This window comes from Streptomyces sp. NPDC051310 (genome assembly GCF_044455245.1).
GTDB lineage: Bacteria > Actinomycetota > Actinomycetes > Streptomycetales > Streptomycetaceae > Streptomyces.
In genome coordinates, this window is the sequence record NZ_JBITEO010000015.1 from 114294 (window position 1) to 171527 (window position 57234).

General features: G+C 72.3%; 49 protein-coding genes, 1 tRNA gene, 1 pseudogene and 1 riboswitch (1 of these 52 cut by a window edge). Of the genes and pseudogenes, 29 read left to right on the forward strand and 22 right to left on the reverse strand.

All coding sequences use genetic code 11. The features are described from left to right. Positions 1-348, forward strand: the 3' end of a protein-coding gene (locus ACIA79_RS22295; protein ID WP_399430077.1) for an HTTM domain-containing protein. The gene continues 870 nt to the left of window position 1, outside the view; 348 of the gene's 1218 nt are visible here — the last part of the coding sequence; the start codon falls outside the window, past its left edge; the stop codon is at positions 346-348. Between the two features lie 63 nt (positions 349-411). Here ACIA79_RS22295 and ACIA79_RS22300 read toward each other — a convergent pair. Together ACIA79_RS22300 and ACIA79_RS22305 are read right to left on the reverse strand one after the other, a co-directional pair. Further along, positions 412-498, reverse strand: a tRNA-Ser gene (locus ACIA79_RS22300). A 304-nt stretch (positions 499-802) separates the two neighbouring features. Continuing rightward, the gene (locus tag ACIA79_RS22305; protein WP_399430078.1) at positions 803-2311 is read right to left on the reverse strand and encodes a S1C family serine protease; all 1509 of its coding nucleotides are present in this window, start codon (positions 2309-2311) and stop codon (positions 803-805) included. Between the two features lie 194 nt (positions 2312-2505). On the opposite strand from ACIA79_RS22305, the gene ACIA79_RS22310 reads away from it, so the two are divergent. From ACIA79_RS22310 to ACIA79_RS22320, 3 genes are all read left to right on the forward strand, one after another. After that, entirely contained in the window at positions 2506-3318 is an 813-nt protein-coding gene (locus ACIA79_RS22310; protein WP_399430079.1) for a glycerophosphodiester phosphodiesterase, read from the forward strand. 92 nt (positions 3319-3410) lie between these two features. Then, entirely contained in the window at positions 3411-4052 is a 642-nt protein-coding gene (locus tag ACIA79_RS22315; RefSeq protein WP_399430080.1) for an ATP-binding protein, read from the forward strand. 78 nt (positions 4053-4130) lie between these two features. Next, the gene (locus ACIA79_RS22320; protein WP_399430081.1) at positions 4131-5138 is read left to right on the forward strand and encodes a DUF5926 family protein; all 1008 of its coding nucleotides are present in this window, start codon (positions 4131-4133) and stop codon (positions 5136-5138) included. 224 nt (positions 5139-5362) lie between these two features. On the opposite strand, the gene ACIA79_RS22325 is transcribed toward ACIA79_RS22320, so the two are convergent. Both ACIA79_RS22325 and ACIA79_RS22330 read right to left on the reverse strand, forming a co-directional pair. Beyond that, complete coding sequence (locus tag ACIA79_RS22325) at positions 5363-5989, reverse strand: hypothetical protein (protein ID WP_399430082.1); 627 nt, start codon at positions 5987-5989, stop codon at positions 5363-5365. 133 nt (positions 5990-6122) lie between these two features. Further along, positions 6123-6815 carry a bifunctional DNA primase/polymerase gene (locus tag ACIA79_RS22330; protein ID WP_399430083.1) on the reverse strand — a complete coding sequence of 231 codons (693 nt, stop codon included), beginning with the start codon at positions 6813-6815 and terminating at the stop codon, positions 6123-6125. 547 nt (positions 6816-7362) lie between these two features. Between ACIA79_RS22330 and ACIA79_RS22335 the strand changes: the two genes are divergently transcribed. Together ACIA79_RS22335 and ACIA79_RS22340 are read left to right on the forward strand one after the other, a co-directional pair. Beyond that, positions 7363-8949, forward strand: a complete 1587-nt coding sequence (locus ACIA79_RS22335) for a PP2C family protein-serine/threonine phosphatase (RefSeq protein WP_399430084.1) — start codon at positions 7363-7365, stop codon at positions 8947-8949. Positions 8950-9063: 114 nt separating this feature from the next. Beyond that, complete coding sequence (locus ACIA79_RS22340) at positions 9064-10521, forward strand: aminopeptidase P family protein (protein WP_399430085.1); 1458 nt, start codon at positions 9064-9066, stop codon at positions 10519-10521. 71 nt (positions 10522-10592) lie between these two features. Here the strand turns inward: ACIA79_RS22340 and ACIA79_RS22345 are convergent, their stop codons facing one another. Further along, positions 10593-11033 carry an ATP-binding protein gene (locus ACIA79_RS22345; protein ID WP_031071783.1) on the reverse strand — a complete coding sequence of 147 codons (441 nt, stop codon included), beginning with the start codon at positions 11031-11033 and terminating at the stop codon, positions 10593-10595. Between the two features lie 191 nt (positions 11034-11224). On the opposite strand from ACIA79_RS22345, the gene ACIA79_RS22350 reads away from it, so the two are divergent. The 9 genes from ACIA79_RS22350 to ACIA79_RS22390 all read left to right on the forward strand — a co-directional run bounded on the left by ACIA79_RS22350 (position 11225) and on the right by ACIA79_RS22390 (position 21172). Continuing rightward, positions 11225-12058, forward strand: a complete 834-nt coding sequence (locus ACIA79_RS22350; protein WP_399430086.1) for a hypothetical protein — start codon at positions 11225-11227, stop codon at positions 12056-12058. A gap of 82 nt (positions 12059-12140) precedes the next feature. After that, on the forward strand, positions 12141-12908 hold the full coding sequence (locus ACIA79_RS22355) for a YcnI family protein (RefSeq protein ID WP_399430087.1): 768 nt from the start codon (positions 12141-12143) through the stop codon (positions 12906-12908). Between the two features lie 47 nt (positions 12909-12955). After that, positions 12956-13642: an SCO family protein gene (locus tag ACIA79_RS22360; RefSeq protein WP_399430126.1), complete on the forward strand. Its 687-nt coding sequence runs from the start codon at positions 12956-12958 to the stop codon at positions 13640-13642. A gap of 35 nt (positions 13643-13677) precedes the next feature. Further along, positions 13678-14097 (forward strand): copper chaperone PCu(A)C, encoded by a 420-nt coding sequence (locus tag ACIA79_RS22365; protein ID WP_078887686.1) that lies wholly within the window; start codon positions 13678-13680, stop codon positions 14095-14097. Positions 14098-14119: 22 nt separating this feature from the next. Then, the gene (locus ACIA79_RS22370) at positions 14120-16111 is read left to right on the forward strand and encodes a copper resistance protein CopC (RefSeq protein ID WP_399430089.1); all 1992 of its coding nucleotides are present in this window, start codon (positions 14120-14122) and stop codon (positions 16109-16111) included. 7 nt (positions 16112-16118) lie between these two features. Further along, positions 16119-17363 carry an iron uptake transporter deferrochelatase/peroxidase subunit gene (efeB, locus tag ACIA79_RS22375; protein WP_399430090.1) on the forward strand — a complete coding sequence of 415 codons (1245 nt, stop codon included), beginning with the start codon at positions 16119-16121 and terminating at the stop codon, positions 17361-17363. A gap of 28 nt (positions 17364-17391) precedes the next feature. Then, the gene (pheA, locus tag ACIA79_RS22380) at positions 17392-18327 is read left to right on the forward strand and encodes a prephenate dehydratase (RefSeq protein ID WP_399430091.1); all 936 of its coding nucleotides are present in this window, start codon (positions 17392-17394) and stop codon (positions 18325-18327) included. A gap of 758 nt (positions 18328-19085) precedes the next feature. Next, positions 19086-20363, forward strand: coding sequence for a serine--tRNA ligase (gene serS / locus ACIA79_RS22385; RefSeq protein ID WP_399430092.1), 1278 nt, complete (start codon positions 19086-19088; stop codon positions 20361-20363). After that, positions 20360-21172 carry an HAD family hydrolase gene (locus ACIA79_RS22390; protein ID WP_399430093.1) on the forward strand — a complete coding sequence of 271 codons (813 nt, stop codon included), beginning with the start codon at positions 20360-20362 and terminating at the stop codon, positions 21170-21172. Before serS ends, ACIA79_RS22390 begins: the two co-directional genes overlap by 4 nt. A gap of 391 nt (positions 21173-21563) precedes the next feature. Here ACIA79_RS22390 and lpdA read toward each other — a convergent pair whose 3' ends face one another. The 5 genes from lpdA to ACIA79_RS22415 form a co-directional block, all read right to left on the reverse strand. After that, positions 21564-22967: a dihydrolipoyl dehydrogenase gene (lpdA, locus tag ACIA79_RS22395; protein ID WP_399430094.1), complete on the reverse strand. Its 1404-nt coding sequence runs from the start codon at positions 22965-22967 to the stop codon at positions 21564-21566. 115 nt (positions 22968-23082) lie between these two features. Then, on the reverse strand, positions 23083-23802 hold the full coding sequence (locus ACIA79_RS22400) for an ABC transporter permease (RefSeq protein ID WP_399430095.1): 720 nt from the start codon (positions 23800-23802) through the stop codon (positions 23083-23085). A gap of 34 nt (positions 23803-23836) precedes the next feature. Beyond that, entirely contained in the window at positions 23837-24748 is a 912-nt protein-coding gene (locus ACIA79_RS22405; RefSeq protein ID WP_399430096.1) for an ABC transporter ATP-binding protein, read from the reverse strand. A 49-nt stretch (positions 24749-24797) separates the two neighbouring features. Next, positions 24798-25676, reverse strand: coding sequence for an ABC transporter permease (locus ACIA79_RS22410; protein WP_399430097.1), 879 nt, complete (start codon positions 25674-25676; stop codon positions 24798-24800). Further along, positions 25673-26647, reverse strand: coding sequence for an ABC transporter ATP-binding protein (locus tag ACIA79_RS22415; RefSeq protein WP_399430127.1), 975 nt, complete (start codon positions 26645-26647; stop codon positions 25673-25675). The genes ACIA79_RS22410 and ACIA79_RS22415 overlap by 4 nt, the downstream gene beginning before the upstream one ends. Positions 26648-26926: 279 nt before the next feature. On the opposite strand from ACIA79_RS22415, the gene ACIA79_RS22420 reads away from it, so the two are divergent. From ACIA79_RS22420 to ACIA79_RS22435, 4 genes are all read left to right on the forward strand, one after another. Beyond that, positions 26927-27772, forward strand: coding sequence for a M24 family metallopeptidase (locus ACIA79_RS22420; RefSeq protein WP_399430098.1), 846 nt, complete (start codon positions 26927-26929; stop codon positions 27770-27772). Continuing rightward, positions 27769-29535, forward strand: coding sequence for an SDR family oxidoreductase (locus ACIA79_RS22425; RefSeq protein ID WP_399430099.1), 1767 nt, complete (start codon positions 27769-27771; stop codon positions 29533-29535). Before ACIA79_RS22420 ends, ACIA79_RS22425 begins: the two co-directional genes overlap by 4 nt. An 80-nt stretch (positions 29536-29615) precedes the next feature. Next, positions 29616-30551, forward strand: a complete 936-nt coding sequence (locus ACIA79_RS22430; RefSeq protein WP_399430100.1) for a MerR family transcriptional regulator — start codon at positions 29616-29618, stop codon at positions 30549-30551. Positions 30552-30685: 134 nt separating this feature from the next. Continuing rightward, a complete protein-coding gene (locus tag ACIA79_RS22435; RefSeq protein ID WP_399430101.1) occupies positions 30686-31228 on the forward strand; it encodes an RNA 2'-phosphotransferase in 543 nt (180 codons plus the stop codon). 183 nt (positions 31229-31411) lie between these two features. Here ACIA79_RS22435 and ACIA79_RS22440 read toward each other — a convergent pair whose 3' ends face one another. Continuing rightward, positions 31412-32311, reverse strand: a complete 900-nt coding sequence (locus tag ACIA79_RS22440) for an LLM class flavin-dependent oxidoreductase (protein WP_399430102.1) — start codon at positions 32309-32311, stop codon at positions 31412-31414. A gap of 156 nt (positions 32312-32467) precedes the next feature. Between ACIA79_RS22440 and ACIA79_RS22445 the strand changes: the two genes are divergently transcribed. Then, positions 32468-33331, forward strand: a complete 864-nt coding sequence (locus tag ACIA79_RS22445; protein WP_399430103.1) for a Cof-type HAD-IIB family hydrolase — start codon at positions 32468-32470, stop codon at positions 33329-33331. A gap of 120 nt (positions 33332-33451) precedes the next feature. Here ACIA79_RS22445 and ACIA79_RS22450 read toward each other — a convergent pair. From ACIA79_RS22450 to ACIA79_RS22465, 4 genes and pseudogenes are all read right to left on the reverse strand, one after another. Beyond that, positions 33452-33865: pseudogene (locus tag ACIA79_RS22450) on the reverse strand (M23 family metallopeptidase); the annotation flags it as partial. A gap of 1148 nt (positions 33866-35013) precedes the next feature. Further along, complete coding sequence (cydD, locus tag ACIA79_RS22455) at positions 35014-38643, reverse strand: thiol reductant ABC exporter subunit CydD (protein ID WP_399430104.1); 3630 nt, start codon at positions 38641-38643, stop codon at positions 35014-35016. Positions 38644-38649: 6 nt separating this feature from the next. After that, positions 38650-39654: a cytochrome d ubiquinol oxidase subunit II gene (gene cydB, locus ACIA79_RS22460; RefSeq protein ID WP_399430105.1), complete on the reverse strand. Its 1005-nt coding sequence runs from the start codon at positions 39652-39654 to the stop codon at positions 38650-38652. A gap of 32 nt (positions 39655-39686) precedes the next feature. Then, positions 39687-41204, reverse strand: a complete 1518-nt coding sequence (locus ACIA79_RS22465; protein ID WP_399430106.1) for a cytochrome ubiquinol oxidase subunit I — start codon at positions 41202-41204, stop codon at positions 39687-39689. Between the two features lie 195 nt (positions 41205-41399). Here ACIA79_RS22465 and ACIA79_RS22470 point away from each other — a divergent pair, with 195 nt between their 5' ends. Beyond that, entirely contained in the window at positions 41400-41774 is a 375-nt protein-coding gene (locus ACIA79_RS22470) for a cyclophilin-like fold protein (RefSeq protein WP_399430107.1), read from the forward strand. Between the two features lie 10 nt (positions 41775-41784). Here the strand turns inward: ACIA79_RS22470 and hisC are convergent, their stop codons facing one another. Then, positions 41785-42903, reverse strand: a complete 1119-nt coding sequence (gene hisC, locus ACIA79_RS22475) for a histidinol-phosphate transaminase (protein ID WP_399430108.1) — start codon at positions 42901-42903, stop codon at positions 41785-41787. 381 nt (positions 42904-43284) lie between these two features. Here hisC and ACIA79_RS22480 point away from each other — a divergent pair, with 381 nt between their 5' ends. The 3 genes from ACIA79_RS22480 (at position 43285) to ACIA79_RS22490 (ending at position 46739) form a co-directional block, all read left to right on the forward strand. Further along, the gene (locus tag ACIA79_RS22480) at positions 43285-44391 is read left to right on the forward strand and encodes a LacI family DNA-binding transcriptional regulator (RefSeq protein WP_399430109.1); all 1107 of its coding nucleotides are present in this window, start codon (positions 43285-43287) and stop codon (positions 44389-44391) included. Between the two features lie 263 nt (positions 44392-44654). Next, positions 44655-45752, forward strand: a complete 1098-nt coding sequence (locus tag ACIA79_RS22485; RefSeq protein ID WP_399430110.1) for a metallophosphoesterase — start codon at positions 44655-44657, stop codon at positions 45750-45752. Between the two features lie 159 nt (positions 45753-45911). Further along, a complete protein-coding gene (locus tag ACIA79_RS22490) occupies positions 45912-46739 on the forward strand; it encodes a hypothetical protein (protein ID WP_399430111.1) in 828 nt (275 codons plus the stop codon). A 70-nt stretch (positions 46740-46809) separates the two neighbouring features. Here ACIA79_RS22490 and thiC read toward each other — a convergent pair whose 3' ends face one another. After that, positions 46810-48591, reverse strand: a complete 1782-nt coding sequence (thiC, locus tag ACIA79_RS22495) for a phosphomethylpyrimidine synthase ThiC (protein WP_399430112.1) — start codon at positions 48589-48591, stop codon at positions 46810-46812. Beyond that, positions 48585-48719, reverse strand: a riboswitch (TPP riboswitch). Its footprint overlaps the gene before it by 7 nt. A gap of 71 nt (positions 48720-48790) precedes the next feature. Between thiC and ACIA79_RS22500 the strand changes: the two genes are divergently transcribed. Next, positions 48791-50143 carry a YibE/F family protein gene (locus ACIA79_RS22500; protein WP_399430113.1) on the forward strand — a complete coding sequence of 451 codons (1353 nt, stop codon included), beginning with the start codon at positions 48791-48793 and terminating at the stop codon, positions 50141-50143. A gap of 2 nt (positions 50144-50145) precedes the next feature. Here the strand turns inward: ACIA79_RS22500 and ACIA79_RS22505 are convergent, their stop codons facing one another. The 4 genes from ACIA79_RS22505 to ACIA79_RS22520 form a co-directional block, all read right to left on the reverse strand. Continuing rightward, complete coding sequence (locus ACIA79_RS22505) at positions 50146-50580, reverse strand: SsgA family sporulation/cell division regulator (RefSeq protein WP_399430128.1); 435 nt, start codon at positions 50578-50580, stop codon at positions 50146-50148. 145 nt (positions 50581-50725) lie between these two features. After that, on the reverse strand, positions 50726-51496 hold the full coding sequence (locus ACIA79_RS22510; RefSeq protein ID WP_399430114.1) for an IclR family transcriptional regulator: 771 nt from the start codon (positions 51494-51496) through the stop codon (positions 50726-50728). A gap of 292 nt (positions 51497-51788) precedes the next feature. Beyond that, a complete protein-coding gene (locus tag ACIA79_RS22515; protein ID WP_399430115.1) occupies positions 51789-52001 on the reverse strand; it encodes a DUF5326 family protein in 213 nt (70 codons plus the stop codon). Between the two features lie 147 nt (positions 52002-52148). After that, complete coding sequence (locus ACIA79_RS22520) at positions 52149-52466, reverse strand: cupin domain-containing protein (RefSeq protein WP_391516551.1); 318 nt, start codon at positions 52464-52466, stop codon at positions 52149-52151. 50 nt (positions 52467-52516) lie between these two features. Here ACIA79_RS22520 and ACIA79_RS22525 point away from each other — a divergent pair, with 50 nt between their 5' ends. From ACIA79_RS22525 to ACIA79_RS22540, 4 genes are all read left to right on the forward strand, one after another. After that, on the forward strand, positions 52517-52897 hold the full coding sequence (locus tag ACIA79_RS22525) for a phage holin family protein (RefSeq protein WP_399430116.1): 381 nt from the start codon (positions 52517-52519) through the stop codon (positions 52895-52897). A 29-nt stretch (positions 52898-52926) separates the two neighbouring features. After that, positions 52927-54057 carry a cystathionine gamma-lyase gene (locus ACIA79_RS22530; protein ID WP_399430117.1) on the forward strand — a complete coding sequence of 377 codons (1131 nt, stop codon included), beginning with the start codon at positions 52927-52929 and terminating at the stop codon, positions 54055-54057. Positions 54058-54288: 231 nt separating this feature from the next. Next, the gene (locus tag ACIA79_RS22535) at positions 54289-55185 is read left to right on the forward strand and encodes a LysR family transcriptional regulator (protein ID WP_399430129.1); all 897 of its coding nucleotides are present in this window, start codon (positions 54289-54291) and stop codon (positions 55183-55185) included. Between the two features lie 41 nt (positions 55186-55226). Continuing rightward, positions 55227-55706 carry an NUDIX domain-containing protein gene (locus ACIA79_RS22540; protein ID WP_399430118.1) on the forward strand — a complete coding sequence of 160 codons (480 nt, stop codon included), beginning with the start codon at positions 55227-55229 and terminating at the stop codon, positions 55704-55706. A 24-nt stretch (positions 55707-55730) separates the two neighbouring features. Here ACIA79_RS22540 and ACIA79_RS22545 read toward each other — a convergent pair whose 3' ends face one another. Continuing rightward, the gene (locus ACIA79_RS22545) at positions 55731-57146 is read right to left on the reverse strand and encodes a globin domain-containing protein (RefSeq protein WP_399430119.1); all 1416 of its coding nucleotides are present in this window, start codon (positions 57144-57146) and stop codon (positions 55731-55733) included. Between the last annotated feature and the right edge of the window lie 88 nt (positions 57147-57234).

Consider the following 57234-nt stretch of genomic DNA (forward strand, 5'->3'; position numbering starts at 1 on the left):
GTCGCGTTCCCCTTCGTCCTGTTCGGCAGGCTCAAGTACCCCGTCCTGGTCATGCTGCTGGCCATGCACGTGGGCATCGCGGTGCTCCTGGGCCTCCCCCTGTTCTCCGCCGCGATGATCGTCGCTGACGCGGTCTTCCTGCCGGACCGGTTCTACCGCTCTGCGGGACTGATCCGGTGGCGTGCGGCCCGGCGTACCGTCGCCGGCGTACGGGAGACACCGTCCGGACCGGAAGCCGGACTCGTACCGGCGCAGCCGGGACCGGTCCACCGGCCCGTGTGCCCCGCGGCGGGCCCGCATCACGGGTCGGAGGGGAGGACGGACCGGATGCACGGTGAGACGAAGTGAACGCGGAGGGCGGGCCCCGCGCTGGGTGCCCGCCCTCTGATCTGGTCTTTCACCGACCTGCTGCGGTGGGTGTGGGATTTGAACCCACGGTGACATCGCTGCCACGACGGTTTTCAAGACCGTTCCCTTAGGCCGCTCGGGCAACCCACCCTGCCCCGTCCCACCTGCGGAGGGGCGGCTACAGCCTACCGGCTGGGGGCGGCCGGCGGGCGGGGGCCGGGCGGGGTGGGGCCGGGCAGGTGTCCTGCGGTGCGGGACGGATGCCAATTCCCCTTCCGGCCAGCCGAGTTGCACCGCAAGGTCCTGGCGGGACCGGCCCTTCGCTGTCGTACGGGAGTCACGTCCATGGAACGAGCGGCAGCCGGAGCGGCCGGCCGGCCGGGTGGTCCGCCGCCGCTCCTGAGCCGGGCCGGGGCCGGGCGTACCGCGTCCGGCCCCGGCCCGCCGTGGACGGTCAGCTGTCGCCCTTGCGCTCGCCCAGGGTGACCTGGACCGTGCTCTCCTTGCCGGCGCGCTTGTAGGTCAGCGGGACCGAGTCGCCCGGCCGGTGCGTCCAGATCTCGCTGATCAGGGTGGGGCCGCTGTCGATCGTGCGGTTGCCGAACTTGATGATCACATCACCGGGCTTCAGGCCCGCCTTCGCCGCCGGGCCTCCCGGGGTGACCGCGGGCGTGCCGCCGGCGCCCTGCTCGGCGATCGTGGCGCCCTCGCCCTCCTCCGTCATGTTCACCGTCGCGCCGATCACCGGGTAGACCGGCTGCCCGGTCCTGATCAGCTGCTCGGCGACGTTCTTCGCCTGGTTGACCGGAATGGCGAAGCCGAGACCCACGGACCCGGCCTGGGCGGAGCCGAGGCCGCCGCTGCCCGGGGACTGGATCGCGGAGTTGATCCCGATCACCGCGCCGCGGGCGTCCAGCAGCGGGCCGCCGGAGTTGCCCGGGTTGATCGAGGCGTCGGTCTGCAGCGCGCTCATGTACGAGTTCTTGCCGCCGCCGTCCCCGGAGGCCACCGGCCGGTTCTTGGCGCTGATGATGCCCGTGGTGACCGTGTTGGACAGGCCGAACGGCGCGCCGATCGCGATCGTCGAGTCGCCCACCGCGACCCGGTCCGAGTTGCCGAGCGGCAGCGGCGTCAGCCCGGAGGGGGCGTTCTTGAGCTTGAGCACGGCCACGTCGTAGCCCTGGGCGCGGCCGATCACCTCGGCGTCGTACTTCCGGCCGTTCGAGAACGTCGCGGAGAGGGTGCCGCCCTCCGCCGCGGAGGCCACCACGTGGTTGTTGGTGAGGATGTGGCCTTCCTTGTCGTACACGAAACCGGTGCCCGTGCCGCCCTCGCCGTCCGAGCCGCCGGACTTCGCCTCGATGGTCACGACGCTCGGCAGCGCCTTGTTCGCCACGGCGGCGACCGTGCCGGGGTCGCGCTTGAAGTCGGCGGGCGCCTCGCCGGCGGCGACGGTGGTGGACGTGGTGGTGCCGTCGGTGCGCTCGGCCGCCCAGTAGCCGATGCCGCCGCCGACGCCGCCCGCCGCCAGGGCCGCGACGAGGACCGCCGCGACCAGGCCACCGCGGCCGGAGCGCGGGCGGCCGGCCTGCGGTGCGCCGGGGGCCGGCGGGAACGGGGCTCCCCAGCCCGTGGTGGTGGGCGGGGCCGGCGGCGCCGGAGGCCAGGGCGCGCCGCTCGTGCCGCCGTACGCCGGTGCCTGCGGGTGCGCGTGGGGCGGGGTCGGCGCCCCGGCGGCCGTACGGTCCTGCGCGCCGGCGCCCGTGCCCGTACCCGTGACCGCGCCCGCGGGCGGCGGGGAGGCCGGGGCGGGTTCCGCGGGCGCCGGGGCGGCGGCCGGGGGCGGGCCGGCCGGGCCTGCGGGACCTGCGGGCGGCGGACCCGCCGGGCCTGCGGGGGCGGGCGTGGATGCGGAGGGCGGCACTGGAGGTGTGGACGCGGTGCCCTCGTTCTCGGTGCTCACAGCTCGTTCTCCTCGAATTCCACGTCGTCTCTCGGCACGTCTTCTCGCCAAGCGTCGCGGTCAGCTTTTCCCACAGGCCGTCAGGCCACTGTAAGCCGGACCTGTGTATTGCGCCTGCCCCCTTTATTTCCGGCGAATCGGACGCCCGTCCGGTGTCCGGCCCCCGCCCGCCGCCGGTCTGGCACCATGACGCGGTGACCCACGCACGGCAGCAGCACACGATCCAGGTCGTCGCTCACCGAGGCGCCTCCGAGGACGCCCCGGAGCACACCCTGGCCGCGTACATGAAGGCGATCGAAGACGGTGCCGACGCCCTCGAATGCGATGTACGGCTCACCGCCGACGGTCACCTCGTCTGCGTCCACGACCGCCGCGTCAACCGCACCTCCAACGGCCGTGGCGCCGTCTCCACCCTCGAACTCGCCGACCTCGCCGCCCTCGACTTCGGCGCCTGGAAGGGACGGGAGGACTCCGACGAGAGCCCGGACTGGCGCGACCCCCGGTACACCTCCGTCCTCACCCTGGAACGGCTCCTGGAACTGGTCGCCGACGCCGGCCGGCCCATCGAGCTGGCGATCGAGACGAAGCACCCCACCCGCTGGGCGGGGCGCGTCGAGGAGCGGCTGATCGAGCTGCTCGACCGGTTCGGGCTGACGGCGCAGCGGCCCGGTACGACACCGTCCGTGCGCATCATGAGCTTCTCGGCCCGCTCGCTGTACCGGGTCGCGGCGGCCGCGCCCGCCGTCCCCACGGTGTACCTGATGCAGTTCCTGTCCCCGCGCGTACGCGACGGGCGGCTGCCCGCCGGCTCCTGGATCGCCGGGCCCTCCATCCGGATCGTGCGCAACCACCCCTCCTGGGTCGACCGCCTGCACCGGGCGGGCAACCAGGTCCACGTCTGGACCGTCGACGCGCCCGACGACGTCGACCTGTGCGCCGGCCTTGGCGTGGAAGCGATCATCACCAACCGCCCCAGGCAGGTCCTGCACCAGCTGGGCCGCGCGTAGGGCCGTCCCGGGAGCAGGGCAACCGCGCCCCGGCAGCCCCCTGCGTCACGGGATGTGCACCGGCGCGTTCGGAGCGTGGCCGGTCGTGCCGAGTGCGTCACCGTATGCGGATTGGCCGGTTTCCGGTCCAGTCCATTGGGGCATTCACTCCGTGGCGTGGGGCGAAGGAGGTCTCGGGGGTGGCGTTGGTGGTGGCACAAGAGGTGCCCACGTCGTCGAGCATGGCCGTGCCCCATGGCCCTGCGGGCGTGGGTGAGGCGAGAAGCCGCATGCGCGAGCAGTTGCGCAGCAGCGGCATGTCGGAATCGGTCGTCGACGATGCCGTACTGGTCCTGTCGGAGCTGCTCAGCAACTCCTGCCGGCACGGCAGGCCGCTGGGTCAGCGGGAGGTCGGTGACGGCGACGTCCGCGCCGCCTGGCGCGTCGACCCGCAGGGCGCCCTGACCGTCGAGGTGACGGACGGGGGTGGTCCCACCCGCCCGGTTCCGGCCACGCCCTCGGTCACCGCGCGCGGCGGCCGCGGGCTGAACATCATCAGCGCCCTCGCCCAGGACTGGGGCGTACGCGACGGCGCGTCCGGCGAGGTCACCGTGTGGGTCGTCCTCACGGACGGGCACCGCCGCGACGATTTCGCTACGCGCGTCACCGGGCCGGCCACCGCCGGACCCGGTTTCGGCTTCCTGGAGGCGTGCGACGCGTACGACGCCTACGACGTGTTCGGGGACGTGGACTGAGCCTCCCGGCGGTCCGGTGCGGCTAGGCTCACGGCCGACACAGCAGTGCCGCACCGCCGTTACGGGAGAAGTCAGACCATGGGCAAGAAGCGTCCCCAGACCAAGGCCGGGAAGCCGCGAGCGACCGTCGGAGCCCGCGCCGCCGGCGCTGACGAGCAGGTGCCGGTCGTCGGAGCCCGTGAGCCCTGCCCGTGCGGCTCGGGCCGCCGCTACAAGGCGTGCCACGGCCGCGCCGCCGCACAGGCGGTGACCGAGCTCGTCCAGCGGCCCTTCGAGGGCCTGGCGGGCGAGTGCGACTGGGTCGCGCTGCGCGAGCTGGTCCCCGCCGCGACCGTCCCGCTGCACCTCAAGGGCGGGCTGCCGGAAGGCGTGCCGTCCGTGACCCTCGCGACCGTCCTGCCCATGGCGTGGCCGGCGCTGCGCCGCGACGACGGTTCGGTGCTGCTGGCCCTGCAGAACGACACCTCGACCGGCGATCTGAGCCGGGACCTCGCCGGCACCCTCCAGCGCGCGCTGACCGCCGAGCCGGGTACGCCCGTCACGGCCGGGGGCTCCCCCGCCGACGGCGGGCGGGCCGACGGGCCGCGCCTGCAGGACCTGCTCGACCCGGACGCGGCGTTCGAGCCGGTCGTCCACTCGGGCTTCGAGTTCTGGGTGCCGGACTCCGCGGAGAAGTCGTCGCCCGAGGTGGCCGCGTCCCTGGAGCGGGCCAACGCCGCCGCCATCCCGACCGTGAAGCTGTCCGGCGTGGACGCCGCCTACTGGTGCGAGACGCCCGAGAAGAACCACCTGCGCTGGGTCATGCCGCACCCCGAGGAGCAGCTGCTCGACGCGCTCGCCCGGCTGCACGCGGCGGGCCGGTCCTCGCTGGGCGAGGACACCCGCCTGGTCGGCTCGTTCCGCGCGCACGGCCTGATGGTCCCGGTGTGGGACCTGCCGAGCGCGATGGGCGCGAAGGACTGCGAGCAGCCGGCCGCCGAGTTCGCCGAGCGGCTCGCGGAGGCGCTCGCCGTCGACGCGCCGCTGAGCCCGGAGGAGCGCCGGGCGCGCGGCGGTCTCACCAACCGCCAGGTGACGCTGAGCTGAACGGCAGGTTACGGCGGAAGCGTCCTGACCGGTCGGTGACCTCCGCCACAATTCCCTCTACCGGCCGGTAAATCCATGACCGAATTGCAGAGATCGAATTTGCGAACAGCCGATCTCTTGTTACGGTTCTGGAAGCCCGGTCGCTGGTGCATCCCCCGTCGCCAGCGATCGGGCGCTTCACTTTCCGCGGAATGCCGCCTTCCGATCCCGGCCGGCCCGCGACGTCAACTCGCCCTGGGCTCCCGGGCGTTGCTCCCCGAGCGCAACAGCAGCGGACGCGTCTGCGCGTCACCGCTCTCCGCGAACTCCGCCACCGCCGTGTATTCAGCGGACTTTCCCCGCCGCGGCTCCCTCGGCGTCTCGCATGCGCCCGGCTCGTCGTCCGCCTCCACGGTGCAATGCGTTTGGACCGTACGGCCGCCGGGGGCCATGAGCGTCAGCACGGAGGTCAGTTCCGCCCCGGTCGCATTGCGGTAGTACGTCCGGGCCCACGCGTCCGGCCCCTCGGTCAGGACACAGGTCTGCGCCTCGACCCCCTCGGGCGAGGCGAGCTCCGGGCCGCACCGCGCGGCGCCCCGCGGTGCATCGATTCCGGCCAGAAGTCCGGAGGGGGCGGCGGAGACACCCGCGGGTGCGTCGGCGGCCCCGGAGGCGGGCGAACCGGAGCGCGGCGCACCGGAAGCGGACGCTGTGGTGGAGCCGGGGTCGGGGGCCGGAGCCGCCGGGACGCGGGCGGCGGACACCGAGCCGGGGCCGGGGCCCGGAGACCCGGCCGGCCCCGCGGAGGCCACCAGGGGCAGCACCGCGGCGAACACCACGACGGCCCCGATCCCGATCATGCGGAGATTCATGGCGGCCCCTTCTCGACGGTGCGCCGACGATATCGACGGAAGACGGGCGCACGGTGAACCGCGCACCCGAATCCCGTACAACTCGCCCCACCATGCACCCGAACGGGTGACGCCCGGGGACCGGAGCGGTACGTCAGTACCGCAGCCGGCTGCCTCCGTCGGGCGTGGTCGGAGTGGTGGTGCTCGCCTCGACGAGCGCGTCCACCACCGCCTCCACGTCCGGCAGCCAGGGCGACGCCGACCCGGCGAGCGGCGCCCGCTCCCAGCGCACCTGGCCCGTCCCGGTGTCCGAGGGCGGCAGCACCAGGTAGCCGCCCTCGCCGTGGAAGCGCAGCGAACTGGGCACGCAGTCCTGCACGTACAGCAGCTCCCCGAGCTGTTCGAGCGTGTACGGGGCGACCAGCAGGGACCACCGGGTCGGGGTCGCCACCACCGGGCCGAGCCGCATGCCCATCGCGTCCAGCGCCGCCAGGGCGCGGGCGCCCGCGACCGCCGGCAGGCTGAGCGCGCACGGCGCACGGCCCCCGGTGGCGAGCACGATCGGCGCGTCCGGGCGGTTGGCCCACCACCAGCGCACCATGCGCGGGTCCGTGGTGGCCGCGAGCAGCCCGGGATCGAAGGGGTGTGCGCCGGGTACGACGCACTCGGGGTCGGGGCAGGCGCAGCCGCGGTCCCGGTCGCCGCGGCTGCCGGCCGCCGTGAGTCCCACGCCGGGGAGTACGGGCCACTGCCACTCGGCGGCGCACCGGAGTGCCGCCTCGACGTGGGCGGGCCTCCTCTTACGCCGGAACCGGAGCCCGCGTCGCCTTCCGAGGATCTCGCGCATGAGCGCTCGTTCCTTTCCGTTGAACGCCGAGGTCCACATCACAACACGTGTGTGTTTCTTCGCTGTGCGTACAAGCCGACGTCTCACCGCCCGTCCGTGTCGCGCGGCGCGTGCCGCGTGACGCGTGCCGGTGGCATGCGCCTGCCCCTCTTCAGCTGCGGCAACCAACACCGCGCGGGGCCGAGCGTGGGCGCTGTCGTCCCATGGGCTGTCGTCCATTTAACGTGTGGCGAGGGGTGGCGCGCTCAAGGCGCTTGCCGCCCCGCCGAGCTCTTCCCCGCCACCCGGGGACGGGGTGCGGCCTTCGGTGGTGAGGACGCCGGGGCTCCCCGCGGAGTTCCGTGCCCGCTCCAACTGCCCCTGGACCGTCACCGTTTACGTACCCCAGCACGTCCGGGATGACGCTCTCCCCGGGTCGTCGTCCCCCGACGGCGTCCCGGGCTGTGCCCCTTTTCGAACGGCCTCAGTCGACCGCAAATGGCGCCCATGGGGAGCATTTTTGAGCCAACTTCGGCACCTTGTAAACACCGCGCGCCCTGCTGGGACAATGCTGGACATCCCCTTACTTGTGCGTGTACATGTGGTTGCAGTGATAGCGGCGCAGAATGACATGGGGGTTTGCGATGCTATTGAGCACAACGCACCCGTCGGAAAGCCGGCTGCCATGAGCGCCCCTCACCTGCCGAAAGTGGCCGGAATCGATCCCACGGTTCCCGCACCCGCGCACACTGCACCGCCCCTGACGGACCTCCCGGCCCCGCCGGTCGCGCCCGGCGCGCTGATCCAGGACCGGCTGGCGGGGTGGGTCTCCGACCTGACCACCCTCCACGAACTCACCGAGCGGCTCGGCCGCACCCACTCCCTCGACGACGCCCTGCGCGAGCTGCTGCGCGCCGGGGCCGCGCTCGTCGGCGCCCGGCGCGGCATGGTGGTCCTCGAACCCGCCGACGGCCTCGGCCCCGCCACCACCGTCGGCCTCGGCCTCGACCACGCGGACCTCGGCACCATCGAGACCGTGCCGCGCAGCGCCACGTCCTACGGCCGCATCCTGGAGGGCCTGCCCGAGGCGGCGCCGCGCCCCGCTTCCGCGGACGCGCCCGCGGAAGCGGCCCCCTCCGCCGGCAGACCGCCGGATCCCGCCCGCGCCGCGCCGCCCGCAACCGGCGTACCCGACCCCGTCGCCGTCCCCGACCTCTTCGCCGACGAGCACCTCGACCCGCGCCACCGCGAGGTCGCCGCCCGGCTGGGCTTCGCCGCCAGTTACGCCGTACCCCTCGCCACCGGGCAGGCCGGCACGCTCGGTGCCGCCGTCTGGCTGTACGACGAGCCCGCCGAGCCGGCCGAGCGCGCCCGCCACCTCGTGGGCCTCTACGGGCAGTACGCCTCCGAGCACCTCGCGCGCCAGGTGGAGCTGGAGCGCAGCCGCGCCACCATGGCCACGATCGCCGAGGAGCTGCTGCCCCGGCGGCTGCCCCGCGTCCCGGGCGTCCAGCTCGCCGCCCGGCACCGCACCACCCCCCGGGGCGGCGGCGACTGGTACGACGCGCTGCCGCTGCCCGAGGGCGCGCTGGGCCTGGCCGTCGGCTCGGTCTCCGGCTCCGGGCCGAGCGCGCTGGCCGCGATGGGCCGGCTGCGCGCCTCGCTGCGGGCGTACGCCGTGATGGAGGGCGAGGACCCGGTCGCCGTCCTGTCCGACCTGGAGCTGCTGCTGCGGCTGACCGAGCCGGCCCGCTCCGCCACCGCGCTGTTCGCGTACGCGGAGCCGGCCCTCCGCAAGATCGTGCTGGCCGGGGCCGGGCACACCCCGCCGCTGATCGTCGGCGAACGGCGCACCGAGTTCATCGAGACGTCCCTGTCCGCGCCGCTCGGCATGCTCGCCTGCTGGGAGGCGCCGAGCGTGGAGCTCACCACCGAGCCCGGCGAAACGGTGCTGCTCTACACGGACGGGCTCCTGCGACGCACCGGCGAGCCCATTGACCGGGCCTTCGCGCGGCTGCACGCGGCAGCGGCGGCCGTCCCGCGGACCGACCGGTCCGACCCGGGCGCCATCGCGGACCACGTGCTGCGCACGCTGCTGCCCGACGACGCGCACGGCGCGGAGGACGTGGTGGTGCTGGCGGCGCGCTTCGCGTGAGCGTCCGGTCCGGGAGCGGGTGGCACGAGGCCCTGGGGGCGGCTCCGGTGCGACCGTACGATGGGGATGGTTCAGTGTCGTACCAAAAAGGTCGTACCAACAGGAGGCGGACCCGTGGCCGAAGAGCTCACGCCGGAGACCCCGGACGAAGCTGAGGAGCCGATCAAGCAGCGCAAGAACAGCCTGTACCCGGTGGTGTCCGACGAGCTCGCCGCGAACATGAAGACCGGCTGGGCCGACACGGAGCTGCGCGACCTGGAGCCGATCCCCCAGGCCGACCGCACCGCCGCCCGGCGCGCCGCGCTCTCCGAGCGCTTCCCCGGCGAGCGCCTGGTCATCCCCTCGGGCAACCTGAAGACCCGGTCCAACGACACGGAGTACGCCTTCCGGCCGTCGACCGAGTACGCCTACCTGACCGGCGACCACACCCACGACAGCGTCCTGGTGCTGGAGCCCGCGGCCGGGGGCCACGAGGCGACGCTCTACCTGCTGCCGCGCTCCGACCGGGAGAACGGCGAGTTCTGGCTGGACGGCCAGGGCGAGCTGTGGGTCGGCCGCCGGTACTCGCTGACCGAGTCCGAGCGGCGGCTCGGCATCCCCGCCAAGGACGTGCGGGAGCTGACGGAGCAGCTGCGCCAGGCCACCGGCCCGGTGCGCGTCGTGCGCGGGCACGACGCGTCCGTCGAGGCCGCGCTGACCGACAAGGTCACCGCCGAGCGCGACGAGGAACTGCGGGTGTACCTCTCCGAGGCGCGCCTGGTGAAGGACGCCTTCGAGATCGGCGAGCTGGAGCGGGCCTGCGCGTCGACCGCGCGCGGCTTCGAGGACGTCGTACGCGTCCTGGACAAGGCGCAGGCGACGAGCGAGCGGTACATCGAGGGCACCTTCTTCCTGCGCGCCCGCGTCGAGGGCAACGACATCGGCTACGGCTCGATCTGCGCGGCCGGCCCGCACGCCACCACGCTGCACTGGGTGCGCAACGACGGTCCGGTGCGCCCGGGCGAGCTGCTGCTGCTCGACGCCGGCGTGGAGACCACCACGCTCTACACGGCGGACGTCACGCGCACGCTGCCGATCAACGGCCGCTTCAGCGAGCTGCAGCGCAAGATCTACGACGCGGTGTACGAGGCCCAGGAGGCCGGCATCGCGGCGGTGAAGCCGGGCGCCGTCTTCCGCGACTTCCACGACGCCTCGCAGCGCGTCCTCGCCGAGAAGCTCGTCGAGTGGGGCCTCGTCGAGGGCCCGGTCGAGCGGGTCCTGGAGCTGGGCCTGCACCGCCGCTGGACGCTCCACGGCACCGGCCACATGCTCGGCATGGACGTCCACGACTGCGCGGCCGCGCGGACGGAGGCGTACGTCGACGGCGTGCTGGAGCCGGGCATGTGCCTGACCGTCGAGCCGGGCCTGTACTTCCAGGCCGACGACCTGACGGTGCCGGAGGAGTACCGCGGCATCGGCGTCCGCATCGAGGACGACATCCTCGTCACCGAGGACGGCAACCGGAACCTCTCGGCGGCGCTGCCGCGCCGGTCGGACGAGGTCGAGGCGTGGATGGCCGGCCTGCAGGGCTGACGCGCCGCGCCGGGCGCGCCAGGGGGTGGGAGCCGGACGGCTGCCACCCCCTCGGTGCGGTCAGGCCGGGGTCAGGACGCCACCAGCGGGGCGTCGGACTTCCACTTCACGATCTTGTCGAAGCTCACCACCGCGCCGCCGCGCCCGGATCTGTTGCCGATGTGGACGTGGTCGGCCAGTTCCTCGATCAGGCTCAGCCCCCGGCCGTGCTCGGCCTCGGGAGTGGCTCTGCGGGGCGGGCGCAGCGGGCCCGCGGGAAAACCCGGGCCCGAGTCCGCCACCTCGATGCGGCACTTCTCACCGTCCAGGTACGCGGTCACCCGGTACTCGGCGGAGCCGTCCCCGGCGCCGTGCTCGACCGCGTTCGCACAGGCTTCGCTCAGCGCGAGGGACAGGTCGTACGAGATCTCCGGGTCGACTCCCGCGGTCTCCATGGTGCCGAGGAGGAGGCGACGGGCGAGCGGAACGCTCGCAGCCTCGCGCCGCAAGTGGAGTGACCACCAGATGCTCATGCTCCAGCCTCCTGGCTGCGGCTCGACATATCGTTTCGTATTGCCCTGAGCGGGCGGTCGTAAGCGCTGCGTTGACGCCCAACCCCTCATTCGGCGGATGTGCGTAGCCCGTACGCCGGTGTATGTCGCAAAGGGCATCTTCCGGACCTGCCGTGTGGGGCGCGCGGGCGCAGTGCGATGATGGCCCGGCCATGTCTGCCCTCCCCGACGCGCCGACCGCCGCGCCGCATGCCGCCTCGCATGCCGCACCGCGGCTGCTGAGGGCCGCGGTGTTCGCCGCGGTCTGCGTCGTGCTGTCCGGGACGGGACACGTGCTCGCCGCGTGCGCGGCCGTCCCGTGGTGGACGCTGGCCCTCGGGTTCCTCGGCGTTCTCGCCCTCACGCTGCCCTTCGCCGGGCGGCAGCGGTCCCTGCCGGCGATCGCGGCCGCGCTGGCGGGCGGGCAGCTCGCCCTGCACGTACTCTTCGGGCTCGGCCAGCGGCAGCACCTCGCCGTCGGCGTCGGACCCCAGGCGGACGACGCGCTGATCCGCACGGCCGCCAAGCTGGTGTGCGGGGCGGGTGCGAGCTCCCTCAGCCCGGCCGACGCCCACCGGATCATCACCACGGCGGGCCTCGACCCGGCCGCGGCGCAGTCGGCGGCGCGGTCCGCGTCGCACGCGGCGCACGCCGGCCACCTCGCCGAGCCCGCCGGGCTGTGGCCCAGCCTCCCCATGGTCCTCGGCCACCTGCTGGCCGCCCTGGTGACCGGCTGGCTGCTGCGGCGCGGCGACCTGGCGCTGCTGAAGCTCTCCGGCCTGTCCGCGCAGGGCGCGGCGGACGTCGCCGACGCGGCGCTCGTACGGTCCCTGCGCGCCGCCCTCGTCCTCGTACGCGCCCTCGTCGCCGGGCTGCCCGCGCTGCCCGCGGGCGGGCCGCGGCCGGCGCGCACCGACGACGACCCCCCGCCGCCCGCCGCGGCGGACGCACTCCTCCACACGGTGATCAGGCGCGGCCCGCCGGCCGTATACGTACTCGCCGCCTGACACGGCCCACTCGACGGGAGTGGTGCCGTGGTGCGCCCGTGCGCACACACCGACGTCCCATCTCCGTGGAGTGTGTTCCGTGATGAACGTTTCCCGTATCGCCCTCGCCGGCGGCACCGCCCTCTCGTCCGTCGTCCTGCTGTCCGGCACCGCCTTCGCGCACGTCAGCGTGCAGCCGCAGGGCGAGGCGGCCAAGGGCGGTTACGCCACCGTCAGCTTCAAGGTGCCGAACGAGCGCGACAACGCCTCGACCGTGAAGCTGGAGGTCTCCCTCCCGGCCGAGCACCCGCTGGCCTCCGTCTCCACGCAGCCCGTCCCGGGCTGGCAGGCGCAGGTCACCAAGGCCAAGCTGGCCAAGCCGCTGGAGGTGCACGGCAAGCGGATCACCGAGGCCGCCACCAAGATCACCTGGACCGCGGCCGGTTCGAAGATCGCGCCCGGTGAGTTCCAGCAGTTCACGGTCTCGCTCGGCCGGCTCCCCGAGGACACCGACCGGCTCGTCTTCAAGGCCCTCCAGACGTACGACAACAAGGAGGTCGTCCGCTGGATCGAGGAGCCGAAGGACGGCGCCGAGGAGCCCGAGACCCCCGCGCCCGTGCTCAAGCTGTCCGCCGCCTCGGACGACCACCACGGCACCGCCGCCACGACCGGCGGCCAGGGCGACGGCAAGACCGCCGCGAAGGGCCACGGCGACGGGGCCGAGCAGGCCGCCGCGGACGGCTCCGGTGACACGACCGCCCGCGTCCTGGGCGTCGCCGGCATCCTCGTCGGTGCCGCGGGTGTCGCCTTCGGCGTGCTCGCCGGGCGCCGCCGCCCCGGGTCCCCGGACTCCTCCGGCACCTCGGCCTGACGGCCAGCCACCTGCATACCCCTGAGAGAGAACCCATGTACCAGCTGATGCGCGCCGCGCGGCCCCGCCGCGCCCGGCGCACCCCGCTGATCGCGGCGGCGCTCGTCGCCGCGTCGGCGCTCACCCTGTCCGCGTGCGGCGGCGACGACACCCCGGCCGGCGGCAGCCCCGTCGCCGAGGTCTCCGCCGGCACCCCGCAGGACGCGGCCGGGACCGTACTGGACCGGCCCTTCACCAAGCCGGACCTCGTCCTGACGGACACCACGGGCAAGCCGTACGACCTGCGCGAGCGCACGAAGGGCAAGCCGACGCTGATCTACTTCGGCTACACCCACTGCCCGGACGTCTGCCCGCTGACGATGAGCAACATCGCCATCGCCAAGAAGAAGCTCCCCAAGGCCGATCAGGACAAGCTCCAGGTCGTCTTCGTCACCACCGACCCGGAGCGGGACACCCCCGCCGAGCTCGCCAAGTGGCTGCCCGGCGCCGGCGACCCCTCCTTCGTCGGTCTGACCGGCGACTTCCCGACCATCCAGGCGGGCGCCCGCCAGATGGGCATCGGCATCGACCCGCCGAAGAAGGAGAAGGACGGCTCGGTCGTCTCCATGCACGGCGCGCAGGTGATCGCCTTCTCGCCGACGACCGACCAGGGCTACGTCCTGTACGGGGAGAGCACCCCCTGGGAGACGTACGCCAAGGACCTTCCGAAGATCGTCAAGGGGGAGAACCCGTGATCCGCCGTACCCCCCTCACCGCCCTGGCCGGTGCCATGGCCCTGGCCGGAACCCTGGCGCTGGGCGGCTGCTCGGCCGGGGAGGAGAAGCCGGAGCTCACGGTCAGCGGCGCCTTCATGCCGCAGCCCGTGGGCGACATGGCCGGCGGCTTCCTCACCGTGACCAACGACGGCGGCGAGGCCGACAAGCTGACCTCCGTCACCAGCCCGCTCTCCGACGACGTCCAGATCCACGAGACGAAGGACCAGAAGATGCGGCAGGTGAAGTCCTTCGACATCCCCGCGGGGGGAGCGCTGAAGCTCGAACGCGGCGGCAACCACATCATGTTCATGGACATCAAGCGGAAGCCGAAGCAGGGCGACAAGGTCACCGTCGAGCTGCGCTTCGAGAAGTCGGACCCGATCACGGTGGAGCTGCCGGTCGAGGCGGCCACCCACAACCCGGCGCACCACTAGGCACTTGGGGGACCGACACACCATGACAGCGACCACCGCCCCGCGCCTCACCACCGCCGTCACCGCCGCCGTCACCACGGTTCCGCGGCTGCTGCTCGTCGCGGCCGTGCTGCTCGGTGCGCTGTTCACCGGCGCCGCCCCCGCGTCCGCGCACGCCGCGCTGACCGGGAGCGACCCGAAGGACGGGGCGGTGGTCGCCGCCGCGCCCAGGAGCGTCACGCTCACGTTCTCGGAGCAGGTCGCCCTGGGCGACGACGCGATCCGGGTGCTCGAACCGAGCGGCGCGCGCGCCGACACCGGCGAACTGCGCGACCTGTGCGCCGGATCGGTGGTCAAGTACGGCGTGGCGCTGCGCACCGGGCTGCCGGACGGCACGTACACCGTGGCGTGGCGTGCCGTCTCCGCCGACAGCCATCCGATCGCCGGCGCGTTCACCTTCTCGATCGGAGCGCCGTCGAAGACCACCGTCGTCCTGCCGCAGCAGGAGGCCGGCGGCGGAGTCGTCGGCGTCCTGTACGGGATCGCGCGCTACGTCTCCTACGCCGGTTTCATCCTGCTGGTGGGCGGCGCCGCGTTCCTCCTGGCCTGCTGGCCGCGCGGGGCGGCGGTACGGCCGGTGCAGCGCCTGGTCTCCCGGGGCTGGGTGGCGCTGACGGCGGCCACGCTGGCGCTGTTGCTGCTGCGCGGGCCCTACACCGGGCTGGACTTCGGGCTCGGCTCGCTCGGCGCGGTCCTGGAGACCAAGACCGGTGCCGCGCTCGTCTCCCGGCTGCTGCTGCTGGGCGCCGCGGCGTTGTTCGTGGCGGTGCTGTTCGGTGCCTGGACCCGGCGGGAGGAGGAGGCCGAGAAGAAGGACCTCACCTTCGGTCTGGCCATCGGCGGCTCGGTGATCGCCGCCGGCATCGCGGGCACCTGGGCGCTCTCCGAGCACGCCTCGGCCGGACTCCAGCCGGGCATCGCGATGCCCGTCGACGTCCTGCACCTGCTGGCGATGGCCGCCTGGCTCGGCGGCCTGGCCGTGCTGCTGGTCGCCCTGCACCGCGAGCCGTCGATCGAGCGGACCGCGGTACGGCGGTTCTCGCGGCTCGCGTTCGGGTCCGTGGCCGTCCTGGCCGCGACCGGCGTCTACCAGTCGTGGCGGCAGGTCGGCTCCTGGACGGCGCTGACCGGCACGGCGTACGGCCGGCTGCTGCTGGTCAAGGTGGGGCTGGTCGCCGTGCTCGTCGCCGTCGCGTGGGCCTCGCGGCGGTGGACGCAGCGCCTCGCGGAGACGGCGCCCGCGGAAGCGGAGGCGGAGGCGGAGGCCTGGGAGTCGGCGGAGCCGGCGAAGGTTGCGGAACCGGCGAAGGTTGCGGAACCGGCGGGGGCCGGGGAACCGGCGGACGGCGCGGAGCCGGTGGGGGCCGGGGAACCGGCGGACGGGCCGGACGAGGTCACCGGGGAGCGGGCCGCGCAGCTCGCCCGCCAGGAGGCCGCCCTCGCCGCCGCCCGCAGGAAGCGCGAACGCGACGCCGACCCGGAGCGGGCCGGGCTGCGCCGCTCGGTCCTCGCCGAGGCGGGCGTCGCCGTGGCGCTGCTGGCCGTCACGACCGTACTGACCACGACCGAGCCCGGCCGTACCGAGCAGGAGGCCGGCCGTGCGCAGTCGGCGTCCTCGACCGCCGTACCGGACCGGCCCGTCGACCTGACGCTGCCCTTCGACACCGGCGGCCGCGGCGGCAAGGGCACGGTGCGGCTCAGCCTCGCCCCGGGCCGCTCCGGCACGAACGCCCTGCACGTGTTCGTGGACGGAGCGAACGGCCGGCCCCTCGACGTCCCCGAGCTCAAGGTGTCCTTCACCCTCGACGCCCAGCGGATCGGCCCGCTGCCGGTCACCCCGGACCGCGTCGCGGCCGGGCACTACAGCTCCGAGCGCCTGCAGATCCCGATGCCCGGCGAGTGGACCATCAAGATCACCGTCCGCACCTCGGAATTCGACCAGACCACCCTCGACAAGAACGTGAAGATCGGCTGACCTGACCGTGAGCACCGACAACCTCGACATCTCCAGGCGGGCCCTGCTGGGCACCGTCGGCGCGGCCGGCGCGACCGGGGTCCTGCTGGGCGCGGCCGGCGGCGCCGCGGCCTATGCCGCCACCACCTCCTCGGACCCGGCGGGCGGGACCCTGGCGGCGGTCGGCTCCACCGCCGTACCGTTCCACGGCGCGCACCAGGCGGGCATCGTCCAGCCGCTCCAGGCCCGCGGCCACCTGGTCGCCTTCGACCTGGCGCCGGGCGCCGGGCGCAAGGAGGCGGTCGCGCTGATGCGCCGCTGGTCGACGGCGGCCGAGCTGCTGATGGCGGGCAAGCCGGCCGGTGACGGGGACACGGGCGTCGCCCTGGACGCCGGCCCGTGCTCCCTGACGGTCACCTTCGGCTTCGGCGCCTCCTTCTTCGACCGCACGGGCCTGGTGGACCGGCGGCCGGCGGAGCTGGAGCCGCTGCCGTCGTTCTCCTCCGACCGGCTGGACCCGAAGCGTTCGGGCGGCGACCTGTGGGTGCAGATAGGCGCGGACGACGCGCTCGTCGCCTTCCACGCGCTGCGCACGATCCAGAAGGAGGCGGGCGCGGCGGCCCGGGTGCGCTGGCAGATGAACGGCTTCAACCGTTCGCCGGGGGCCACCGCGCACCCGATGACCGCACGCAACCTGATGGGCCAGGTCGACGGCACCCGCAACCCCAAGCCGTCCGAGCCCGACTTCGACGAGCGGATCTTCGTCCCCGCGGGTGGTCCGCAGCCGTGGATGGCGGGCGGTTCGTACGCCGTCGTCCGCCGCATCCGGATGCTGCTGGACGACTGGGAGAAGCTGTCCCGGGACCGGCAGGAGCAGGTCATCGGGCGCCGCAAGGCGGACGGTGCCCCGCTGACCGGCGGCAGCGAGACGACGGAGCTCGACCTGGACAGGACGGGCCCGGACGGCAAGCCCGTCATCCCCGGCAACGCGCACGCCCGGATCTCGGCGCCCGAGCAGAACGGCGGGGCGGCGATGCTGCGGCGGCCGTTCTCCTTCCACGACGGGATCGGGCCGGACGGGACGCCGGACGCGGGTCTGCTGTTCATCGCCTGGCAGGCCGATCCACTGCGCGGCTTCGTGCCGGTGCAGCGGAAGCTGGACCGCGGGGACGCGCTGTCGCCCTTCATCCGGCACGAGTCGAGCGGCCTGTTCGCGGTGCCGGGCGGCCCGGCCCGGGGCGAGTACGTGGGTCAGCGGCTCCTGGAGTCGTAGGGCCGGGGGGCGGACTAAGGTGACCGGTATGTCGGCGACTCGCTATACGTATCTCGGTCCCGAGGGCACCTTCACCGAAGCCGCCCTGCGTACGCTCCCGGAAGCCGCCACGCGCGAACTGGTGCCGATGGTCTCCGTCCCCGCGGCGCTCGACGCCGTCCGGAACGGGGAGGCCGCCGCCGCCCTCGTACCGATCGAGAACTCCGTCGAGGGCGGAGTGACCGCGACCCTCGACGAGCTGGCCGCGGGCGAGCCGCTGATGATCTACCGCGAGGTGCGGCTCCCGATCGCGTTCGCCCTGCTGGTCCGGCCGGGTACGCAGCTGTCCGACGTCAAGACGGTGACCGGGCACCCGGTCGCCCAGCCCCAGGTGCGCAACTGGCTGCGGGCCCACCTGCCGGAGGCGGTGTGGGAGTCGGCCGCCTCCAACGCGGACGGCGCGCGGCTGGTCCAGGAGGGGCGGTACGACGCGGCCTTCGCGGGCGCGTTCGCGGCGGCGACGTACGGCCTGGAGGCCCTGGTCACCGAGATCCACGACGCCGAGAACGCGGAGACCCGGTTCGTGCTGGTGGGCCGGCCGGCCCGGCCCTCGGCGCCCACGGGCGCGGACAAGACGTCGATCGTGATCTGGCAGCGCGAGGACCACCCGGGTGCGCTGCTGGAGCTGCTCCACGAGTTCGCGGCCCGCGGTGTGAACCTGATGCTGCTCCAGTCGCGTCCGACGGGCGCGGGCATCGGGAACTACTGCTTCGCCATCGACGCCGAGGGCCACATCGCCGACCGGCGCGTGGGCGAGGCGCTGATGGGCCTGAAGCGCATCTGCGCGAAGGTGCGGTTCCTCGGGTCGTACCCGCGGGCGGGCGTGTCGTCCGGCGAGGTGGTCCCGCCGCGGCCGGGGACCTCGGACGAGGACTTCACCGCGGCCTCGGACTGGCTGGGGCGCTGCCTGGACGGGCGTCCCTGAGGCAGGTCGTGGGCGAGGCCCCCTCGCGGCAGAGCCCGTGCCGGCGGCGCGGGGCCCGGCCGCACCGTGCTCGTGCGGCCGTCGCACCGTGCTCGTGCGGCGATTCCCACAGAGTTATCCACAGGGGCCCTTCTCGACCTGGGGACAAGTCGACATGGCAGAGGCGACACAGCTCTACATCGTCGACAAATCGCCCCAGTCACCCTAGGGCCGCCCACAGGGCGGCATGTCGCCCCTCGTCACCCTCATTCATGGGATCACCCCCTTAGAGGGAGGAATTCCCACTCGAATGAGCGCGCGAAGCGGGTTTGATCAGTGAATCCTGCGGTGCGATGGCCACTTTCGGGGTGATCCATTTCTGCGTCCACAGATCTTCCGCACAGTCTGTGGATAACTCTCGCGCACAGGGAACTCCTGTGGACAACATCCGGCGGGAGTCCGGCCGGGGCGGACCGGCGGCCGGTCCGGGACTTCCCGGAGGCGACAGGCAAGTGAACCGACAGAGTCCCGGGAGCCACCTGGCAGAGGCGCGGAAGCGAACCGGCAGTTGCCCGGCAGAGTCCCGGAAGGGATCCGGCGGAGTCCCGGAAGCCACCGGACAGGGACCCGGAAGAGCCAATTCCGGCGAATGGAATGCCCTCGCGCCCAGCGCGCCCCGCCTTTATCAGCAGCTTTCCGAATTCCGGCAATACGGTCAAAGAGGAGCGCGCGGCCCTATCAAGTGGGGTGGGCCGAGTGCGCGACGGTAGCCTGGTGGGGTGATTGACCTTCGCCTGCTCCGTGAGGACCCCGACCGTGTTCGCGCCTCCCAGCGCGCCCGTGGAGAGGACGTCGAGCTCGTCGACGCCCTGCTCTCCGCCGATGAGCGGCGCAGGTCGTCCGGCGTCCGCTTCGACGAACTCCGCTCCGAGCAGAAGGCGCTCGGCAAGCTGATCCCCAAGGCCTCCCCCGACGAGCGTGCCGAGCTCCTGCAGAAGGCCGAGCAGCTCAAGACGGACGTCAAGGCGGCTGAGGCCGAGCAGAACGAGGCCGACGAGGAGACCCGGCGGCTGCTGCTCCGGCTCGGCAACCTCGTCCACCCCGACGTACCGGTCGGCGGCGAGGAGGACTTCGTCGTCCTGGAGACGCACGGCACCATCCGCGACTTCGGCGCCGAGGGCTTCGAGCCCAAGGACCACCTGGAGCTCGGCGAGGCGCTGGGCGCCATCGACGTGGAGCGCGGCGCGAAGGTGTCCGGCTCGCGCTTCTACTACCTCACCGGCGTCGGCGCGCTGCTGGAGCTCGCCCTCGTCAACGCGGCGATCGCCCAGGCCACGGAGGCCGGCTTCATCCCGATGCTGACCCCCGCGCTGGTCCGGCCGCGCGCCATGGAGGGCACCGGCTTCCTCGGCCAGGCCGCGGAGAACGTGTACCACCTGGAGAAGGACGACTACTACCTCGTCGGCACGTCCGAGGTGCCCCTCGCCGCGTACCACATGGACGAGATCATCGAGGCGGACAAGCTGCCGCTGCGGTACGCCGGCTTCTCGCCGTGCTTCCGCCGCGAGGCCGGCACCTACGGCAAGGACACACGGGGCATCTTCCGCGTGCACCAGTTCGACAAGGTGGAGATGTTCTCGTACGTCGCCCCCGACGACGCCGAGGCCGAGCACCAGCGGCTCCTGGAGTGGGAGAAGCAGTGGCTCACCTCCCTGGAGCTGCCCTTCCAGGTGATCGACGTCGCCTCGGGCGACCTGGGCGCCTCGGCCTCCCGCAAGTACGACTGCGAGGCGTGGATCCCCACGCAGGGCAAGTACCGCGAGCTGACCTCCGCGTCGAACTGCGACGGCTTCCAGGCCCGCCGCCTGTCGGTGCGCCTGCGCGACGGCAAGAAGGTCCAGCCGCTCGCCACCCTCAACGGCACGCTGTGCGCCGTCCCGCGCACCATCGTCGCCCTCCTGGAGAACCACCAGCTCGCCGACGGCTCGGTCCGGGTGCCGGAGGTCCTGCGCCCTTACCTGGGCGGCCGCGAGGTCCTGGAGCCCGTCTCCAAGTGACTCCCTTCCCGTACAAGCTGATCGCGACCGACCTCGACGGCACGCTGCTGCGCACCGACGACTCGGTCTCGCAGCGCACGCGTGACGCGCTCGCCGCCGCGACGGCGGCGGGCGCCGCGCACATCGTGGTCACCGGGCGCGCCGTCCCGTGGACCCGCCACATCCTGGACGACCTCGGCTACGACGGCCTCGCCGTCTGCGGCCAGGGCGCGCAGGTGTACCACGCGGGCGAACACCGGCTGCTGACGTCCGTCACCCTCGACCGCCAGCTCGCGGGCCTCGCCCTGGCGAAGCTGGAGGCGGAGGTCGGGCCGCTGGCCATCGCCGCGAGCCGGGACGGCCTCGACGGCGACGTGCTCGTCGGCCCCGGCTACCGCGTCCAGGAGGGCCCGCTGCCCTACGTGCCGTACGAGGACCCGGCCGAGCTGTGGTCCGCCCCGCTCAACAAGGTCTACATCCAGCACCCCGTCCTGGACGACGACGCCCTGGCGCTCGCCGCCCGCGCGACGGCCGGTGGTCTGGTGGACGTGGTGGTGGCGGGACCGGGTGTGGTGGAGCTGCTGCCGCTCGGCCTGAGCAAGGCGACGGGCCTGTCCCTGGCGGCCCGCCGCCTGGGCCTGAAGTCCGCGGACACGATCGCCTTCGGCGACATGCCGAACGACATCCCCATGTTCGCCTGGGCCGCGCACGGCGTCGCCATGGCCAACGCCCACGACGAGCTGAAGGCCGTGGCTCAGGAAATCACCGCGTCCAACGACGCGGACGGCATCGCCGTGGTCCTGGAGTCGCTGCTCAGCCCGACGGCCTGATCCGCACCGCGGAGCGGGGCGGCGGTGCACGCGCCGCGCGGGCCGGGCTTCGCGGGCGGGCGAACCCCGCACGGCCGGCGTCCGCAGCCTGCGCCACCGCGAGGGGGGCACCGGACCACGGGAGGGGCGGCCCGCGCGACGGATCGCGCGCTCGAAGCGGCCGCCCCCGGGCAGTCGGCCGCGGGCGGCACCCGGAGCGATGGTGACCACTCCCGTGCGCGGCGCCGCGCGCTGCCCTGCTGTGAGCCCGGCGTGCCCGTACTCTCCCCGTCCACGCCGCGCTCTCCCCGGTCCCGTGTGAGCGGTGCCTCATCAATGTGCCCGGACGCACGGCGCGGCGCCACCGAATAACCGGGGCGCCGCGCCGTCGTCCGCGTGCGGACCGGGTGGATCAGAAGTTGATCATGTGGCCGGCGAGCCCGTGCACGGCCTCCTTGACCGCCTCGCCCAGCGTCGGGTGCGCGTGGACGTTCCGCGCCACCTCGTGCACGGTCAGGTCCCACTGCTGGGCCAGCGTCAGCTCCGGCAGCAGCTCCGTCACGTCAGGACCGATCAGGTGCGCGCCGATGATCTCGCCGTACGTGGCGTCGCTGATCAGCTTCACGAAGCCCGTGGTGTCGCCCAGGCCGTGCGCCTTGCCGTTCGCCATGAACGGGAACTTCGCGACCTTGACGTCGAAGCCCTTCTCCCGCGCCTGCTCCTCGGTCCAGCCGAAGCTGGCGATCTGCGGCTGGCAGTACGTGGCCCGCGGGATCATCGGGTAGTCGAGCTCCATCGTCTCCGCGCCAGCGATGGTCTCGGCGGCCACGACACCCATCGCCTCGGCGGTGTGCGCGAGCATCAGCTTCGCCGTCACGTCCCCGATCGCGAAGATGTGCGGCACGGAGGTGCGCGAGCGCCCGTCGACGTCGATGGCGCCGCGCTCGGTGAGCCGGACGCCGGTGTTCTCCAGGCCGTACCCCTCGACGTTCGGCGCGAAGCCGATCGCCTGGAGCACCTTGTCGGCCTCCAGGACCTGCTGCGCGCCGTCCTTGCCCGTGACCGTGACCCGCACCTGCGGACCGGACTCGTCGATCGACTCGACCCGCGTCGACGTCAGCACGTCGATGCCGAGCTTGCGGTACTGCTTCGCCAGCTCCGCCGAGACGTCCTTGTCCTCCAGCGGCGCGATCCGGTCCAGGAACTCGACGATGGTGACCTTCACGCCGTAGTTGTGCAGGACGTACGCGAACTCGATGCCGATGGCTCCCGCGCCCGCGATCACGATCGAGCGCGGCAGCTCGTCGGCGACGATCTGCTCCTCGTACGTGACGACCCGCTCGCTGCGGCGCGTGCCGGGCAGCAGGCGCGGACTGGCGCCGGTGGCGATGATGCAGTGGTCGAACGAGATCGTGGTAGTGGCGCCGTCGCTCTGCGCGACCTGGAGGGTGTTCGCGTCCAGGAAGGTGCCCCGGCCGGTGAACTCCGTGATCTTGTTCTTCTTCATCAGGAAGTGGACGCCCTTGACGCGCCCCTCCGCGACCGTGCGGCTGCGCCGGAACGCCTCGCCGTAGTCGAAGGACACCTGCCCGTCGACCTTGATGCCGTACGTCTTCGCCTCGTGCGTGAACAGGTGCGCCAGCTCGGCGTTGCGCAGCAGCGCCTTGGTGGGGATGCAGCCGACGTTCAGGCAGACACCGCCCCAGTACTTCTCCTCGACCACCGCGACCCGCTTGCCCAACTGGGCGGCGCGGATGGCGGCGACGTATCCGCCGGGGCCTGCTCCGAGTACGACGACGTCGAAGCGGTCTGACATGGCTTGCTCCCCAGGTTGTGAGTGCGTGCGAGTCGTACGGGCCGTGCCGGGTGGTCGCGCCCGTGCCCACAGTAATCCCGGGGAGGAGCCCCCCGCCGACGGTGAGACGTACGCCCTACTCCTCCCCGGCCAGCGTCAGCGCCCGCAGCTTGAGGCCCGCGTACCAGGTCGCCGCCACCGTCACTCCCGCCAGCAGCACCGTCGCCACCGGAAGGCCGACGTCCGAGGCGACCAGGCCCTCCCCGCTGACCTTTTCGGCGACCGCCAGCGCCCACTGCTGCACGCTCAGGGTCCGCGCCCCGGCGATGAGCGAACCGAACAGCGCCTCCCAGACGAGCGCGTACACCAGCCCGATGACGACCGCGTGCCGGCTGACCGTGCCCAGCAGCAGGAACAGCGCGCTGTACGCGATCGAGGCCACCAGCGCCGCGATGGTGTACGCCACCGCCACCTGCTGGCCGTTGCCGTTGAGGATCATCCCGGCGAGGAACGTCGGCACGGCCGAGAAGACCATGGTCACGGCGACCGCCACGGTGAACTTCGTGAGGATGATCGTGGGCCGCTTCACCGGCTTGGCGAGCAGGTAGACGATCGATCCGTCGTCGATCTCCGGTCCGATCGCGCCCGTTCCGGCGATGACGCCGATCAGCGGCACCATGGTGGCGAGCGCGAAGCCGCCGAGGACGTCCGCGGCGATCTGGTCGTCGGCGCCGTTGAAGCCGCGGACGGCGGCCGCGATGAGCAGCAGCAGCCCGGGCAGGACGAAGAGGATCGCGGCCCGGCGGCGGCCGAGCAGCGCCCGGTAGGTGAGCCGGGCGACGGTGGGGTTGTACATGGTCGGGGGTCCCTTCAGGCCGGCGCGGTGGCGCTCAGGCCGCGACGAGGTACGAGAAGACGGACTCGAGGGACTCGTCCGAGGGCGAGACCGTCAGCAGCCGGATCGAGTGCGCGCGGGCGACCTGCGGCAGCAGTGCGGTGAACCGTCCGAAGTCCACGGCCTGGATGCGCAGGCCGCCCTCCGCCAGGTCCACCTCGATGCCGGCCGTCGACGGGTCGGCGATCAGCGCGGCGGCCAGCGCCCGGTCGTCGCTGGACCGGACGAGGTAGCGGTGCGGGCGGTCGGTCATCAGGCGCCGGATGCGGCGGAAGTCGCCGCTCGCCGCGTGCCGTCCGGCGACGATCACCTCGATGTGGGAGGCGAGCTGCTCGACCTCCTCCAGGATGTGCGAGGAGAACAGGACCGTGCGGCCCTCCGCACCCATCCGCCGCAGCAGGTCCATCAACTGCATGCGCTGGCGCGGGTCCATGCCGTTGAACGGCTCGTCCAGCAGCAGCACCGACGGCTCGTGCACCAGCGCCGACGCCATCTTCACGCGCTGGCGCATGCCCTTGCTGTACGTCGCGACCTTGCGGTCCTGCGCGTACTCCATCTCGACCGTGGCGAGGGCGCGTTGCGCCTCGGCGGCACCCAGGCCGTGCAGTTCGGCGTTGGCGACGACGAACTCGCGGCCGGTGAGGAAGTCGTACATCGCCTCCCGCTCCGGTACGACGCCGATCCGCCGGTAGACGGACTCGTTGCGCCAGATTGGCTCGCCGTCCAGGGTGACGGTGCCGGTGGACGGGGCGAGGAAGCCGCCCATCATGTTGATCAGGGTCGACTTGCCGGCGCCGTTGGGGCCGAGCAGGCCCGTCACACCGGGACCGATCGTCATGGTGACGTCGTTGACGGCGACGACGTTGCCGAACCAGCGCGAGGCGTGCTCGATGTGGAGAGTGCTCATGGGCGCAGCCCCATCCTCGGAAGGGTGGTGGTGGGTGACGGGTGGGAGGTCACAGCCCGACCTTTCGGTAGCGGCGCATCAGGACGCCGTAGGAGCCGGCGATCAGCGCGAGGACGGCCAGCAGGTACACCGCGCCGGCGCCGGCGCCCGGTCCGGCCTCGGCCGGGAAGGACGACGTGGCACCCAGGAAGGCGGTCTGCACGCCGTCGATGAGGGTGACGGGGGAGAACAGGCCCAGCCACGGGACGGCGTTCAGTGAGTCGGTGCTCCAGGCGATGGCCTGGAGCGTGGTGACGGCGCCGTACGAGATGGTGAGGGCGGCGATGACGGCGGCGACGCCGAAGCCGCGGCGGGGCGTCAGCGCCGCCAGTACCAGCCCGATCCCGCCGAAGAGCAGTGACAGCAGCGCCACGGAGACCAACCCCTGTGCGAAGCCCTTGGTCTGGTCGGCGAAGTCCATCTTCGCCAGCAGAGACCCGATGTAGAGGATCAGCAGCGGCGACGCGGTGAGGACGAACAGCGCCGACGCCATCGCGCCGTACTTGGCGAGCACGTAGTCGGCCCGCTCGATGGGACGGGAGAAGTACAGCGGGACGGTCTTGAAGCGCAGGTCCCGCGAGACCGACTGCGGTGCCTGGGCCGCCAGGAACAGCCCGATGACGGCCTGGGTGAAGATCGCGTACCGGGTGTACTCCAGCGGCAGTTCGTCGAGCTTGGTGGCGACGGCCACCGCCACGACGATCAGTGCCGGGACGCACATCACCGCGAAGAGGATCATCGGCAGCACCTTGGACTTGGCGCTGCGGCCCAGTCCGTACGCGCCGCGCAGCGACTGCGAGAACAGCGACCGGCGCGCGTAGGCACGGCCCAGGCGCGGCCCGTCGTAGTTGCGGTAGCCGATGTTGTGGATGCGGGTTTCGGCACTCATCGGGCCTGCACCTCCAGGGACTGGGCGGCGGCCGCGTCGGTGCCCGGGCGGAAGACCTCGGCGATGTGGTGGCGGCGCTGTTCCATGCGGACGAGACCGAGGCCGAGGCCGGCGACGGTGTCACGGACGAGGTCGTACGTCTCCTCGCCGGTCGCCTCCAGCAGCAGGATGTGCCCCGCGCCCGGCAGACCGTCCTCCACGCGCGCGTGGAGGGTGATTCCGGCGGCGGTGAGCGCCTCGCGCAGGGCCGCCGTGCCGTCGGGGTGGGTGTCGGTGTCGGTGACCTCGACGGCGAGGGTGGTGGTGATGCGGGTGAAGTCGCTGGTGGAGCTGGAGCGCAGCAGCCGGCCGCCGTCGATGACGACGACGTGGTCGCAGGTGCGTTCCAGCTCGCCGAGCAGGTGCGAGGTGACCAGGACCGAGATGCCGAAGTCCGTGTACACGCGCCGGATCAGTCCGAGCATCTCGTCGCGGCCGACGGGGTCCAGGCCATTGGTCGGCTCGTCGAGGAGCACCAGCTTCGGGTCGTGGACCAGGGCCTGCGCGAGCTTCACACGCTGCTTCATGCCGGTCGAGTAGCCGCCGATGGGGCGGTAGCGCTCCTCGTACAGACCGACGTGGCGCAGGGTGTCGGCGGTGCGCTCCCGGGCCGCGGTGGGCGGCAGGCCGGACATCCGCGCCATGTGCACGACGAACTCGGTGGCCGAGACGTCGGGCGGGAGGCAGTCGTGCTCGGGCATGTACCCGACCTGCTCACGGATGGCGGCGCCGCTGGTGGCGACGTCGAGGCCGAGGACCTCGGCGCGGCCCTCGGTGGCGGGGGACAGGCCCAGCAGGATTTTGATCATGGTGGACTTGCCGGCTCCGTTGGCACCCACCAGTCCGGTCACACCGGGCCCGATGTCCAGGGAGAGCCGGTCGAGAGCGGTCACCCGGGGGAACCGCTTGCTGAGGCTTTCGGTCGCGATCACAGTCACGTCCTCGACGGTAGTGGCGCACACCACAGCGGTCGTCAGACCTGGCGGCTGGATCCGTGTCCGACTCCAGACGTACGGGCCCGTAGGGGAAGACCTCCTGGGGTCGGGTCCGGGTGCCGGAACCGGCCGGTTCGCCGGGGCTTTCCCTCACTTCATCCACAGAGCGTGCACGACTCTTGACTCAGCCGCCGGGCATTGTCACATTCATCAGTGTCAAGTTACGGGCGGGCGGCGGCGGGGAGCGCACTCCCGCACACGGACGGACGGGGTGGCATGGGTTCTGTCGGGACGGCGGTACGCACCACGGAGGAGCTGCGCGGCTTCAGGGAGGTGCAGCGCCTGGCCTACGCCTGCGCGGAGGCGGTCGCCGCGCAGCTCAAGCCGGGCGTGACCGAGCGCGAGGCGGCGCGGATGCAGCGCGAGTGGCTGCGCGAGAGGGGCGTGCGGGACTGGTTCCACCGTCCGTTCGCCTGGTTCGGCGACCGCACGGCGTTCGTGAACTTCCGTGTACCGCTGCAGTTCTTCCCCACCGACCGGCGGCTGGAGGCGGGGATGCCGTTCATCCTCGACATGGCCCCGGTCCACCACGGCTTCACCGCCGACATCGGCTACTCGGGCTGCCTGGGGCTCGACCCCGTGCACGACAGGCTGCTCGCCGACCTGCGCGCGCACCGCGAGCTGATCCTGCGCGAGGTGCGCGAGCGCCGCCCGCTGCGGGAGATCTACGAGGACGTGGACCGGCTGATGGTGCGGCAGGGGTACGCCAACCGGCACCGCGCGTACCCCTTCGGCGTGATCGCCCACAAGGTGGGCCGGGTCAGGGAGCGTCGCTGGTCACCGACGCTCTTCGGGATCGGCACCCAGGCGCTCAAGGGGCTGGCGAGCGACGCCCTGCACGGCCACCGGGAGGGATGGTCGCCGCTGTGGTCGCCCCACCGGTTCTCCGACCACCCGCCGCGGCCGGGGCTGTGGGCGGTCGAGCCGCACCTCGGCTTCCGGGGCACGGGTGCGAAGTTCGAGGAGCTCCTGGTGGTCACGGACTCCCGGGACCCGGAGCAGAGTGCGTTCTGGCTGGACGACGATCTGCCGCACGTGCGGCGCTGGGCGGAGGAAGCGTGAGTCTGCAAGGCGCGCGGGAGCGCTGGGTCCGTACGGGCGGCGTCGAGCTGTGCGTCGCCGAACTGGGGGACGCCGGGCGGCCCACCGTGATGCTCGTCCACGGTTACCCGGACTCCAAGGAGGTGTGGTCACAGGTCGCGGTCCGGCTCGCCGAGCACTTCCACGTCGTGCTGTACGACGTGCGGGGCCACGGCCGGTCCACCGCGCCGAAACCGCTGCGCGGCGGGTTCACGCTGGAGAAACTGACGGACGACTTCCTGGCGGTGGCCGACGCGGTCAGCCCGGACCGGCCGGTGCACCTGGTCGGTCACGACTGGGGTTCGGTGCAGTCGTGGGAGTTCGTCACGGTCGGGCGCACCGAGGGCCGCATCGCGTCCTTCACCTCGATCTCCGGGCCGTCCCTGGACCACTTCGGGCACTGGCTCAAGCAGCGGATGTCCCGGCCCACCCCGCGCAGGGTCGGCCAGCTCCTCGGCCAGGGCGCCAAGTCCTGGTACGTCTACCTGCTCCACACGCCCGTACTGCCCGAGGCGCTGTGGCGCGGACCGCTCGGCAGGCGCTGGCCGTCGCTCGTGCGCCGCCTGGAGAAGGTGCCGGACGACGGCTACCCGACCCCGTCGCTGCCCGACGACGCGGCGCACGGCGCCTGGCTGTACCGGGACAACGTCAGGGCGCGGCTGCGGCGCCCGCGCGCGGACGCCTACGCCCATGCGCCCGTGCAGCTGATCGTCCCCACCGGTGACGTCTTCCTGTCCGAGCGGCTCTACGACGAGCTGGCGCGGTGGGCCCCGCGGCTGGTGCGCCGGACCCTGCCCGCCAAGCACTGGGTGCCGCGGACCCGGCCGGACCGGCTTGCCGCGTGGATCTCCGAGTTCGTGTCGGCGCACGAGGAGCGGGGCGGCGAGCTGCCGGCACCGGTCGCCTCGGGACGGCGCCACGCCGACCGGTTCGGCGGGCAGCTCGTCCTGGTCACAGGCGCGGCGAGCGGCATCGGGCGGGCCACCGCCTTCGCGTTCGCCGAGGCGGGTGCCCGGGTCGTGGCGGTCGACCGGGACGCGGAGGGCGCGGCCCGGACGGCCGAGATGGCCCGGCTGATCGGGGCGCCTGAGGCGTGGGGCGAGGTGGTGGACGTCAGCGACGAGCAGGCGATGGAGAAGCTCGCCGAGAAGGTGGCCGCCGAGTACGGCGTCGTGGACGTCCTGGTGAACAACGCCGGGATCGGCATGTCCGGCTCGTTCCTGGAGACCACGAGCGAGGACTGGAAGAAGGTCCTCGACGTCAACCTGTGGGGCGTGATCCACGGCTGCCGCGTCTTCGGCCGGCAGATGGCCGACCGGGGGCAGGGCGGCCACATCGTCAACACCGCGTCGGCCGCGGCCTTCCAGCCGTCGCGCGTGCTGCCCGCGTACAGCGCCTCGAAGGCGGCGGTGCTGATGCTCAGCGCGTGTCTGCGCGCCGAGCTGGCCGGGCAGGGCATCGGGGTCACCGCGATGTGCCCGGGCCTGGTCAACACCGGCATCACCGCGACGGCGCACTTCGCCGGGGCGTCGCCGGAGGAGGAGAAGCGGAGGCAGCGGAGGGCCGCCCGGCTGTACGGGCTGCGCAACTACCCGCCGGAGAAGGTCGCCGACGCGATCCTGCGCGCGGTGGTGCGCAACGCGGCGGTCGTACCGGTCACCCCGGAGGCCCGCGGGGCGTACCTGCTGTCGCGCGTCGCCCCGCGGAGTCTGCGGGCCCTCGCCCGGCTGAAGCCCCCTGTGTAGCCCTGCCGTCGGGCGGGCGACGTACGATCCCCCGCACAGGGGAGCGCACATCGGGGCAGACAGGGCAGCAGGGAGCGGGCGTGGACGAGCGGGACGAGTACCGGATCGAGGACCTGGCGCATCTCAGCGGCGCCACGGTCCGCACCATCCGCGCCTACCAGGACCGTGGCCTGCTGCCCAAGCCGGAGCGGCGGGGCCGGTCGAACGTCTACGGCACCGCCCACCTGACCCGGCTGCGCCAGATCGCCGACCTGCTGGACCGCGGCTACACCCTCGCCTCCATCAAGGAGTTGCTGGAGGCGTGGGATGCCGGCCGCGGGCTGGGCGGCGTCCTGGGTCTGGTCGCCGAGGTGGACGGCCCGTGGACGGACGAGGAGGCGGACCGGATCACGCGCGCCGAGCTGGACGCCACGTTCGGCGGCACGCCCGACGAGCACGCCGTGGAGGAGGCCATCGAACTCGGCGTGCTGGAGCGCATCCCGGGCCGCGACGACGAGTTCCTGGTGCCCAGCCCGCAAGAGCTCGCTGTGGCGGCCGAGTTGTACGCCGCCGGGGTGCCGCTGCTGGCGATCGCCGGACATCTGCGGGAACTTCGCGGCCAGGTGGAGCACATAGCCAACCGTTTCCTGGAGTTCACCACGGAGCACGTCTTCGCGCGCTACCTGGAGCACCGCCCGCCGTCGGACGCGGACGCGGCGGAGGCGGCGACCCTGGTGCGGCGGCTGCGACCGCTCGCCCAGCAGACGGTCGACGCCGAACTCGCCCGCGCCATGCGGACGATCGCCACCCGGCACCTGCAGCAGCACCTCGCACCCGGCACCCCGGCGCCGCAGGACGACGCGTCACGGTCCGTGACCCTGCCCGCCGCGACAATCCGGGCCGTTCATCAGCTCGTCGGGCCGGAGAACGCGTCGGTGTTCATCACCGCGGCCACCGAACGCGAGCTGCACGCACGGACCTTGGACGCCCTGACGGCACACCGCGGCTCACGGGGTGATGTTGGGGAAAAGCCTTGAGAAGCAAGGGTGGTTGTCCACAGAACCGCCAATTCCCCTGTGGATAACGCCGGTTACTTGTGGACCAAACCTGCCGCGCTGAATTTCCATGGCGCCGTGTGCGTGATCCCTGACACGCTGCGAGCATGAAGGACATGGACGACAGACGCGCCGTGAAGGTGTCGAAGTACCTGTCGAAGCACCTGCGCCACCAGCCCGAGCGGATCGGGCTCACGCTCGACCCGCACGGCTGGGTCGCCATCGACGATCTGCTGCGGGCCACCGCGGAACACGGCATGCGCATCAGCCGCACCGAACTGGAGCACGTCGTCGCCGTCAACGACAAGCGCCGCTTCACGATCGACGGCGAGCGGATCCGCGCCAACCAGGGCCATACGGTCGACGTCGACCTCGACCTGCCGCCGGCCCGTCCGCCCGCGTACCTCTACCACGGCACCGTCGCCCGCGCCCTGCCCGCGATCCGCGCCGAGGGCCTGCGCCCCATGGCCCGCCACCACGTCCACCTGTCCCCCGACCGGGAGACCGCGACCCGCGTCGGGGCACGCCGCGGCCGGCCCGTGGTGCTGTCCGTCGACGCGGGCGCGATGCACCGCGACGGCCACGTCTTCCACGTCACGGACAACGGCGTCTGGCTCACCGACGCCGTGCCCCCGGCGTACGTGCGCTTCCCGGACTGAGGTCCGGGAAGCGCACGTACGCCGGGCGGTGCGACGGATGCGGGCCGCCCGGCTGCGGCGCGGGGCGGCCTGCCCGGCCGGGGAGACGATGGCGGCGCGGGCGCGCACCGGCGTGTCCGCGCTTCGCGGCCGGGAGCCGCGGGGGAGCCCAGCGCCCGGGGGGGTCCTGCGACCGTGAAAGGCTTAGGCGAGCTGGGCCGGCGCCTCGTTCGCGATCCGCTCGAAGACCACCGGATCGGCGGCGAACCGGGTCTCGGGGATGGGCGTGTGGAGCACGATCTCGGTGAAGCCCAGTTCCCGGTGGCGGCCCGCGAAGTCGACGAAGGCGTCGAGCGACTGCAGCGGCGCGCTGCCCTCCGGGGTGAAGCCGGTCAGCAGGACCTTGTCCAGCTCGGCCGCGTCCCGCCCCGCCTCCGCGCACGCCTTGCCGAGCCTGACGAGCTGGCCGCGCATCGCCTCCAGCGACTCCTCGGGCGTCCCGGTCTCCGCGAGCTTCGGGTCACCGGTCGTCACCCACGCCTGACCGTGCCGGGCCGCCAGCTTCAGCCCCCGCGGCCCCGTCGCCGCCACGGCGAACGGCAGGCGCGGCCGCTGCACGCACCCGGGGATGTTCTGCGCCTCGTGCGCCGAGTAGAACCGGCCCTCGTGCGTGACGGTGTCCTCCGTCAGCAGCCGGTCGAGCAGCGGCACGAACTCGGCGAACCGGTCGGCGCGCTCGCGCGGCGACCACGGCTCCTGTCCGAGCGCCGCCGCGTCGAACCCCGTGCCGCCCGCACCGATGCCCAGGGTGATCCGGCCGCCGGAGAGGTCGTCGAGCGAGATCAGCTCCTTGGCGAGCGTGACCGGGTGGCGGAAGTTCGGCGAGGTGACGAGCGTGCCCAGCCGCATGCGCTCGGTGACTCCGGCGGCGGCCGTCAGCGTCGGCACCGCGCCGAACCAGGGGCCGTCACGGAAGGGGACCCGCCACGACAGGTGGTCGTAGGTGTACGCGGCGTGGAAACCGAGCTGCTCGGCCCGCAGCCAGGCGTCACGGCCGCCCTCGTGCCAGCGGCGGAACGGAAGGATCACGGTACTCAGGCGCATGCACCGACCCTACGCGGCGCCACCGGCATCCCCGGCCGGGCCGGCGCCCCGAACGCCCGCGACCGGCCGGGCCGCGGCCCGTTACCGGCCATTCCCGGTGGCTCACATGTGCGCAAGGCCACACGGGTGTGCACCGGGGTGCGGGAGAATGAAGGGGTGACCTTCTCAGCGACCTCTCCCCGACCGCAGCCGACCGCACGCCCCCGTACCCGGCTGATCGCCACCGACCTGGACGGAACGCTGCTGCGCGACGACAAATCGGTCTCGGACCGTACGGTCGCCGCGCTCGCCGCCGCCGAGGAAGCGGGCATCGAGGTCTTCTTCGTCACCGGCCGTCCGGCCCGCTGGATGGACGCCGTGGCCGACCACGTCCACGGCCACGGGCTGGCGATCTGCGCCAACGGCGCCGCCGTCGTCGACCTGCACGCCGGGGGCCGGATGCTGGAGGTCCGCCCGCTGGAGCGGGACGCCGCCCTCCAGGTCGTACGGGCCCTGCGCAGGGAGGCCCCCGGCACGGCGTTCGCGGTGGAGTTCACCACCGGTTTCCACCACGAGCCGGAGTACGTCCCGCTCTTCATGGACGGTGTCGCCACCGTCGCTCCCGTCGAGAAGCTGCTGCACGAGGAGGAGCCCGGCACCGGCGCGCCCATCCTCAAGGTGCTCGCCCACCACTCCGAACTCACCCCGGACGGCTTCCTCGCCCTGGCCCGGACGGCCGTGGGCGACCGCGCCGCCATTACCCGGTCGAGCCCCACGGCCCTGCTGGAGATCAGCGGCCTGGGCGTGTCCAAGGCCAGCACCCTCGCCCTGTGCTGCGCCGAGCGCGGCATCTCCGCCGACGAGGTCGTGGCCTTCGGGGACATGCCCAACGACATCGAGATGCTGTCCTGGGCGGGCCGCTCGTACGCCATGGGCAACGCCCACCCGGACGTCATCGCGGCCGCCTCCGGCCGTACCGTCGCCAACAACGACGACGGCGTGGCCGTGATCATCGAGGACATCCTGGCGGTCGGCCGCTAGGAGGTGCCCGCACGGTAGCGCCATCCGCCCACCGGCCGGAGCTTTGCGGATACCGCCCAGGCCCCACCGCGGCGGGTCCGACGCGGCGACGCACGCTGCCGGGTGCCCGACCGGCGGGGGTCACCCGTGCAGCCGCACCCCGTGCTCGCGCAGCCAGGGGACCGGGTCCACCCCGGAGCCGAGGTATGGCGTCAGCCGCACCTCGAAGTGCAGGTGGGGTCCCGTCGAGTTGCCCGTCGTCCCCGCCTGCCCGATCCACTGACCGGTCCGCACCCGCTCGCCGCTGACCACGGCGGGCGCTGCCAGATGCGCGTACTGCGAGTACCAGCCGTTGTCGTGCCGTACGACGACCTCGATGCCGAAGGCACCGCCGCAGGACACGGAGTGCACCCGCCCGGCGCCGATCGACCGCACCGGGGTGCCCAGATCCACCGCGAAGTCCTGTCCCGTGTGCCGCCGGGCCCAGTGCGCGCCGGCACTGTCGAACCGCGACGACAGCCGGTACCGGTCCACGGGCGCCACCCAGGGGCGGCCGCCGGCCGCCGGGCGCCCTTCGCTGCCGGATGCGGCTGGCCCCGCTCCGGAGGACCCCTTCGGGCCTGCGGCTCCCGTGAGCCCTGCCGCCCCGGCCTTCGCGACGGCCCCGGATCTCCCGGCTGCGACGGCCTCCCGGCCCTTGCCCCGCCTCTCCGGGGCCGCGGGCTTCCCCACCGCCCCAGCCTGTCCCCGAGCCTTCCCCCGGGCCCCCGCACCCCCCGGAACCCCCGGCCTCTGCGAGGCTTCCGCCGCGCCCGACACCGCGCCCTTGCCGCCGCTGGTGCCCTCTGACGCAGCGGCCCCACGACCGGCCCCGGCCGCCGCGGCCCCGTGATCGGCCCCGTGATCGTCGTCCGTTCCCGCCGCCCCCGGCCTCCCGGCCGCCCCGCCGTCCGGGAGGCGCAGCCGTACCGCATCCCGGCACCGGCCGGTCGCCACACTGCGCTCCGCCTCCGCGTGCAACCGCCGCTGCGCCTCCGCCAGCCGCGTCTCGATGCCCCGCTTGACCGCGGCGAGCCGGGCCGTACGGGTCTCCAGGTCGCGCCAGGCGGCCCGCGCGTCCACCTCGGCGAGCGCCAGGTGCCGCGCGGCGGTACGGGCCCGCTCCATCAGCCGGTTGACGGATCGCGCCGCCTGCCCGGCGACCCGCTGCGCGGTCATCACCGCCTCCGGGGCCTCGGCCAGCAGCAGCCGCGCGGTCAGGGCCAGCGAGCTGCCACCGCGGTATTGCACCCGCGCCACCTCGCCGACCCGGTCGTACAGGACCGCCAGCTCCCGCCGCTTCCCGGCCAGCTCCTCCTGGAGCCGCAGGGCGGTACGGCGCTGCGCGGCCGCCGCGTGCCGGCCCTGCTCGTACGCCTCCGTCGCCCGGCCCGCCTCCTCGAACAGCAGCGCCACCTCCGCCCCCACACCGACGGGCCCGTCGGACCGGTCGTGTCCGGTCGCCGGGCTCGGCTGGGGGAGCAGGACGCACAGCACCGCCACCATCAGCGCGAGCAGCGGCCGCCGTGCGGGGTGAGGGCCCTGGCCGGGACGGAGAACCATGCAGGGATGGTGACGCCGCCGGCACCGCTTCCCGTGCACCCGGGCGTCTCCTACCGCCGACCGGTCTACGTCCGTACGCCACCCGGCCTAGGTCCTGTCGATCAGGCCGGCTCCCGCAGGCCCTCCGCCGCCCGCTCACGCTCCAGCATGCGCCCCAGCGGCCCGTCGACCGCAGCGAGTTCCGCGTACGGGCCGTGCTGTACGGTCCGGCCGTCGTCCAGGACGACGACCTCGTCGACCGCGTCGAGGCCTTTGAGCCGGTGGGTGATCAGCACGGTGGTGCGTCCCTCGGTCGCCCGCAGCAGGTCGTCGGTGAGCGCGTCGGCCGTGGCGAGGTCGAGGTGCTCGGCCGGCTCGTCGAGGACGAGGACGGGGAAGTCGGCCAGCAGTGCCCGGGCGAGCGCCAGCCGCTGGCGCTGACCGCCCGACAGCTGGGCGCCGTGCTCCCCCACGAGGGTGTCCAGGCCGTCGGGCAGCGCGTCGACCCAGTCCAGCAGCCGGGCCCGGTCCAGGGCGCCGCGCAGGTCGGCGTCGTCGGCACCGGGACGGGCCAGACGCAGGTTCTCGCGGACCGTGCTGTCGAAGATGTGCGCGTCCTGGGCACACAGCCCGACGACACGGCGTACGTCGTCACCGTCGAGCGCGGTCGCGTCCACACCACCGATCCGGTACGTGCCCGCCCGGGCGTCCAGGAAGCGCAGCAGCACCTGCGCCACGGTGGTCTTGCCCGAGCCCGACGCGCCGACGACGGCGACCCGGCGCCCCGCCTCCAGCCGCAGCGTGAATCCGGCGAGGGCGTCCCGGTCCTGGCCGGGGTACCGGGCGGCGAGCCCGCACACCTCCAGCGGGAACGGCCCCGCCGGCGGCGCCGTCGGCCGCAGCGGCTCCTGTACGGGGACGGGCGCGTCGAGCACCTCGTAGACCCGCTCGGCACTGCGCTTGACGCGCTGGTGGTACTGGACGGCCAGGGGGAGTCCGGCGACCGTCTCGAACGCCGCGAGCGGTGTGAGGACGACGACCGCCAGCGTCAGGCCCTCTATTCGTCCGTCCCGTACCGCCTGCACCCCCACGAGCGCCGCAGCCGCCACCGTCAGGCCGGTGACCAGCGCGGACAGCCCGCCGCCGAGCGCGGTGGCGGTGGCCTGACGCCCTGCGATGCGGGTGAGCGTGCGGTCGGCCTCCCGCACCCGCTCCATACGGCTCCCCAGGGCCCCGGAGACCGTGAGCTCGGCGCAGCCGCGCATCAGGTCGACGATCCTCACCGCCAGCGCACCACGCGCGGGGGCGAGGCGCCGCTCGGCCCTGCGTGCGCAGGCACCGCTGAGCAGCGGCACGCCGACCCCGGCGGCCATCAGGCCGAGGGCCAGGACGAGACCGGCCTCGGGCAGCAGCCACCCGGTGAAGGCGACGGCGCCCGCGCCCACGACCGCCGCGCTCCCGGCAGGCAGCAGCCAGCGGAGCCAGTAGTCCTGGAGGGCGTCCACGTCGGCGACGAGCCGCGACAGGAGGTCACCGCGGCGCGCCGTGCGCAGCCCGGCGGGCGCGACACGCTCCAGCCTGCAGTACACGGCGACCCGGAGATCGGCGAGCATGCGCAGCACGGTGTCGTGCGACACCAGACGCTCGGCGTACCGGAACACGGCCCGCCCGATGCCGAACGCGCGCGTCGCCGTCACGGCCACCATCAGGTACAGCACGGGCGGTTGTTCGGAGGCCCGTGAGATCAGCCATCCGGACACGGCCATGAGGCCCACGGCCGACCCCAGGGCCAGGCTTCCGAGCGCGAGCGCCGCCCACAGCCGGCCCCGCCACTCCCCCGCCGTGTCCCGGATCCGGCCCAGCACTCCGCGGCCCGGAGCCGCCGCGCCGGACGTGTCGTCCGGGTGCCCTGAGGCTTCCGGTCCGGGTCCAGGGCCCGATCCCAGGAGGGGGGCCGCAGCACCGTCCTGGCCACCGCGTCCCGCGTATGTGTCCTCCGCGGTCGCCGCGTCCCTGGAGTCACTCCCCGAAGGGCTCCCCGGTCCGGCCGCGACCCCGGCCCGGGGTTCCCTCTTGGCGAGGACCCCGCCGGGGCTCCCGGCGGGGGAGACCCGCAGTTCGACCACCCGGTCCGCCAGCGCCAGCAGCGCCGGCCGGTGCACCACCAGCAGCACGGTCCGCCCTGCGGCGAGCCGCCGCACCGCGTCGGCCACCGCCGCCTCGGTCTCACCGTCCAGCGCCGCCGTCGGCTCGTCGAGCAGCAGCACCGGCCGGTCCGCGAGGAACGCCCGCGCGAGGGCGAGCCGCTGCCGCTGGCCCGCCGACAGGCCGGCGCCGTCCTCGCCCAGCACCGTCCCCGCACCCGCCGGAAGGGCGTCGACGAACGCGGCCGCGCCCGCGTCGCGCAGCGCCCGCGCCACCGCCGCGTCATCGGCGTCGGGCCGGGCCAGCCGCACGTTCTCCGCGATGGTCCCGGCGAAGAGGTACGGCCGTTGCGGCACCCACGCGACGCGTTCCCGCCACCGGTCCAGGTCCAGCGACCGGAGGTCGGCACCCCCGACCAGGACCCGGCCACCGTCGGCCACGGGCTCCACGAAGCCCAGCACCACATCCAGCAGCGTGGACTTGCCCGCCCCGCTCGGCCCGACCAGCGCGACCGTCTCGCCCGGCCGGACGACCAGCGACGCCGCGTCCAGCGACGGCTCCGCCCGGCCCGGGTGGCGCACGGTGACACCGTCCAGCTCGATGCGCACCGAGGCCGGCGCGGCTCCGGCGCCCGTGTCCCGTACCGGGGTCTCCAGTACGGCGAAGATCTCCTCCGCCGCCGACAGCCCCTCCGCCGCCGCGTGGTACTGCGCCCCCACCTGCCGCAGCGGCAGGTACGCCTCGGGCGCCAGGATCAGGATGACGAGCCCCGTGAAGAGGTCCAGGTCCCCGTGGACCAGCCGCATACCGACGCCGACCGCCACCAGGGCGACCGACAGCGTGGACAGCAGCTCCAGCGCGAAGGACGACAGGAACGCGATCCGCAGCGTCCGCACCGTCGCCTGCCGGTACTCCGAGGTGATCGCCCTGATCGACTCCGCCTGTGCCTTCGCCCGGCCGAACACCTTCAGGGTCGGCAGACCGGCCACCACGTCCAGGAAGTGCCCGGACAGCCGCGACAGCAGCTTCCACTGCCGGTCCATGCGGGCCTGGGTGGCCCAGCCGATGAGCACCATGAAGACCGGGATCAGCGGCAGGGTCCCCACGATGATGGCCGCCGACACCCAGTCCTCGGTGACGATCCGGGCCAGGACCGCGACCGGCACCACCACGGCCAGCCCCAGTTGCGGCAGGTATCGCGCGAAGTAGTCGTCGAGCGCGTCCACTCCCCGGGTGGCCAGCGCCACCAGCGACCCCACCCGCTGCCGGCTCAGCCACCCGGGCCCCAGCGCGGCCGAACGCTCCAGCAGCCGCCCGCGCAGCTCGGACTTGACCGCGGCGGCGGCCCGGTGGGCGGCGAGCTCGGTCAGCCAGGCCACCAGCCCCCGTCCCACGGAGACCGCCGCCAGCAGCCCCAGGGGCGCCATCGATCCGGAGACGTCAAGCCCCCGCTGGAAGGCGCCCACCACCACCTCGGCGATGAGCATCGCCTGGGCGACCACCAGTCCCGCACCGAGCAGGCCGAGCACCACCACGCCGACCAGGAAGAGCCGGGTGGCACGGGCGTACCGGAGAAGACGCGGGTCGATCGGTTTCACGTGAAACATTCCCCACTAGTGAGCGGCGTCGGCGATGTGCTGGGTGCCGATCCGCTTGCGGAACACCCAGTACGTCCAGCCCTGGTACAGCAGCACCAACGGCGTGGCGACAGCCGCGCACCAGCTCATGATCTTGAGCGTGTAGGGGCTGGAGGCCGAGTTGGTGACCGTGAGGCTCCAGTCCGGGTTCAGCGAGGACGGCATGACGTTCGGGAAGAGCGTCAGGAAGAGCATCGCGACGGCGGCCGCGATCGTGATGCCCGACAGCGCGAACGACCATCCCTCACGCCCCGCCTTGATGGCCCCGACGGCCCCGACCAGGGCCACCACGGCCACGGCCATGGCCACCAGGCTCGTACCGTCCCCGCGCGAGAGCTGCGTCCAGCTCAGGAAGCCGAGCGCCAGAGCGGCGGTGACCAGTCCCAGCGTGAGCGCGAGCTTCCGCGCCCGGACCCGGATGTCACCGACCGTCTTCAGCGCGGTGAAGACCGTGCCGTGGAAGGTGAACAGCGTCAGGGTCACCAGTCCGCCCAGCAGGGCATACGGGTTGAGCAGGTCGAAGAGCGTTCCGACGTACTCCTTGGACGCGTCGATCTTCACGCCCCGCACGATGTTGCCGAAGGCCACGCCCCACAGGAACGCGGGGATGAGGGAGGTCCAGAAGATCGCCTGCTCCCAGTTGTGCTGCCACCGCTCCTCGGGCCGCTTGGCGCGGTACTCGAAGGCGACACCGCGCACGATCAGGCAGACCAGGATGAGCAGCAGCGGCAGGTAGAAGCCGGAGAAGAGCGTGGCGTACCAGTCCGGGAAGGCGGCGAAGGTCGCACCGCCGGCGGTCAGCAGCCACACCTCGTTGCCGTCCCAGACGGGCCCGATGGTGTTGATGAGCACCCGCTTCTCGACCCGGTTCCGGGCGAGCAGCTTGGTCAGGACACCGACTCCGAAGTCGAATCCCTCCAGGAAGAAGTAGCCCGTCCACAGGACGGCGATGACGACGAACCAGACGTCGTGGAGTTCCATGCCTCAGCTCCCAGTCCTTGAGTGGAGGGCCATCAGTACGAGAAGGCCATCGGCCGGTCGGCTTCACGATCGGCGTCGCGGTCGTGGCCGCCGATCCTGGTGGGCGGGTTGAGGTCGGACTCGGTGAGCTCGGGGGGCCCGGCCTTCACGTACTTGACGAGGAGCTTGACCTCGATCACGGCGAGCACGGCGTAGAGCGCGGTGAAGACGATCATCGAGGTGAGCACCTCGGCCTGGGAGACACCGGGGGAGACCGCGTCCCGCGTGCGCAGCACCCCGTACACCACCCACGGCTGGCGCCCCATCTCGGTGAAGATCCAGCCCCACGAGTTGGCGATGAGCGGGAAGCCCAGCGTCCACAGGGCGCCCAGCCAGTACAGCTTGGTGAGCTTGGGGCTCAGGGGCTTGCGGAGAAGCACCAGATTCGGCACCTCGTCGTCGCCCACCCGCAGCCCCTTCGGCAGCAGGAACCGCTTGCGGGTCAGCCACAGCCCGAGGAGCCCGAGCGAGAAGGACGCCATGCCGAAGCCGATCATCCACCGGAATCCCCAGTACGCCACGGGGATGTTGGGTCGGTAGTCGCCGGGACCGTACTTCTCCTGGAGCGCCTCGTTGGTGTCGTTGATGCCGGGGACGTACGACTCGAAGTCGCTGTGCGCGAGGAAGGACAGCAGGCCGGGTATCTCGACGGCGACCTTGTTGTGCCCCTTGTCGACGTCTCCGTACGCGAAGATCGAGAAGGGTGCGGGGCTCTCGCCGTCCCACAGCGCCTCGGCCGCGGCCATCTTCATCGGCTGCTGCTGGTACATGACCTTGCCGAGGAAGTCGCCGCTGATCGCGGTCAGCATGCCGCCGATCACGACGGTGACCAGGCCGAGCCGCAGCGAGGTCTTCATGACCGGGACGTGCTTCCTGCGGGCCAGGTGGAACGCGGCGATGCCGACCATGAACGCGCCACCGGTGAGGAAGGCCGCGGACATGGTGTGGAAGACCTGGGTCACGGTGGTGTTCTGGCTGAGCACGGCCCAGAAGTCGGTCAGCTCGGCCCGCCCGGTCGCCGGATTGATCCGGTAGCCGACCGGGTGCTGCATCCAGGAGTTCGCCGCCAGGATGAAGTACGCGGACAGGATGGTGCCGATCGACACCATCCATATACAGGCCAGGTGGATCCTCTTCGGCAGCTTGTCCCAGCCGAAGATCCACAGCCCGATGAACGTCGACTCGAAGAAGAAGGCGATGAGCGCCTCGAAGGCGAGCGGCGCGCCGAAGACGTCACCGACGAAGCGCGAGTAGTCGGACCAGTTCATGCCGAACTGGAACTCCTGCACGATGCCGGTGACGACACCCATCGCGATATTGATCAGGAACAGCTTTCCCCAGAACTTCGTCGCCTTGAGGTACTTCTCCTTCTCCGTCCGCACCCAGGCGGTCTGCAGACCGGCAGTGAGGGCGGCGAGGGAGATCGTCAGGGGAACGAAGAGGAAGTGGTAGACGGTAGTGATACCGAACTGCCACCGCGCCAGCGTCTCTGGCGCCAGAGCCAGGTCCACGACATCTTCTCCTTACGGCCGTGCCGGGTCGTCGTGCGCCCCCACCGCCCACCCGATTCCGGTGGATCACGGGAGGAACCAGGCGAGCTTGTGAATGCGTTCACAATCACAAGCAATTATGACTCACACGAAATCCGTAGCGGTACCCGGGGGTACCCCTACCGGAAAACTTCAACATCTTGTTGAATCCTGCGGGTGCAGATACGTATCTCTTGGCCTGCGGGCCACACGACCGCGACCATCGGGGAAACCCCCACGAGCAAGGCGCTCGCAGGGGTCCTCCCGATCACCTCCACCGCCCGCACGTGGGGCGAGGAGGTCTACTTCGACACCCCCGTCTCCACCGCGCTGGAGGCGGACGCCCGCCAGGTGGTGGAACCGGGCACCGTCGCCTTCTGGACCGAGGGCGACGCGCTGGCCCTGCCGTACGGGCCCACACCGATCTCGCGGGGCGACGAATGCCGCCTCGCGAGCCCGTGCAACGTCCTGGGCCGGCTCGACGCCGACCCGCGCGTCCTCGCCACCGTCCGCGACGGCGACCCGGTGCGCGTCGAGCTGGTGACCGACTAGGGGGTGTCCGTCAGAACCTCTCCTTGCGGTAGGACTCCGCCACCCGCAGGAAGATGTCGTTGGCCTCGCTCTCGCCGATCGTCACCCGCACGCCCTCACCGGCGAACGGCCGCACGACCACACCGGCCTCGTCGCAGGCCGCCGCGAAACCCTCGGTCGCCTCGCCCAGCCGCAGCCAGACGAAGTTGGCGTGCGTCTCGGGCACCGTCCAGCCCTGGGCCACCAGCCCGTCGTAGACCCGCGTGCGCTCGCACACCAAGGAGCCCACGCGCCCCAGCAGTTCGTCCTCGGCGCGCAGCGAGGCCACCGCCGCGTCCTGCGCGAGCTGGCTGACGCTGAAGGGCAGCGCCGTCTTGCGCAGGGCCGCGGCGACCGGCTCGTGGGCGATGGCGAAGCCCACCCGGAGCCCGGCCAGCCCGTAGGCCTTGGAGAACGTCCGCAGGACGGCCACATTCGGCCGGTCGCGGTAGATCTCGATCCCGTCCGGCACCTCGGGGTCCCGGATGAACTCGCGGTACGCCTCGTCCAGCACCACCAGCACATCGGACGGCACCCGGTCCAGGAACCGCTCCAGCTCGGCCCGGCGCACCACCGTGCCCGTGGGGTTGTTGGGGTTGCAGACGAAAATCAGCCGCGTCCGGTCGGTGATCGCATCCGCCATCGCGTCCAGGTCGTGCACATCGCCCTCGGTCAGCGGGACCTGCACCGGAGTGGCCCCGCTGATCCGCGCGATGATCGGGTACGCCTCGAAGGAGCGCCAGGCGTACAGCACCTCGTCGCCCGGGCCGGCGGTGCTCTGGACGAGCTGCTGCGCCACGCCCACCGAGCCGGTGCCGGTGGCCAGGTGCGTCACCGGCACCCCGAAGCGCTCGGAGATCTCGGCCATCAGCCCGGTGCACGCCGCGTCGGGGTAGCGGTTGAAAGAGCCCGCGGCGGCCATCGCCGACTCCAGCACGCCGGGCAGCGGCGGGTACGGGTTCTCGTTGGAGGACAGCTTGTAGGCGACCGGCTTGCCCTCACCGGCACTGACGGCGGGCTTGCCCGGCTTGTACGTGGGAATGCCGTCCAGCGCGGCCCGCAGCTTCGGGCCCGTGCCGCTCGCGCCGCTCTTCCCGCTCGTCTCGCTCACTGTGGTCCTCCTCGACCGTGCGTACCACCAATACTTCTCACCCTATGAGGATTCCGCCGCCGTGCGAATGGCTTCAGGGCCACGAATGCGACACGCCCGCACCCGGGTCGCCGGGCAGGGGGGGAGCGCTCTCCGGGGTGGCGCGCGCCGGTGGCTCACGCCGTGGCGCGCATCCCCCGTAGAGGTGAGTTGAGTCCTCACCGAAACCTCGGCCATGTGGCCGGACCGTACGTACCGACATCTCGCGGCACCAAGCAGTAACCCCCAACTGCCTTGAAAAACAAGGCGATTAGGGCGGGGGGACCATGCAGAAACGTGCCTGTCAACGAGTGAATATGCGACCGGCTCAACCGCCCGCCATCGCCCTACTATCGGCTCGCCATGACAGCAGCAGGGAAGCACCAGGTGAGCCGGGCACAGACCCGGGGAAGCCGGCAGGGTCGAGCGGGCATCCGGGACGTGGCCGCCGCAGCCGGAGTCTCCATCACGACTGTCTCCGACGCGCTCAACGGCAAGGGCCGGCTCCCGGACGCCACCCGCCGCCATGTCCGCGAGGTCGCCGACCGGCTGGGCTACCGCCCGTCGGCCGCGGCCCGCACGCTCCGTACCGGCAAGTCCGGCCTCATCGGCCTGACGGTGACGACCTACGGGGATGAACCTTTCACCTTCACCGAATTCGCCTACTTCGCCGAGATGGCCAGGGCCGCCACCTCCGCCGCGCTCGCCCGCGGCTACGCCCTGGTCATCCTGCCCGCCACCTCACGCCATGACGTCTGGTCGAACGTCGCCCTCGACGGCACCGTCGTCATCGACCCCTCCGACCACGACCCGGTGGTCACGGAGCTCGTCCGCCAGGGCCTGCCCGTCGTCTCCGACGGCCGCCCCGCCGGAACGCTCCCGGTCACCGCCTGGGTCGACAACGACCACGAAGCCGCCGTACTCGATCTGCTCGACCATCTCGCGGCCGCCGGCGCCCGCCGGATCGGCCTCCTCACCGGCACCAGCACCGACACGTACACCCGCCTCTCCACCAGCGCGTACCTCAGCTGGTGCGAGCGCGTGGGCCAGGACCCGGTGTACGAGGCCTACCCGGCCCACGACCCGTGCGCCGGGGCCGTCGCCGCCGACCGGCTGCTCGCCCGCCCCGACCGCCCCGACGCCGTCTACGGCCTCTTCGACCCCAACGGCACCGACCTGCTCGCCGCGGCACGGCGCTACGGCCTGCGCGTCCCCGACGACCTGTTGCTCGTGTGCTGCAGCGAATCCACGGTGTACGCCGCCACCGAGCCGCCCATCACCACGCTGTCCCTCAAACCGCGCCGGATCGGCACCGCGGTCGTCCAGCTGCTCATCGACGCCATCGAGGGCATCGACGCCGACCGGCCGGTCGAGCAGGTGATACCGACGGAGCTCATCGTCCGGACGTCCTCCCAGCGGCGCTCCACCCGCACGACCGTCAGTCCGCCCAGGTCGCCGTCACAGGAGTGACTCCGGCCACCGGGCGGGGCGGAGCCACGGACGGGTCGGCGACGCGTCGGCGACAGGCCCGGGGCAGGGACACGAGCAGGGACAGCGACAGAGACGGGGGCATACCTCCCCAACCGGGGCAAAACAACCAGTGAACCCGGGGGTGCACCCGGATTCACCACCCCTGGTGCGTCACACAGCTCGGGCCTCATTCCTATGATGGGCGGACGACACCGCGGACCGCCCCGACCAGGCCGGTCTGCCAGGTGTAGGGCGTCGCGACGGTGGTGGAGGGGTCGATGACTCAGGGGGCCGGTCAAGGACCCGTGGTGCGGACGGCGACGTTGCGTGACTTCCGCGTGCCGCCGTACGCCCAGGTGCCGGTGCAGGACCACGCCGCACACCCCGGCAACGCCTTCCCGGAGGGCGAGTTCCCCGAGGGCTACACGCCGACGGAGCGGGATCTGCCGGTGATCAACCGGGGCGACACCGTGCAGGTGACCGTCGACCCGCCGAAGGCCCCCGCCCCGGCGCCCGCCACCGCCCCCGATCCCCAGACCGGCCCCGGCCCGCTGTACGTGGTCGGCGATGTGCACGGTTACCTCGACGAGCTGGTCACCGCGCTGCGCGAGCAGGGCCTCATCGACGCCGAAGGACGCTGGGCCGCGGGCAACGCCCGGCTCTGGTTCCTCGGCGACTTCACCGACCGCGGCCCCGACGGCATCGGCGTCATCGACCTCGTCATGCGGCTGTCCGCCGAGGCCGCGGCCGCGGGCGGCTACTGCAAGGCGCTCATGGGCAACCACGAGCTGCTGCTGATCGGTGCCAAGCGGTTCGGGGACACCCCCGTCAACTCCGGTGCCGGCACCGCCACTTTCCAGGCCGCCTGGCTGCTCAACGGTGGCCAGAAGAGCGACATGGACCGTCTCCAGGACGTTCACCTCCAGTGGATGTCCCGGCTGGACGCGGTGGTCGAGGAGGACGGGCACCTGCTCCTCCACTCCGACACCACCGCCTACCTGGAGTACGGCTCCACCGTCGAGGACGTCAACGACACCGTCCACGAGGTCCTCACCCGCAACGACGCCGACGAGTGCTGGGACCTGTTCCGCAAGCTCACCAAGCGCTTCGCCTTCCGCGACGAGGGCGGCCCCCTGGCCGTACGGGAACTGCTCGACGCCTACGGCGGGGAGCGTGTCGTGCACGGCCACAGCCCCATCCCCTACCTCCTGGGCGAGGTGGGCTCCGAGGACGGCGAGGACAGCGCCGGCCCTTCGGTCGCCGGGCCGCACGTGTACGCCGACGGCCTCGCCATCGCCATGGACGGCGGTGTGACCATGGCCGGAAAGCTGCTGGTCGTCCAACTCCCGCTCTCCCCCTGAGACATCACGCAGCGGAGCCGGGACAGGCGATTTCCGGAATTCCCCTGTCACCCTTTGCCGTAACCGCTCTACCATCGGCTTATCCGTAGCAGGCTCTCCTCCGTTTCCGCCCGACTGCCCGTTCTACGCGGGCAAACAGGCCCTACGGAGCATCGGGGGATGCACATGAAAAGCGCTCCGCACCTGCTGACCGAGGACCGCTCCGAGTACGAGCGCCTCCTCGACGAGGCACTGCGCAATGCGCACGAACGTCCGGAACTCGACGCGCTCGGCAAGCGGCTCAACGCCGAACAACTGCGCACCATGGCCCTGAACGCGACGGCACTGATCACCCAGGCCGCCGCGACCGAGTACGACCACTTCGTGCAGGTGCGCGAGGAAGCGCGTACGCCCGCACCCACCTCCACCATCGGCTCCGTGCTGTCCGCCGCCACCGACGACGACACGGCGACCGGCGCCGGAGCCGGACTCGGTGTCGTCGTCACCGTCCTGGCCCCGGTGCTCGCCGGCACCGCCGCGGTCATCTTCCTGCTGGTCGGCTATCTGCTGATGGCCCTCGACCCGGCGCCGTCCTTCGCCAAACCGCTGCTGACGGCCGGCTGGTTCTTCGCCGCGGTCACGGCGCTGGGGATCCTGGTCGCCGCCGTCGGCCTGCTGGTCACGGCCCTGCGCAACAGCTCCACGCAGGTGCCCGCCCATGAAGGGGGCGACGACCTGCCCGACGAGATCGCCCGCGCGAGAGAGGCCTGGCGGCACGCCCTGCTCGAACGCGGCATCATGCCGTTCCTGCGGGACGCCCTGGCCGATCCGAGCGCGGACCCGGCCTCCGGGGTCCCTCCGCGCAAGGTCGGGCAGCTGCCGAAGGTCGGTTACAGCGGCCCCGATTTCTCCAGCCCGAGCGAGGGCGGCACGGCGGCGCGTCCCACGTTCACCAGCCCGGACTTCACCAGCCCGGACTTCGGCGGCCCGGAGCACCAGCCGGACTGACCGGTGCCCCGGCGCCGTTTCACGTGAAACATCCGTTCGAGGATGCGTCGCCGCGTCCGCGCGGCCGGGGTCAGTCCGCCAGCGGCAGATAGACCCGGTTCCCCGCAGCGGCGAACTCGGCGGACTTCTCCGCCATCCCCGCCTGGATCTCGTCCTGCTTCAGATCGCCGCCGTGCTCCCGCCGGATGTCCTGCGAGATCTTCATCGAGCAGAACTTCGGACCGCACATGGAGCAGAAGTGGGCGGTCTTGGCGGGCTCCGCGGGCAGCGTCTCGTCGTGGAACTCCCTTGCGGTGTCCGGGTCGAGGGCCAGGTTGAACTGGTCCTCCCAGCGGAACTCGAAGCGCGCGTCCGACAGGGCGTCGTCCCACTCCTGCGCCCCGGGGTGGCCCTTGGCCAGGTCGGCCGCGTGCGCCGCGATCTTGTACGTGATGACACCGGTCTTCACGTCGTCACGGTTGGGCAGCCCCAGGTGCTCCTTGGGCGTCACGTAGCAGAGCATCGCGGTGCCCCACCAGGCGATCATGGCAGCACCGATGCCCGACGTGATGTGGTCGTACGCCGGCGCCACATCGGTGGTCAGCGGGCCGAGCGTGTAGAACGGCGCCTCCTCGCAGATCTCCTGCTGGAGGTCGATGTTCTCCTTGATCTTGTGCATCGGGACGTGGCCCGGGCCCTCGATCATCGTCTGCACGTTGTACCGCTTGGCGATCCGGTTGAGCTCGCCCAGCGTGCGCAGTTCGGCGAACTGCGCCTCGTCGTTGGCGTCGGCGATCGAGCCGGGCCGCAGACCGTCACCGAGCGAGTACGTCACGTCGTACGCGGCGAGGATCTCGCAGAGCTCCTCGAAGTTCTCGTACAGGAACGACTCCTTGTGGTGCGCCAGGCACCACGCAGCCATGATCGAACCGCCGCGGGAGACGATGCCGGTCTTGCGGCGCGCGGTCAACGGCACGTACCGCAGCAGGACTCCGGCGTGCACCGTCATGTAGTCGACGCCCTGCTCGGCCTGCTCGATGACCGTGTCCTTGTAGATCTCCCAGGTCAGTTCCTCGGCCTTGCCGTCGACCTTCTCCAGGGCCTGGTAGAGCGGCACGGTACCGATCGGCACGGGGGAGTTGCGCAGCACCCACTCGCGGGTGGTGTGGATGTTCCGGCCGGTGGAGAGGTCCATGACGGTGTCGGCACCCCAGCGGGTCGCCCAGGTCATCTTCTCCACCTCCTCCTCGATGGAGGACGTGACGGCGGAGTTGCCGATGTTGGCGTTGACCTTCACCAGGAACCGCTTGCCGATGATCATCGGCTCGATCTCCGGGTGGTTGACGTTGGCCGGCAGTACCGCGCGCCCGGCCGCGATCTCCTCGCGCACCACCTCCGGGGAGACGTTCTCGCGGAGCGCGACGTACTCCATCTCCGGCGTGATCTCGCCGCGGCGGGCGTACGCGAGCTGCGTGACCGCCTGCCCGTCACGGCCCCGGCGGGGCTGGCGGGGCCGGCCCGGGAAGACGGCGTCGAGGTTGCGCAGCCCGCCGCGCGGCGAGGTGTGCTTGATCCCGTCGTCCTCCGGGCGGACCGGCCGGCCGGAGTACTCCTCGGTGTCGCCGCGCCCGATGATCCAGTTCTCCCGCAACGGCGGCAGGCCGCGGCGTACGTCCGTCTCGACGCTCGGGTCGGTGTACGGCCCTGACGTGTCGTACAGCGTCACGTCCTTGCCGTTGGTGAGGTGCACCTTGCGGACCGGCACGCGAAGGTCGGGGCGCGAACCCTCGATGTACCCCTTGTGCCATCCGACGGACTTCCCGGCCTCGTCGTTCCGATTCGAGGCAGGCGTGCGTGCGTCCTGAACGGTCATCGTGACCTACTCCCTACGCCGGCATTACCCGGTAACAGGTTCGGCGGTCGACGCAGCCGTTTCCGTACTCTTCGTACGGATTTCAGCGCCCTCTCAGCCCGGTGCTCCGAGCTCCCGCGTGTGCAAAGGTGTCACCACGCTAGCGTCCTTCCGGCCACGCTGAACAGAGGGCCCCCTCGGTTCTTGCGATGATCGGTCGGTGACTTCCACGCACGAGACACCCGAGCCGGACCGGCATGCGCACGGTCATACGCACAGCCATGGCCCTGCCGCGCCCGTCTCCCAGCATCTGCGCAAGGTCATCGCGGCCGTACTGATCCCCTTCGCCACGGCGGTCGTCGTGGGTCTCGCCCTGCTGTGGCCAGGTGGCGCGCCTGCCCACGAGCGCACGGGTGTGGGCTTCGACCGGCAGACCGAGCAGGGCACGGTCGTCCGCGTCGAGCGGGTGGACTGCAAGGACGTGAACGCGGCGCAGGTCCCGCCCACCGGGGACACGACGACACCGGAGGGCCGGGAGGCGGTCAACGCCCAGCAGGGGAAGTGCGCGAAGGCGACGGTCGAGGTCACCACGGGCAAGGACCGGGGCCGCCGGTTCGTCGAGGTCGTGCAGCCGGACTCGCCCCGCCAACTCGACCAGGGGCAGGGCGTGGTGGTGGCGTACGCGCCCGACGCGCCCCGCGACCTCCAGTACTCGGTCACCGACGTCGACCGCAGGATGCCGGTGGCGATCCTCGCCGGGATCTTCGCCCTGGCGGTGGTGGCCGTCGGCCGGATGCGCGGCGTGATGGCGCTGATCGCCCTGGCGGCGAGCTTCGTCGTGCTGACCGTCTTCATCCTCCCGGCCATCCTCCAGGGCTCGAACCCGCTGGTCGTGGCGGTGGTGGGGGCGAGCGCCATCATGCTGATGGCGCTGTACCTGTGCCACGGCCTCACCGCCCGCACCTCGGTCGCCGTGCTGGGCACCCTCATCTCACTGCTGCTGATCGGGCTGCTGGGCTCGGCCTTCATCGGGTGGGCGTCCCTCACGGGCAACACCGACGACTACACCGGTCTGATCCACGGGCTCTACCCGAACATCGACATGTCGGGTCTGCTGCTGGCCGGCGTCATCATCGGTTCCCTCGGTGTCCTCGACGACGTGACCGTGACCCAGACGTCCGCGGTGTGGGAACTGCACCAGGCCGACCCGAAGATGGGCCCCCGCGCCCTGTACCGGGCCGGTATCCGCATCGGACGCGACCACATCGCCTCCGTGGTCAACACGCTGGTCCTGGCGTACGCGGGTGCGGCACTGCCCCTGCTGCTGCTCTTCTCGATCGCGGAGAGCAGTGTGGGGACGGTCGCCAACAGCGAGCTGGTGGCGCAGGAGATCGTACGGACCCTCGTCGGCTCCATCGGGCTGGTCGCCTCCGTGCCGGTCACGACGGCGCTGGCCGCCCTGGTGGTCTCCGCCGACCGGCCGGGCGCCGGCACCGGCCCGGGTCCCGCGGCCGCCGCGGCCCCGGCCGGACGCGGCGGACGGGGCGGACGGGGCCGTCGTCGCAAGCAGTGACCTCAGCCGGCGTTCTCCTCGGCGAGGATCCGTCCGAGTGCCTCCTCCAGGTGCTGCTCGAAATCACCGAGCGTGAGCTCCTGTCCCAGGGGCACCAGCTTGTCGGTCCGGTCGAGGAACGCCACCAGGGGCGGCACGCCCGCACGGAACAGCGCCCGGTCGCTGCCGACCTGCAGCCGGATGCTGACGTCCGACAGATCCTCGGGACCGGTCGGCGCGATGTGCACGTCGCCGTCACCGCTCGGTGCGTTGATCCCGTCCAGGAGCAACTCCCGCCCGAAAGTCCAGCTCACCGGTGCGTCACCGGGCAGGTGGAAGGTCATCCGGACCGCGAAGGGGTCCGTCGTGTCGTACCCGAGCTCGACCGGAATCCTGAAGGCCAGCTCCTCGGACACGACGAAGCTCATCAGGACCTCGGCCTGAACCGACTCGTGCATCATGTACCCCGCAGTGGATGAAGCAGTGATGAACAGCAATGGGATGGAGGCCGGAGCCGATAACGGCAAGTAATGATCCCTTCCCGCCCTCTTAGTTCAATCGTCATCGTCCTGGAGGCACTGGAGGATCACAAGGAGTGATTTTTCAGATACTGATAGAGACGCCGAGGGAACGCAGCAACCAGCCCACTTCTCCGCGGAGCCGGTCAACAGCGGGCCACAGCCGTTCCTCCTGATGGAGGGGGACGGAAATTGCCATGGCCGCCTTCATCGACCCCGCCGGGACCGGAATGGCGGCGCAGACCGTTCCGAGCGCGTACTCCTGGCGTTCCACCGAGGGCTGTATCCGATCGGCGCGTGCCAGACGGTCCAGCAGGGACTTCCGGTCGCGGACGGTGTACGGAGTGACCGGCTGCACGGGGTGGCGGTCGAGGTGGTCCAGCCGGGCCTCCTCGTCGAGCTGGCCGAGCAGGCACTGGCCGATCGCGTGGGCGTGGCCCGTTTCGCGGAAGTCGGCGCACTCCTCGACGGCGGGCGAGGCAGGCGTGTCGGCCACGGCGAGCAACTCGATCTCACCGTCGCGGTAGACGGCGAAGTAGAGCGGGACACCGATACGGTCCCGCACCTGCGCCAGCACGTTCTCGATCTTGCCGCGACGATTCTGCGGTGCTTCGCCGACCACCAGGCGGCGGGCCGCTTCACCGATCACGAACACGCCGCCCACGCGGTGCAGATAGCCCTCGTAGGTGAGGGTGCGCAGCAGGTGGTACGCGGTAGGGAGGGGCAGGCCCGTCTCGCGGGCGAGCTGTTTGGCTGGGGCCCCGTCGGCATGGGAGCCCACGGCCTCCAGGAGTCTCAGCGCCCGCTGGACGGAGCCGATGAGGGTCGGAGCCGCTGAGTTGGTTGCCGTGGCCAATGGTCACCCCCGGGCGGATTGCCCCCGGTGCGGTCCGTGGACCGCGGACAGGGCGTGCGACCGCCCTTGTTTCTCAAGGGCGGCGAAGGCTGGCCACTCTAACGGCAGAGCTCGCATGGAGGTCGGGTTTCACCGGCTCCGTTCCCCCGCCCGGGCTAACGCCCGCGCCGGCAGCCGGGCCGGCAGGCCGGCCGCGGGCACCGCGGGCCGCGTGGAGGCGCCGGTCGCGCGGGGAGCGACGTTCGCCGCGGGGGCGCCGTGATCACCGGTCGCGGCGGTCACGGAGCAGTGCTCACCAGTCGCTACGGGACGACGACGAAGCGAGGAACTTCCGTACGACGTAGATCAGTCCGCCCACGAGCGCGACGAACAGCAGCACCTTGAACAGCACCCCGATCAGCACGCTGACCACGGTCGCGATCAGTCCTCCGAAGACGAGCACCGCAATCAGGGGTATGGCCACCCACTTCACCCACCACGGCAGCCCCGCCAGAAGCCCCTTCATCGCCATCGCCCCTACCCCATCTCTGCACACCGGCACGTCCGTACGTCCTGACGCCCTCGATGCTAGAGGTGAGCCGGGGGCCCGGCGGGGGCCCGGCGCCCCTTGCTCTCCCCTGATCCTTCCCCTAGGGAGCCCGGGGGACGGAGGTCAGCTCTCCGGCGGAGAGAACACCACCAGCACGCGCAGGTCCTCGGTGATGTGGTGGAACTTGTGCGGCACCCCGGCCGGCACGTACACCACGCTCCCCCGCCCGACCTGCGTCGTCTCCATCCCGACCGTGATCGACGCGCGGCCGCTGACGACGACGTACACCTCGTCCTCGGCGTGCGGCTTCTGCGGATCGAGCTCGCCGGCGTCGAGCGCGTACAGGCCCACCGACATGTTCCGCTCGCGCAGGAACTGCAGATACGCGCCGTCGTTGGCGGCGCGCTCCGCCTCCAGCTCATCCAGTCGGAATGCCTTCATGCCCGTCCGTCCCTGCGCTCGCTCCGGTGCTGTCTGCCACGATCAGACACATGATGAATTTCCTAGTCAAGACGATCGCGAACGCGGGCGCCCTGGCAGTGGCGATCTGGCTGCTCCAGGACATCACGCTGACCGGTGACAGCACCGGGAAGAAGGCGCTGACCCTGGTTCTGGTGGCCCTCGTCTTCGGCGTGGTGAACGTCCTGGTCAAGCCGGTGGTGAAGCTGCTCACGCTGCCGCTGTTCATTCTCACGCTCGGACTGTTCACCCTGGTCGTGAACGCGCTGATGCTGCTGCTGACCTCGTGGCTCGCCGACAAGCTCGACCTGAACTTCCACGTCGAGGGCTTCTGGACCGCCGTCCTGGGCGGCCTGATCATCTCGGTCGTGTCGTGGGCCCTCAACGTCGTTCTCCCCGAGGGCAAGGACTGAGGGCCGGGCGACCGATGGAGGAAGCACGCATGGGCGACGGAACGCGCGCGGTACGGGCCGGCCTGCCCGAGCCACACAAGTACGAACCGACCCTGCCCGGGCCGGTGTTCGCCGCCCATTACCACCTGCCCGGCGAGCCCACCGGCCCGTACACCTACGGACGCGACGAGAACCCGACCTGGACGCACCTGGAGCGGGCCATCGGCGAACTGGAGGCGCCGGGCGAACCGGACGGCGTCGAGACCGTCGTCTTCGCCTCCGGTATGGCCGCCATTTCGGCGGTGCTGTTCTCGCAGCTCAAGGCCGGCGACGCGGTCGTCCTGCCGTCCGACGGCTACCAGGCACTGCCGTTGCTGCGCGAGCAGTTGGAGGCGTACGGGATCGAGGTGCGCACCGCGCCGACCGGCGGTGACGCGCAGCTGGCCGTGCTGGACGGGGCACGGCTGCTGTGGATCGAGACGCCGTCGAACCCGGGACTGGACGTCTGCGACATCCGGCGGCTGGTGGCGGCCGCGCACGACCGGGGCGCGCTCGTCGCGGTCGACAACACCCTCGCCACGCCTCTCGGCCAGCGTCCGCTGGAACTGGGCGCCGACTTCTCCGTCGCCAGCGACACCAAGGGCATGACCGGACACGGTGACATCCTGCTCGGACATGTGGCCTGCCGCGATGCGCGGCTCGCCGCCCCGGTACGGCGCTGGCGCAAGATCGCCGGGGCCATTCCCGGGCCCATGGAGGCATGGCTCGCGCACCGGTCGCTGGCCACGCTGTCGCTGCGCGTCGAGCGCCAGTGCGCCAACGCGCTGGTACTGGCCGAAGCCCTGATGCGGCGCGACGACGTCTCGGGACTGCGCTATCCCGGGCTGCCGGGCGACCCCTCCCACCAGGTGGCCGCGGGGCAGATGTGGCACTACGGGTCGGTCGTCTCCTTCGTCCTGCCCGACCGCGGGCGGGCGGAGCGCTTCCTGGAGGCGCTGCGGCTGGTGGACGACGCGACCAGCTTCGGCGGCGTGCGGTCCACCGCTGAGCGGCGCGGCCGGTGGGGCGGCGACGCCGTTCCCGAGGGCTTCATCCGCTTCTCGGTCGGGGCCGAGGACGCCGAGGACCTGGTGGCGGATGTCCTGCGGGCGCTCGACGAGGCGGCGCGGCCGGCGGAATGAGTACGGGACCCGTGGAAAGGACGGTCCGAGCCTCCCCCCTCGTGGCTCGGACCGTCCTGGCTTGACGCGCGGAGATCCTGGTGCAGATCCGCGTGGAACAAGGCTAGTTGACTCTGCGTCAGTGTCCAATCACAGTAGCGACAGCGACCTATCGACTTATTTATAGTTGGACGGTCCTGAGACGCCGTCAGGCGACGCGATCGTGACCGTGGCGATGGGGAGGCGGTGGATGTGGACCTCGCCCTGCTGCGCACGTTCGTCACCGTCCACCGGGCGGGTTCCTTCACCCGCGCCGCCGCCCTGCTGGGCCTCTCGCAGCCCGCCGTGACCAGCCAGATCCGCACCCTGGAGCGGCAGCTGGGCCGCCCGCTGTTCCTGCGCCAGGCCCGTGGCGTCACACCGACGACCATCGGGGACGAGCTCGCCCACCGGGCTGCGCCCCACCTGGACGCGCTGGTGGAGATCATCGAGACCGGACTGGACGAGCAGACCGGAGTACGCACCCTGCACCTCGCCGGGCCCCCCGAGTTCACCTCCGTACGCGCCCTTCCCGCACTCACCGGGCTCATCTCCCAGGGACTCGCGCTGCGCACCACCCTGGTGGGCACCGCCGAGGAGACCCTGGAGGGGCTGGCCGCCGGCCACCACGACCTGGCCATCACCACGGCCCGTCCCCGCGGCGGGCTGCTCACCGCGACACCCCTCTGCGACGAGGAGCACGTCCTGGTCGCCTCGCCGCGCTGGGCCGCCCGGCTCGGCCCCGGCGTCCTGCTGCGCAAGGGCGCCGTCGTGCTGGAGCAGCTGCCCGTGGTCGAGGTGCACGAGTCGCTGCCGTTCGTCGCGCGCTACTGGACGGCTGTCTTCGACTCCAAGCCGGCCGCCGCCGCCACCGTCATCGCACCCGATCTGCGCGCCGTGCTGGAGTCCGCCGCCTCGGGCGCCGGCCTCGCGGTCCTGCCCCGCTACCTGTGCGAGCAGGACCTGGAGCGCGGCCGGCTGGTGGCCCTGCTCGATCCGCCCGTGCCCCCGTTACGCACCTACTTCCTCGTCGTACGCACCGGCACGCTCGCGCTGCCGCACATCGCGCGGGCGCACGAGTCCCTGCTGCGTGCTGCCGTCGACTGGTGAGAGGGAGTTTCAGGAGCGCCGTTGCGGGCCATTTTCAAGCCATGACCGAACGACCGGTGGTCAAGCGCACCGCACGCGCCATCCTGCTCGACGGTGGCGACCTCATCCTGATCAAGCGCACCAAGCCGGGTATGGATCCGTACTGGCTGACCCCGGGCGGTGGTGTCGAGCCAAAGGACTCGACGGTCGTCGACGCACTGCACCGCGAGGTCCACGAGGAACTCGGCGCCAAGATCGTCGACGTGGTGCCCTGCTTCGTCGACACCGTCGAGCACATCGTGGACGGCGGCGTCTCGGGCGTGAAGGTGCAGCACTTCTTCGTCTGCCGGCTGGAATCCATGGATCCCGCCCAGCGCCACGGCCCCGAGGTGGACGAGCCCGAGGGAGAGTACGAGATCGTACGGGTCCCCTTCAGCCGCGTCGGCATCGCCGCCGTCAACCTCGTCCCGCTTTCGCTTCGGCACTACCTGGACGGCAACATCGAAGGCGTACGGGCGATGCACGCGCCGGACCTCGGCTGACCGGCCCCCGGCCGGCCGGACCGGTCAGCTCTTCACCGCCACCAGCTCGTCGAGCGAGTCGTGCCGGATCCGTTCGTACGGCACACCGATGCCCCGCAGCGCGTCGACACTGCTGCGGATCATGCCCGGCGGGCCGGAGAGGTAGGCGTCGTACTCGTTCCACGGCCCGTACTCGCGCACCACGTCCGGCAGCTGCGCCTTGCCGTCGATGATGGCCCGCACCTCCAGCCACGGATGCGACTGCTGGAGCCGCAGCATCGTGTCGATGTCGTACAGGTCGTGATCGGTGCGGGCACCGTAGAAGACCTCGACGGGCCGCCGCTCACCGTGCTCGGCGACGTCCTCGACGAGCGCCTTGATGGGCGCTATGCCGGTGCCGCCGCCCAGGCAGAGCAGTCCGTTGTCGGTGGAGTGGTCGACGGTCATGGAGCCGGCGGGCGGTCCCAGCCGCAGCACGTCACCGGGGCGGGCGTGGTGGACGAGGGCGTTGGAGACCCACCCCGCCGGCACCGCCTTGACGTGGAAACTGAGCAGGCCGTCCGAGCGCGGTGCGGAGGCGAACGAGTAGTGCCGCCAGACCCTCGGCCACCACGGTGTCTCCAGGCTCGTGTACTGGCCGGCCAGGAAGGGGTACGGCTGGTCGGGCCGGACGGTGACGACCGCGATGTCGGGCGTTCTCAGGTCGTGCGAGACCACCTCGGCGTGCCACCAGGCCGGAGCATGCCGCTCGTTCTCCGCCGCCGCGTCGATCATGATCTGCGAGATCGTGGTGTACGTGCGGACCCAGGCCGCTTCGGTCTCGTCGTCCCACGTCGTCGTCGCGTACCGGCTCAGGGCTCCGATGAGCGCCTCTCCGACGGCCGGGTAGTGCGAGGCCTCGGTGCCGTACTTGCGGTGGCCGCGGCCCAGATGCTGGAGGTACTCCTTGAGCACCTCGGCGTCGTCCATGTGGTCGGCCGCCGTCAGCAGCGCTTTGAGGAGGCGGTCCCGCTGGGCGTCCATGGCAGCCGGGAAGAGGGAGCGCAGGTCGGGATGGCGGGTGAAGAGCAGGGCGTAGAAGTACGACGTCACCTTGTCGGCCACGGGGCCCACCTCGGCGAGCGTGCGCCGCACCCGTATCGCGTCGGGCGAGCCGCTCTCGGCGACGCCGGCCGTGCCAGGGGTGCCGTGCAGGAGGGGCCTGTCGGCGCCGGAGGCGCTCCCGGAAGCAGGCCCGACCGCCTCCGGTCCCCGCCGTTCCGGTACCCGCACCGAAGGCACGGTGGACTCCTGCGCGGGACGCTGCTCGCGGGCGGAACCTTCCTCGCCGAGGGGACGGTACGCGCCGGTTAGGCATCCGCCAGCGGTGTGCTCGTCACCTTCGGGGTGCTGGGCGGCCCGGTCGTGGGCCGTCCGGTCTCCCGTGGCGGCGGGCTCGTCGGCGGGATGCCCCGCCGCCACGGGCTGGTGGGGGGCGGGGGGGGGCGCCCCCCCCGCCCCCCCCCCGCGGGGGGGGCGGGGGGGGGGGGGGGGGCCCCCGCCGGGCGCG

Bases quoted from the DNA above. Each gene is read 5' to 3' on its own strand.
- ACIA79_RS22490 (WP_399430111.1), top strand. From the start codon at position 45,912: ATGCACATGAAAAGCGCTCCGCACCTGCTGACCGAGGACCGCTCCGAG.
- pheA (WP_399430091.1), top strand. From the start codon at position 17,392: ATGTCGGCGACTCGCTATACGTATCTCGGTCCCGAGGGCACCTTCACC.
- ACIA79_RS22355 (WP_399430087.1), top strand. From the start codon at position 12,141: ATGAACGTTTCCCGTATCGCCCTCGCCGGCGGCACCGCCCTCTCGTCC.
- ACIA79_RS22530 (WP_399430117.1), top strand. From the start codon at position 52,927: ATGGGCGACGGAACGCGCGCGGTACGGGCCGGCCTGCCCGAGCCACAC.
- ACIA79_RS22420 (WP_399430098.1), top strand. From the start codon at position 26,927: ATGGGTTCTGTCGGGACGGCGGTACGCACCACGGAGGAGCTGCGCGGC.
- ACIA79_RS22325 (WP_399430082.1), bottom strand. From the start codon at position 5,989: ATGAATCTCCGCATGATCGGGATCGGGGCCGTCGTGGTGTTCGCCGCG.
- ACIA79_RS22350 (WP_399430086.1), top strand. From the start codon at position 11,225: ATGTCTGCCCTCCCCGACGCGCCGACCGCCGCGCCGCATGCCGCCTCG.
- ACIA79_RS22335 (WP_399430084.1), top strand. From the start codon at position 7,363: ATGCTGGACATCCCCTTACTTGTGCGTGTACATGTGGTTGCAGTGATA.
- lpdA (WP_399430094.1), bottom strand. From the start codon at position 22,967: ATGTCAGACCGCTTCGACGTCGTCGTACTCGGAGCAGGCCCCGGCGGA.
- ACIA79_RS22480 (WP_399430109.1), top strand. From the start codon at position 43,285: ATGACAGCAGCAGGGAAGCACCAGGTGAGCCGGGCACAGACCCGGGGA.
- ACIA79_RS22330 (WP_399430083.1), bottom strand. From the start codon at position 6,815: ATGCGCGAGATCCTCGGAAGGCGACGCGGGCTCCGGTTCCGGCGTAAG.
- ACIA79_RS22525 (WP_399430116.1), top strand. From the start codon at position 52,517: ATGATGAATTTCCTAGTCAAGACGATCGCGAACGCGGGCGCCCTGGCA.
- cydD (WP_399430104.1), bottom strand. From the start codon at position 38,643: ATGTTTCACGTGAAACCGATCGACCCGCGTCTTCTCCGGTACGCCCGT.
- ACIA79_RS22360 (WP_399430126.1), top strand. From the start codon at position 12,956: ATGCGCGCCGCGCGGCCCCGCCGCGCCCGGCGCACCCCGCTGATCGCG.
- ACIA79_RS22410 (WP_399430097.1), bottom strand. From the start codon at position 25,676: ATGAGTGCCGAAACCCGCATCCACAACATCGGCTACCGCAACTACGAC.
- ACIA79_RS22370 (WP_399430089.1), top strand. From the start codon at position 14,120: ATGACAGCGACCACCGCCCCGCGCCTCACCACCGCCGTCACCGCCGCC.
- thiC (WP_399430112.1), bottom strand. From the start codon at position 48,591: ATGACCGTTCAGGACGCACGCACGCCTGCCTCGAATCGGAACGACGAG.
- ACIA79_RS22505 (WP_399430128.1), bottom strand. From the start codon at position 50,580: ATGCACGAGTCGGTTCAGGCCGAGGTCCTGATGAGCTTCGTCGTGTCC.
- ACIA79_RS22400 (WP_399430095.1), bottom strand. From the start codon at position 23,802: ATGTACAACCCCACCGTCGCCCGGCTCACCTACCGGGCGCTGCTCGGC.
- ACIA79_RS22365 (WP_078887686.1), top strand. From the start codon at position 13,678: ATGGCCCTGGCCGGAACCCTGGCGCTGGGCGGCTGCTCGGCCGGGGAG.
- ACIA79_RS22435 (WP_399430101.1), top strand. From the start codon at position 30,686: ATGGACGACAGACGCGCCGTGAAGGTGTCGAAGTACCTGTCGAAGCAC.
- ACIA79_RS22345 (WP_031071783.1), bottom strand. From the start codon at position 11,033: ATGAGCATCTGGTGGTCACTCCACTTGCGGCGCGAGGCTGCGAGCGTT.
- ACIA79_RS22405 (WP_399430096.1), bottom strand. From the start codon at position 24,748: ATGAGCACTCTCCACATCGAGCACGCCTCGCGCTGGTTCGGCAACGTC.
- ACIA79_RS22320 (WP_399430081.1), top strand. From the start codon at position 4,131: ATGGGCAAGAAGCGTCCCCAGACCAAGGCCGGGAAGCCGCGAGCGACC.
- cydB (WP_399430105.1), bottom strand. From the start codon at position 39,654: ATGGAACTCCACGACGTCTGGTTCGTCGTCATCGCCGTCCTGTGGACG.
- ACIA79_RS22540 (WP_399430118.1), top strand. From the start codon at position 55,227: ATGACCGAACGACCGGTGGTCAAGCGCACCGCACGCGCCATCCTGCTC.
- ACIA79_RS22440 (WP_399430102.1), bottom strand. From the start codon at position 32,311: ATGCGCCTGAGTACCGTGATCCTTCCGTTCCGCCGCTGGCACGAGGGC.
- ACIA79_RS22515 (WP_399430115.1), bottom strand. From the start codon at position 52,001: ATGAAGGGGCTTCTGGCGGGGCTGCCGTGGTGGGTGAAGTGGGTGGCC.
- ACIA79_RS22520 (WP_391516551.1), bottom strand. From the start codon at position 52,466: ATGAAGGCATTCCGACTGGATGAGCTGGAGGCGGAGCGCGCCGCCAAC.